Annotated in this window: 51 protein-coding genes (1 of these 51 only partly in view); 21 read left to right on the forward strand and 30 right to left on the reverse strand. The window is 58.8% G+C overall.

What is annotated here, in order from left to right:
* Both ACR0I8_RS19115 and ACR0I8_RS19120 read right to left on the reverse strand, forming a co-directional pair.
* Window positions 1-919 carry the 5' portion of an AraC family transcriptional regulator gene (locus tag ACR0I8_RS19115; RefSeq protein ID WP_170692447.1) on the reverse strand. It extends 32 nt beyond the left edge of the window, so the window shows 919 of its 951 coding nt (coding positions 1-919); its start codon is at window positions 917-919; its stop codon lies off the left edge, out of view.
* 110 nt (window positions 920-1,029) lie between these two features.
* Window positions 1,030-1,896, reverse strand: coding sequence for a branched-chain amino acid aminotransferase (locus ACR0I8_RS19120; RefSeq protein WP_170379731.1), 867 nt, complete (start codon window positions 1,894-1,896; stop codon window positions 1,030-1,032).
* Window positions 1,897-2,055: 159 nt separating this feature from the next.
* Here ACR0I8_RS19120 and ACR0I8_RS19125 point away from each other — a divergent pair, with 159 nt between their 5' ends.
* The 6 genes from ACR0I8_RS19125 (at window position 2,056) to dxs (ending at window position 7,313) form a co-directional block, all read left to right on the forward strand.
* Window positions 2,056-2,568, forward strand: coding sequence for a MarR family transcriptional regulator (locus ACR0I8_RS19125; protein WP_170459388.1), 513 nt, complete (start codon window positions 2,056-2,058; stop codon window positions 2,566-2,568).
* The gene (locus ACR0I8_RS19130) at window positions 2,565-3,266 is read left to right on the forward strand and encodes a response regulator (protein WP_170379735.1); all 702 of its coding nucleotides are present in this window, start codon (window positions 2,565-2,567) and stop codon (window positions 3,264-3,266) included. Before ACR0I8_RS19125 ends, ACR0I8_RS19130 begins: the two co-directional genes overlap by 4 nt.
* 69 nt (window positions 3,267-3,335) lie before the next feature.
* Window positions 3,336-4,262: a histone deacetylase family protein gene (locus ACR0I8_RS19135; RefSeq protein ID WP_170692351.1), complete on the forward strand. Its 927-nt coding sequence runs from the start codon at window positions 3,336-3,338 to the stop codon at window positions 4,260-4,262.
* Window positions 4,259-4,501 carry an exodeoxyribonuclease VII small subunit gene (locus ACR0I8_RS19140; RefSeq protein ID WP_170692354.1) on the forward strand — a complete coding sequence of 81 codons (243 nt, stop codon included), beginning with the start codon at window positions 4,259-4,261 and terminating at the stop codon, window positions 4,499-4,501. Before ACR0I8_RS19135 ends, ACR0I8_RS19140 begins: the two co-directional genes overlap by 4 nt.
* The gene (locus ACR0I8_RS19145; RefSeq protein WP_170692357.1) at window positions 4,502-5,368 is read left to right on the forward strand and encodes a polyprenyl synthetase family protein; all 867 of its coding nucleotides are present in this window, start codon (window positions 4,502-4,504) and stop codon (window positions 5,366-5,368) included. It abuts the gene before it with no gap.
* A gap of 16 nt (window positions 5,369-5,384) precedes the next feature.
* Complete coding sequence (gene dxs / locus ACR0I8_RS19150) at window positions 5,385-7,313, forward strand: 1-deoxy-D-xylulose-5-phosphate synthase (protein WP_170692360.1); 1,929 nt, start codon at window positions 5,385-5,387, stop codon at window positions 7,311-7,313.
* Between the two features lie 9 nt (window positions 7,314-7,322).
* On the opposite strand, the gene ACR0I8_RS19155 is transcribed toward dxs, so the two are convergent.
* A complete protein-coding gene (locus ACR0I8_RS19155) occupies window positions 7,323-9,533 on the reverse strand; it encodes a hypothetical protein (protein WP_170692362.1) in 2,211 nt (736 codons plus the stop codon).
* 193 nt (window positions 9,534-9,726) lie between these two features.
* On the opposite strand from ACR0I8_RS19155, the gene ACR0I8_RS19160 reads away from it, so the two are divergent.
* Window positions 9,727-10,695, forward strand: a complete 969-nt coding sequence (locus ACR0I8_RS19160; RefSeq protein WP_170379746.1) for a glycosyltransferase family 2 protein — start codon at window positions 9,727-9,729, stop codon at window positions 10,693-10,695.
* Between the two features lie 103 nt (window positions 10,696-10,798).
* On the opposite strand, the gene ACR0I8_RS19165 is transcribed toward ACR0I8_RS19160, so the two are convergent.
* The 8 genes from ACR0I8_RS19165 to ACR0I8_RS19200 form a co-directional block, all read right to left on the reverse strand.
* Entirely contained in the window at window positions 10,799-13,042 is a 2,244-nt protein-coding gene (locus tag ACR0I8_RS19165; protein ID WP_170692365.1) for a glycosyltransferase family 2 protein, read from the reverse strand.
* On the reverse strand, window positions 13,042-14,082 hold the full coding sequence (locus ACR0I8_RS19170) for a glycosyltransferase family 2 protein (RefSeq protein ID WP_170692368.1): 1,041 nt from the start codon (window positions 14,080-14,082) through the stop codon (window positions 13,042-13,044). Before ACR0I8_RS19170 ends, ACR0I8_RS19165 begins: the two co-directional genes overlap by 1 nt.
* 189 nt (window positions 14,083-14,271) lie before the next feature.
* Window positions 14,272-14,739 carry an Hsp20 family protein gene (locus tag ACR0I8_RS19175; RefSeq protein ID WP_170472764.1) on the reverse strand — a complete coding sequence of 156 codons (468 nt, stop codon included), beginning with the start codon at window positions 14,737-14,739 and terminating at the stop codon, window positions 14,272-14,274.
* Window positions 14,740-14,865: 126 nt separating this feature from the next.
* On the reverse strand, window positions 14,866-15,681 hold the full coding sequence (locus tag ACR0I8_RS19180) for a trypsin-like serine protease (RefSeq protein WP_170692371.1): 816 nt from the start codon (window positions 15,679-15,681) through the stop codon (window positions 14,866-14,868).
* Window positions 15,678-16,469: a trypsin-like serine peptidase gene (locus tag ACR0I8_RS19185; protein ID WP_480526893.1), complete on the reverse strand. Its 792-nt coding sequence runs from the start codon at window positions 16,467-16,469 to the stop codon at window positions 15,678-15,680. Before ACR0I8_RS19185 ends, ACR0I8_RS19180 begins: the two co-directional genes overlap by 4 nt.
* Before the next feature lie 119 nt (window positions 16,470-16,588).
* Window positions 16,589-17,908, reverse strand: a complete 1,320-nt coding sequence (glcF, locus tag ACR0I8_RS19190; protein WP_170692374.1) for a glycolate oxidase subunit GlcF — start codon at window positions 17,906-17,908, stop codon at window positions 16,589-16,591.
* 4 nt (window positions 17,909-17,912) lie between these two features.
* Window positions 17,913-19,013, reverse strand: coding sequence for an FAD-binding protein (locus ACR0I8_RS19195; RefSeq protein ID WP_170692376.1), 1,101 nt, complete (start codon window positions 19,011-19,013; stop codon window positions 17,913-17,915).
* Window positions 19,014-19,062: 49 nt separating this feature from the next.
* A complete protein-coding gene (locus ACR0I8_RS19200; protein WP_170692379.1) occupies window positions 19,063-20,502 on the reverse strand; it encodes an FAD-linked oxidase C-terminal domain-containing protein in 1,440 nt (479 codons plus the stop codon).
* A gap of 81 nt (window positions 20,503-20,583) precedes the next feature.
* Between ACR0I8_RS19200 and ACR0I8_RS19205 the strand changes: the two genes are divergently transcribed.
* Entirely contained in the window at window positions 20,584-21,294 is a 711-nt protein-coding gene (locus ACR0I8_RS19205) for a DUF599 domain-containing protein (RefSeq protein ID WP_170640695.1), read from the forward strand.
* Between the two features lie 35 nt (window positions 21,295-21,329).
* Complete coding sequence (locus tag ACR0I8_RS19210) at window positions 21,330-21,677, forward strand: hypothetical protein (RefSeq protein ID WP_170692381.1); 348 nt, start codon at window positions 21,330-21,332, stop codon at window positions 21,675-21,677.
* A 3-nt stretch (window positions 21,678-21,680) separates the two neighbouring features.
* Here ACR0I8_RS19210 and ACR0I8_RS19215 read toward each other — a convergent pair whose 3' ends face one another.
* The 3 genes from ACR0I8_RS19215 to rsfS are packed head-to-tail and all read right to left on the reverse strand — an operon-like array spanning window position 21,681 to window position 23,053.
* On the reverse strand, window positions 21,681-22,166 hold the full coding sequence (locus ACR0I8_RS19215) for an NAD(P)H-dependent oxidoreductase (RefSeq protein WP_170692384.1): 486 nt from the start codon (window positions 22,164-22,166) through the stop codon (window positions 21,681-21,683).
* Window positions 22,167-22,178: 12 nt separating this feature from the next.
* Window positions 22,179-22,649 carry a 23S rRNA (pseudouridine(1915)-N(3))-methyltransferase RlmH gene (rlmH, locus tag ACR0I8_RS19220; protein ID WP_170379769.1) on the reverse strand — a complete coding sequence of 157 codons (471 nt, stop codon included), beginning with the start codon at window positions 22,647-22,649 and terminating at the stop codon, window positions 22,179-22,181.
* 44 nt (window positions 22,650-22,693) lie between these two features.
* Entirely contained in the window at window positions 22,694-23,053 is a 360-nt protein-coding gene (gene rsfS, locus ACR0I8_RS19225) for a ribosome silencing factor (protein WP_170379770.1), read from the reverse strand.
* A 230-nt stretch (window positions 23,054-23,283) separates the two neighbouring features.
* Here rsfS and ACR0I8_RS19230 point away from each other — a divergent pair, with 230 nt between their 5' ends.
* The 6 genes from ACR0I8_RS19230 to ACR0I8_RS19255 all read left to right on the forward strand — a co-directional run bounded on the left by ACR0I8_RS19230 (window position 23,284) and on the right by ACR0I8_RS19255 (window position 28,267).
* Window positions 23,284-23,391: an isopropylmalate isomerase gene (locus tag ACR0I8_RS19230; protein ID WP_170379772.1), complete on the forward strand. Its 108-nt coding sequence runs from the start codon at window positions 23,284-23,286 to the stop codon at window positions 23,389-23,391.
* A gap of 43 nt (window positions 23,392-23,434) precedes the next feature.
* Window positions 23,435-24,838: a 3-isopropylmalate dehydratase large subunit gene (leuC, locus tag ACR0I8_RS19235; RefSeq protein ID WP_170692387.1), complete on the forward strand. Its 1,404-nt coding sequence runs from the start codon at window positions 23,435-23,437 to the stop codon at window positions 24,836-24,838.
* A 37-nt stretch (window positions 24,839-24,875) separates the two neighbouring features.
* Window positions 24,876-25,430, forward strand: coding sequence for an HdeD family acid-resistance protein (locus tag ACR0I8_RS19240; RefSeq protein ID WP_170379776.1), 555 nt, complete (start codon window positions 24,876-24,878; stop codon window positions 25,428-25,430).
* A gap of 42 nt (window positions 25,431-25,472) precedes the next feature.
* Window positions 25,473-26,078 carry a 3-isopropylmalate dehydratase small subunit gene (gene leuD / locus ACR0I8_RS19245; protein ID WP_170472726.1) on the forward strand — a complete coding sequence of 202 codons (606 nt, stop codon included), beginning with the start codon at window positions 25,473-25,475 and terminating at the stop codon, window positions 26,076-26,078.
* Window positions 26,079-26,411: 333 nt separating this feature from the next.
* Window positions 26,412-27,242 (forward strand): hypothetical protein, encoded by an 831-nt coding sequence (locus ACR0I8_RS19250; protein ID WP_170555195.1) that lies wholly within the window; start codon window positions 26,412-26,414, stop codon window positions 27,240-27,242.
* The gene (locus tag ACR0I8_RS19255) at window positions 27,239-28,267 is read left to right on the forward strand and encodes an endonuclease/exonuclease/phosphatase family protein (protein ID WP_170692389.1); all 1,029 of its coding nucleotides are present in this window, start codon (window positions 27,239-27,241) and stop codon (window positions 28,265-28,267) included. Before ACR0I8_RS19250 ends, ACR0I8_RS19255 begins: the two co-directional genes overlap by 4 nt.
* Window positions 28,268-28,270: 3 nt before the next feature.
* Here the strand turns inward: ACR0I8_RS19255 and ACR0I8_RS19260 are convergent, their stop codons facing one another.
* The gene (locus tag ACR0I8_RS19260; RefSeq protein WP_170692392.1) at window positions 28,271-28,798 is read right to left on the reverse strand and encodes a redoxin domain-containing protein; all 528 of its coding nucleotides are present in this window, start codon (window positions 28,796-28,798) and stop codon (window positions 28,271-28,273) included.
* Window positions 28,799-28,889: 91 nt separating this feature from the next.
* On the opposite strand from ACR0I8_RS19260, the gene leuB reads away from it, so the two are divergent.
* Complete coding sequence (leuB, locus tag ACR0I8_RS19265) at window positions 28,890-29,993, forward strand: 3-isopropylmalate dehydrogenase (RefSeq protein WP_170692395.1); 1,104 nt, start codon at window positions 28,890-28,892, stop codon at window positions 29,991-29,993.
* 73 nt (window positions 29,994-30,066) lie between these two features.
* On the opposite strand, the gene ACR0I8_RS19270 is transcribed toward leuB, so the two are convergent.
* Window positions 30,067-32,253: a PBP1A family penicillin-binding protein gene (locus ACR0I8_RS19270; RefSeq protein WP_170692398.1), complete on the reverse strand. Its 2,187-nt coding sequence runs from the start codon at window positions 32,251-32,253 to the stop codon at window positions 30,067-30,069.
* Between the two features lie 260 nt (window positions 32,254-32,513).
* Here ACR0I8_RS19270 and ACR0I8_RS19275 point away from each other — a divergent pair, with 260 nt between their 5' ends.
* The 3 genes from ACR0I8_RS19275 (at window position 32,514) to ACR0I8_RS19285 (ending at window position 34,723) form a co-directional block, all read left to right on the forward strand.
* Complete coding sequence (locus ACR0I8_RS19275) at window positions 32,514-32,852, forward strand: P-II family nitrogen regulator (RefSeq protein WP_170379789.1); 339 nt, start codon at window positions 32,514-32,516, stop codon at window positions 32,850-32,852.
* Between the two features lie 34 nt (window positions 32,853-32,886).
* The gene (locus ACR0I8_RS19280; RefSeq protein ID WP_170692401.1) at window positions 32,887-34,200 is read left to right on the forward strand and encodes an ammonium transporter; all 1,314 of its coding nucleotides are present in this window, start codon (window positions 32,887-32,889) and stop codon (window positions 34,198-34,200) included.
* A 157-nt stretch (window positions 34,201-34,357) separates the two neighbouring features.
* Window positions 34,358-34,723: a SpoIIAA family protein gene (locus ACR0I8_RS19285; RefSeq protein WP_170692404.1), complete on the forward strand. Its 366-nt coding sequence runs from the start codon at window positions 34,358-34,360 to the stop codon at window positions 34,721-34,723.
* A gap of 56 nt (window positions 34,724-34,779) precedes the next feature.
* On the opposite strand, the gene ACR0I8_RS19290 is transcribed toward ACR0I8_RS19285, so the two are convergent.
* From ACR0I8_RS19290 to ACR0I8_RS19305, 4 genes are all read right to left on the reverse strand, one after another.
* Window positions 34,780-35,964, reverse strand: coding sequence for an amino acid aminotransferase (locus ACR0I8_RS19290; RefSeq protein WP_170661721.1), 1,185 nt, complete (start codon window positions 35,962-35,964; stop codon window positions 34,780-34,782).
* Entirely contained in the window at window positions 35,964-36,818 is an 855-nt protein-coding gene (sseA, locus tag ACR0I8_RS19295; protein WP_170692407.1) for a 3-mercaptopyruvate sulfurtransferase, read from the reverse strand. Before sseA ends, ACR0I8_RS19290 begins: the two co-directional genes overlap by 1 nt.
* A gap of 70 nt (window positions 36,819-36,888) precedes the next feature.
* Entirely contained in the window at window positions 36,889-37,161 is a 273-nt protein-coding gene (locus ACR0I8_RS19300) for a CBU_0592 family membrane protein (protein ID WP_170379799.1), read from the reverse strand.
* A 24-nt stretch (window positions 37,162-37,185) separates the two neighbouring features.
* The gene (locus tag ACR0I8_RS19305; protein WP_170379801.1) at window positions 37,186-37,740 is read right to left on the reverse strand and encodes a helix-turn-helix domain-containing protein; all 555 of its coding nucleotides are present in this window, start codon (window positions 37,738-37,740) and stop codon (window positions 37,186-37,188) included.
* A gap of 106 nt (window positions 37,741-37,846) precedes the next feature.
* Here ACR0I8_RS19305 and ilvD point away from each other — a divergent pair, with 106 nt between their 5' ends.
* Window positions 37,847-39,679 (forward strand): dihydroxy-acid dehydratase, encoded by a 1,833-nt coding sequence (gene ilvD, locus ACR0I8_RS19310; RefSeq protein ID WP_170661719.1) that lies wholly within the window; start codon window positions 37,847-37,849, stop codon window positions 39,677-39,679.
* A 411-nt stretch (window positions 39,680-40,090) separates the two neighbouring features.
* Here ilvD and ACR0I8_RS19315 read toward each other — a convergent pair whose 3' ends face one another.
* Window positions 40,091-40,909 carry a sulfotransferase family protein gene (locus ACR0I8_RS19315; protein WP_170692414.1) on the reverse strand — a complete coding sequence of 273 codons (819 nt, stop codon included), beginning with the start codon at window positions 40,907-40,909 and terminating at the stop codon, window positions 40,091-40,093.
* 141 nt (window positions 40,910-41,050) lie between these two features.
* On the opposite strand from ACR0I8_RS19315, the gene ACR0I8_RS19320 reads away from it, so the two are divergent.
* Window positions 41,051-42,628 carry a DUF5928 domain-containing protein gene (locus ACR0I8_RS19320; RefSeq protein ID WP_170692417.1) on the forward strand — a complete coding sequence of 526 codons (1,578 nt, stop codon included), beginning with the start codon at window positions 41,051-41,053 and terminating at the stop codon, window positions 42,626-42,628.
* Window positions 42,629-42,664: 36 nt separating this feature from the next.
* Here ACR0I8_RS19320 and amaB read toward each other — a convergent pair whose 3' ends face one another.
* The 9 genes from amaB to ACR0I8_RS19365 all read right to left on the reverse strand — a co-directional run bounded on the left by amaB (window position 42,665) and on the right by ACR0I8_RS19365 (window position 52,975).
* The gene (gene amaB, locus ACR0I8_RS19325) at window positions 42,665-44,161 is read right to left on the reverse strand and encodes an L-piperidine-6-carboxylate dehydrogenase (protein ID WP_170692420.1); all 1,497 of its coding nucleotides are present in this window, start codon (window positions 44,159-44,161) and stop codon (window positions 42,665-42,667) included.
* Window positions 44,162-44,179: 18 nt separating this feature from the next.
* The gene (locus ACR0I8_RS19330) at window positions 44,180-45,286 is read right to left on the reverse strand and encodes a saccharopine dehydrogenase NADP-binding domain-containing protein (RefSeq protein WP_170379810.1); all 1,107 of its coding nucleotides are present in this window, start codon (window positions 45,284-45,286) and stop codon (window positions 44,180-44,182) included.
* Window positions 45,287-45,488: 202 nt separating this feature from the next.
* The gene (locus ACR0I8_RS19335) at window positions 45,489-46,478 is read right to left on the reverse strand and encodes a HupE/UreJ family protein (RefSeq protein ID WP_170379811.1); all 990 of its coding nucleotides are present in this window, start codon (window positions 46,476-46,478) and stop codon (window positions 45,489-45,491) included.
* Window positions 46,475-47,305, reverse strand: a complete 831-nt coding sequence (locus ACR0I8_RS19340; RefSeq protein ID WP_170555165.1) for a peptidyl-prolyl cis-trans isomerase — start codon at window positions 47,303-47,305, stop codon at window positions 46,475-46,477. The genes ACR0I8_RS19335 and ACR0I8_RS19340 overlap by 4 nt, the downstream gene beginning before the upstream one ends.
* A 150-nt stretch (window positions 47,306-47,455) precedes the next feature.
* On the reverse strand, window positions 47,456-49,378 hold the full coding sequence (locus tag ACR0I8_RS19345) for a DUF3604 domain-containing protein (RefSeq protein ID WP_170379816.1): 1,923 nt from the start codon (window positions 49,376-49,378) through the stop codon (window positions 47,456-47,458).
* Between the two features lie 256 nt (window positions 49,379-49,634).
* Complete coding sequence (locus tag ACR0I8_RS19350; protein ID WP_480703518.1) at window positions 49,635-50,414, reverse strand: hypothetical protein; 780 nt, start codon at window positions 50,412-50,414, stop codon at window positions 49,635-49,637.
* A gap of 644 nt (window positions 50,415-51,058) precedes the next feature.
* The gene (locus ACR0I8_RS19355; RefSeq protein ID WP_170379822.1) at window positions 51,059-51,385 is read right to left on the reverse strand and encodes a potassium channel family protein; all 327 of its coding nucleotides are present in this window, start codon (window positions 51,383-51,385) and stop codon (window positions 51,059-51,061) included.
* Window positions 51,386-51,417: 32 nt separating this feature from the next.
* A complete protein-coding gene (locus ACR0I8_RS19360; RefSeq protein ID WP_170692426.1) occupies window positions 51,418-52,644 on the reverse strand; it encodes an HlyD family secretion protein in 1,227 nt (408 codons plus the stop codon).
* Complete coding sequence (locus tag ACR0I8_RS19365) at window positions 52,637-52,975, reverse strand: hypothetical protein (RefSeq protein WP_170692428.1); 339 nt, start codon at window positions 52,973-52,975, stop codon at window positions 52,637-52,639. Before ACR0I8_RS19365 ends, ACR0I8_RS19360 begins: the two co-directional genes overlap by 8 nt.
* Window positions 52,976-53,261: the final 286 nt, after the last annotated feature.

Raw genomic sequence — 53,261 nt, forward strand, 5'->3', positions numbered from 1 at the left:
CTCCGACCTGCTTCTTGAACACCCGCGAAAACGCCGCCTCAGATGCATATCCGGCCTCGGCTGCGGCGTCGGCCACGTTCCAACGCCCCTCGGTCAGACCGTGGCAGGCGATCTGCATCCTCCAGTCCGTCAGATATTGCATCGGGGTGGTTCCCATCTTCTCGGCAAAGAGCTGAGCGAAGGCCGTGCGCGACATCGCTGCCTCGTTGGCAAGGCTGGCCACGCTCCATTCCTGCGCGGGGGCTTGGTGGAACGCGGTCAAAGCGCGCGAGATTCGTGGGTCGGCAAACCCGGCCAAGGCGTCATCGTCAGGGCTTTGATGCTCCAAATAGGCCCGGATCGCCTGAGCAAACAGCACTTCGGACAGTTTCAGAGCAATCAGGTCACCGCCAATCCGCGCGCCGGACACTTCTGAGCCGATCATGCGCAGGGTGGCCTCGATCCACGATCCCGCTTCTTGTCCGTAGTTCTGGATCAGGATGTAAGGCGGCAGCCGGTCGATCAGCATATGACCGGTGCCATTCCGGCCAGCCGGTCCAGTGAAGGAAAAATGCCCGCAGATCAGTTGGGTATCGCGTTCTTCGTCCCCGCCGCCATAGACCAGAACGCCGTCACCGGTATAGCCCGCGATGTCGAGGACCTGTTCCAATGGTAAGGCGTCAAACGGCCTGACCTCATTGCACAGCAGCGCATGTTGCGCGCCATGCGGGATCACGATCAGATCGCCCTGTTTCAGACGCACAGTCTCGCCAGTTGCCGGGATGTGGACCTTCAGCTCTCCGCGCTGGACGAAATGAAACCGGGCCACGTTTTCAAAGCCGGGCACCTGAATCCCGAAAGGCGGTGTGAAGGAGGTTCGGAAATAGAACGTACCGCGCAGGGACAGGCGGGTGAGGATATCGCTGAGTAGGTCCAACATAGGCCAAAGATACAGCGCGGCACGCCAAGGTCCATGCTGTTGAACGATCTGCAAGACACTCTGCACGATCTGCAACAAAAACCCCCGCCGGAGCGGGGGTTCAGATCTTGTCAGGCGCGAACGAGTTTCTCGTAATCTTCCGCGATTTCGCGGGTCAGATCACCCACTTCAAAGGTGTAGTCGCCAATCTGCCCGACCGGAGTAACCTCGGCCGCTGTACCGGTCAGCCAGCATTGTTCGAAATCGGCCATTTCCTCGGGCTTGATGCGGCGCTCATGCACGGTAATGCCCTTGTCTTTCAGCATCTGGATGACGGTCTGGCGGGTGATGCCGTTCAGGAAGCAATCTGCCAGCGGTGTGTGGACCTCACCATCCTTGACGAAGAAGACGTTGGCCCCGGTGGCCTCGGCCACATAGCCGCGCCAATCCATAAACAGCGCGTCCGAGCAGCCCTTAGCCTCGGCCTTATGCTTGGAGATGGTGCAGATCATGTAGAGACCCGCCGCTTTGGCATGCACGGGGATGGTTTCCGGGCTGGGGCGTTTCCATTCGGCGATGTCCAGCTTGGCACCTTGCATCTTGGCGTCGCCGTAGTAGGCCCCCCACGGCCAGACGGCGACAGCCATCCGCACGGGGTTCTTGGCCGAGGCCACGCCCATATCCTCGCCCGAACCACGCCAGACCAGCGCGCGGACGTAAGCGTCCTGCAGACCGCTGGCTTTCAGGGCCTCTTCCTTGGCGGCCTCGATCTGATCCACATCGTAAGGCATCGGCATGTCCAGCGCCTCGGCCGAGGCGATCAGACGTTCGGAATGTTCCCGGCTTTTGAAGATCTTGCCGTTATAGGCGCGCTCGCCCTCGAACACGGACGAGGCGTAGTGCATCGCATGTGTCAGGATGTGGACATTGGCCTCGCGCCATGGGACCAGCTTGCCATCCAACCAGATGGTGCCATCACGATCATCATACCCCGCCATGCGAAACCTCCTGAACCGGGTTGAATTTGCGAATGTTGCGCTAGTTAGGACCGGAGCGGACACAATCTTGCGCAAAAACTGCGATTCGATACCTGTCTGCCCTTGGAATGTCAATAAGGCTGACTTAAACTGTAAGCCGAGTAACGCATGAGGCATGATATGTCCGAAATCCGCCCCGCCCCGATATATGGGGGCGAAAGCCTGTTATTCCTAACCGATGAGCAGTTGCGGCAGGGGATTGAGGCGATGTTTTTCGCCTATCGGGGGTTCACGGCGGATCCGGATCGTATCCTCTCGGACATGTCTTATGGGCGGGCGCATCACCGCGCGATCCACTTCATCAACCGCGCGCCCGGCACGACGGTCAACAACCTGCTAGCCATTCTGGGCGTGACGAAACAATCCCTGAACCGGGTGCTGCGGACCCTGATCGAAGACGGCATGGTCGAAAGTCGGGTTGGGACCGTGGACAAGCGCGAGCGGCATCTGTTTCTGACGGAAAAAGGCCGCGCGCTTGAGGCGACATTGTCCGACGCCCAGCGCGCGCGGATGCGGGCCGCTTACAAGGATGCGGGGCCCGAGGCCGTGGCCGGTTTCCGCAAAGTACTTGAAGCAATGATGGATGCTGATATGCGTCATGCTTACAAGAAGTTGCGGGATACGACCTCATGAGCGATATGGATGCCCACCTGCTGATCGTCGACGATGACGAGCGCATTCGCGACCTGCTGAAGAAGTTTCTGATGCGGAACGGGTTTCTGGTGACCGCCGCGCGCGACGCGGCGCATGCGCGTCGGGTGCTGTCCGGGCTAGACTTCGACATGATCGTTCTGGATGTTATGATGCCCGGCGAGGATGGTGTAAGCCTGACCAAAGCGCTGCGCGAGACCCACAGCACTCCGATCCTTCTCCTGACGGCGCGTGGCGAGACCGAGCATCGGATTGCTGGGCTTGAGGCCGGGGCCGATGACTATTTGGCCAAACCGTTTGAGCCGAAAGAGCTGTTGCTGCGCATCAATGCCATTCTGCGGCGGATGCCGGAAGCTCCTGCTCAGGATGCGGCAGCGAAAATCCTGACCCTTGGCCCGATCCGCTATGACATCGAGCGGGGAGAGATGTGGCAGGGCGAGGACCCGGTGCGTCTGACCGCGACGGAAAGCCAGTTGATGAAGATTTTCTCGGCCAAACCGGGGGAGCCGATCAGCCGGGCAAAGCTGGTTGAGGACCTGGGACGCGACAAGGGACAGGCGCAGGAACGGGCGGTTGACGTGCAAATCACGCGATTGCGTCGCAAGATCGAGCAGGACCCCAAGCAGCCGCGATACCTGCAAACCGTTCGCGGAGCAGGGTATATGCTGGCACCGGATTGACCGGGCCGCTGAGCGGCGATTTTATGCCTTCGGCGAAGATACTTTTAGCCAGATGAAGAGGGGATCCTGATGAAGACGGCCTTGTTGACCCATGCAGATTGTCTGGGCCATGTCACCCCCGATGGCCATCCTGAACGTGTGGCGCGGCTAGAGCATATACTACATGCGTTGGAGGCTTTGGATCTGGACCGCAGGACCGCTCCGATGGTGGCGGATGGTGATTTGCTGCGGGTTCACCCTGAGGACTATATCCGCGATATCCGGGCCGCGCGGCCTGAAGAGGGGTATACGCAGATTGATGGGGATACGTTTATGTCTCCGGGGTCGGTCGACGCTGCGTATCGGGGCGCTGGGGCCGTTGTTCGGGCGGTGGATCTGGTGCTGTCTGGTGAGGTGCCGAACGCATTCTGCGCCATTCGCCCGCCGGGGCACCACGCGGAAACCGACAAGGCGATGGGGTTTTGTCTGTTCGGCAATGCCGCCTTGGGTGCCAAACATGCTCTGGACCATCACCGGCTGGACCGTGTCGCGGTGGTGGATTTCGATGTACACCACGGCAATGGCACGCAGGACCTGTTGTGGGACGAAAAACGCGCGCTTGTGATCACCAGCCAGCAGATGCCCTTATGGCCAGGCTCCGGTCGACCCGATGAAACCGGGGCTTACGACACGGTTCTGAACATCCCCCTGCCACCTGCAAGCGGTGGGGCTGAGATGCGCGCAGCCTATGAGTCGCAGGCCTTCCCGCGCCTGAGAGCCTTTAAGCCCGAGCTGATCATTATCTCGGCTGGGTTTGATGCCCATCAGGATGATCCATTGGCCAATCTCAACTGGTCCACGGGCGATTTCGCCTGGATCACTGAGGAACTGTGCAAGATCGCCGATGAGGTTTGTGAGGGCCGTATCGTCTCGACTCTCGAAGGCGGGTATGATCTGAACGCATTGGCCGAGGCGACACACGCCCATGTGGAAGAACTGATGAAGGCAGCACGATGACCGTTACCCCCGTTGAGCAGATGACGTTTGAACAGGCGATGAAAGAGCTTGAGGCCGTAGTCGGCCAATTGGAACGCGGAGATGTGGCGCTGGATCAGTCGATTGCACTGTATGAGCGCGGCGCGGCTTTGAAGAAGCGCTGCGAAGATGAGTTGAAGCGCGCTGAAGAGAAGGTCGCCGCCATCACACTGGACGCCAGCGGGCAGCCAACCGGGACGACTCCAGTCGAAGGTCAGTAAATGTTTCGCGACAGGCTGGCGCAGGATGCAGCGCGGGTTCAGAGCCATTTTGACATGGTTCTGGGGGCGCTTGACGATCTGGATGTGACGCGGGCCATGGCCTACGCCACCGATGGCGGAAAGCGTCTGCGGGGGTTTCTGGTTCTGGAAAGCGCGCGTCTCCATGGTGTTGACGCCGCTCAAGCAATCTGGCCTGCGACAGCGATTGAGGCGTTGCACGCCTATTCCCTCGTCCATGATGACCTGCCCTGTATGGATGACGATGACCTGCGACGCGGGCGCCCAACGGTTCACGTGAAATGGGACGAAGGCACTGCCGTTCTGGCCGGGGATGCTTTGCAGACCCTGGCGTTTGAGCTTTGCACACGGCCCGAAGTCGGCAAGCCCGAGATTCGCGCCGAACTGGCGATGACTCTGGCCAAGGCAAGTGGGGCGCAGGGCATGGTTCTCGGTCAGGCACTGGATATTGCGGCTGAAACGGCCTCTGCCCCGCTTTCGCTGGACGAAATCACACGGCTGCAAGCAGGCAAGACGGGGGCGTTGATCGAATGGTCCGCCTGCGCGGGCGCTCGGTTGGCGCAGGCTAATCCGACCCCGTTGCGCCAATATGCCCAAGCCCTTGGGCTTGCTTTTCAAATCGCCGATGACATCTTGGATATCGAGGGCGATGCCGAAAAGGCAGGTAAACGGCTGCAAAAAGATGCAGATGCGGGCAAGGCAACCTTTGTTTCGCTTCTGGGACTGGATGCAGCCAAGGCCCGTGCAGCAGAGCTGGTGGGCGAAGCCTGCGCCGCGCTGGATGGGTATGGGGCAAAGGCTGAAACCTTGAAGGACGCTGCTCGCTTCGTTATTGCCCGGGACAGCTAAGCCAGGAACGCGCCAAATGTCTGACCGTCCGAATACGCCACTGCTGGACCTTGTGAACCGCCCTGCGGATCTGAAGCAGTTCTCGGACGCGCAATTGCATCAGGTGGCGCAGGAATTGCGGGCCGAGACGATCTCGGCCGTTTCGGTCACCGGCGGGCATCTGGGCGCAGGCCTGGGTGTCGTTGAGCTGACGACGGCGTTGCATGCGGTCTTCGACACACCGCGCGACAAGATCATCTGGGATGTGGGGCATCAGTGCTATCCGCACAAGATCCTGACCGAACGCCGCGACCGTATCCGCACCTTGCGCATGAAGGATGGCCTCAGCGGCTTCACCAAACGCAGTGAAAGCCCCTATGACCCGTTTGGCGCGGCGCATTCCAGCACCTCGATCAGTGCCGCGTTGGGCTTTGCCGTGGCGCGCGATCTGGGCGGTGTGACGCCCGAAGGGCTGGGCGATGCGATTGCGGTGATCGGCGATGGCTCGATGTCTGCGGGCATGGCGTTTGAGGCGATGAACAATGCAGGCCACCTGCGAAAGCGCCTAATCGTGATCCTGAATGACAATGAGATGAGCATCGCGCCGCCCGTGGGGGCTCTGTCGACTTACCTGTCGCGCATCTACGCCGAGGAACCGTTTCACGAGCTGAAGGCCGCCGCCAAAGGCGCGGTCTCTTTGCTGCCCGAGCCGTTCCGCGAAGGGGCCAAGCGCGCCAAAGAGATGCTCAAAGGGATGGCTGTTGGCGGGACCTTGTTCGAAGAGTTGGGGTTCTCTTACCTCGGCCCGATCGACGGGCATGACATGGACCAGTTGCTGCCGGTTCTGCGCACCGTCAAGGCACGGGCCACGGGGCCGATCCTGATCCACGTGCTGACCAAAAAGGGCAAGGGCTACGCCCCGGCCGAGCAGGCTCGCGACAAGGGCCACGCGACCGCCAAGTTCGATGTGGTCACGGGTGAACAGAAAAAAGCGCCCTCAAACGCGCCGTCTTATACCTCGGTCTTTGGCAAAACACTGGTGGAAGAGGCCGCGCGGGATGACAAGATCGTCGCCGTCACTGCCGCCATGCCCGATGGTACCGGGCTGAACCTGTTTGCAGAACGCTACCCATCGCGCTGTTTTGACGTGGCGATTGCGGAGCAGCATGGTGTGACCTTCTCGGCGGCGCTGGCGGCAGGGGGGATGAAGCCCTTCTGCGCGATGTATTCGACCTTTTTGCAGCGCGGCTATGATCAGGTTGTGCATGACGTGGCGATCCAGCGCTTACCAGTGCGCTTTGCCATCGACCGTGCCGGCCTTGTTGGCGCGGATGGGGCCACCCATGCCGGGTCCTTCGATATTGCCTATATGGCAAATCTGCCGGGCATGGTCGTCATGGCCGCCGCAGATGAGGCCGAGCTGATGCATATGGTTGCCACTGCCGCAGCCCATGATGATGGCCCGATTGCGTTCCGCTATCCCCGAGGTGAGGGCGTTGGCGTTGACCTCCCCGAACGGGGCGAAGTTCTTGAAATCGGCAAGGGCCGGTTGATGCAGAAAGGCGCGCGCGTGGCTTTGCTGTCCTTCGGCACCCGTCTCGCCGAGGTGCAGAAAGCGGCCGAGGCATTGTCTGCTCGCGGCATCACCCCGACCATTGCGGACGCGCGCTTTGCCAAGCCGCTGGACCGCGATCTGATCCTTGATCTGGTCGAAAACCACGAGGCGCTGATCACCATCGAAGAAGGCGCCGTGGGCGGGTTCGGCAGTCACGTCGCGCAGCTCTTGGCCGAGGAAGGCGTGTTTGATCGCGGGTTCAAATACCGCTCGATGGTCTTGCCCGACATCTTCATCGATCAGGCCAGCCCAGCGGATATGTACGCGGTGGCGGGCATGAATGCCGAACAGATCGAAGCCAAGGTTCTGGAGGTTCTGGGCGTTGCGACCATCGGCGAAAAACGCGCCTGATCGCCGCGTTTAACCCAGTTCTTTCAACCCCAGCCGCACGGCCCGGTTGGGGTTTTGCTTAAGGATATGTGCGCCAAGGCGACGGGCGAGGTCCTTGTGCCCTTTCTTGACCGCGCGATTGAACAGCTCTCGCTGATAGCGCGGGAATTGTCTGCGGGCGCGCAGAAGAGTGTAGAACTCAGCCTCGGTCAAGGTTCCGTTCAACGCCCCCAGAATGATCGGGTGCAGGATACCCATCTGCAGAAGAGAGGACCCCAACCGATGCCCCAGCAGCGGCGCGCGCAGATGCGAGACGTTGGTATTCGTGAACCGCGCTGCGTGGCCCGCATCCAGCGGCTCATAAGGGTCATAGAGGATCGACACCCGTCGTGCGGCCTGACTGACCTGCGCGGCATCGCCATAGGGGCCGGTAAAGTCCCGATCCCACACGGTTTTATAGCGCGTCTCCCACGGCACCACGGACTTGTCGACCGTGCTTTGCGGTGAGATCGCAACCACATCGCAGCTCGGTGCTGCCGGAGAAAAGGCGCAGGCCGCATAGCCGCCCATCGAGGCCCCATAAAAGACAACACGCTGAAACTGCTGGAAGAAACCGCTTTGCTTCAGGTTATCGAATTGGTCATAGACCCACGGTTCGCGATACCAAGTCCAGCCGCCCGCGATGGCCGACAGCATCGACCAGTTCTGCTCTTTGATGAAGGAATATCCCCATGGGCGGCGATCTTTGCGATTGTTCATCGCCACGTCCAGATTGTCGAAGGTCACGACCAGAGTGTCCTTGGACCGCGGCATATAAAGCAGCGAGTGCCCGTTCTCACCGGGTCGATACCAGCCGTCCTTGCCTGCAAGATCCGTCGCGATCCGCGCCCAGCTGCTTGCGGCATCGGTGGGTTCTGGCGGTTTTGGCAGAACCTTCACGCGGGTGACCTCGTGCCCATCAACCTCATGCGTGGCGATCTTTTCATTGGTCCCGAAGGCCTTGAGGAAGGGAAACGCGCCCGAACCTTTGCGGATATCCATGAAGAGCCGCGTGTCGGAATGCAGCATCCGGGTCAGGAATTTCTCAAGGAACGGCACCTTGTAGCGATCGCCGAATCCTTCGAGATTGCACAGCACATCCACCGGTTTGAGCCGGTCCTGGGAGGTGATGATTTCGATCCGGTCCCGGTCAACCTCATGATCGGTCAGAAAGGCGACATAGTCGGCGATCCACGGCTCCTCTTCGGATTTGAACTTGCCGCGACGGTTGACGTCGACCAGCTTGACGTCGCAATCGAACTTGTGATGCAGCGCCAGAACAAAGCTGCGCGCCTTGCCGGTCAAATCCGCGACCGAGCGGACCTCGGTCAGGTCGACCTCATCAATCAGCGCGCCGTCAAACACCGTGTGCCCACGCCCTTTGATCGGCGCGAGGACGGGGTTGATGCGCGTCTCGGCCACAAGCTTGGCAAGATATGTGCCCTTGGGCGGCAGGCCGTTGTGATGGTTGCCCAGCTGACGTTTGTTGGAGGCCCACAGATGAAGTGCCGTGGTGTCTTCGGTAATCAGCTGCTTGGCCAACGCCACACGACGCATGAACTTATATCGCTCGGGGAAGGTGACCGGGTAAAAAGCGCTGACGGGCAGGGCGTGGTGCTCCAAACCCATGGCGTGAACAAAATGGGTCACCATCATCGGCCCCCAGACACCCCATGGCTGCTGCGAAATGTGAACCGGATTGCCACTTTCTGCCGCCTGCTGCATGGCGCGCTGTTTCGCCTTCGGCAGGAACGGCGCGACGGAATAGCGATCCTCGGTGAAATCCAGCATCTGACGCAGCAACTCACTGTCCGAGGGCATCCCCAGCACCGCGTTGTTGATCCGAGGCGAGTCCGGCAGCTCATACCCAAAGACGTAGTCGCTGTCATAGGTCATGGGGCGGTGGCAGAAGACGTCCGTGTCGATCCAGATCATGCCAGCGCATTTCTGGATCATGTGCAGCCGGAACCAATCAGCAAACAGCGCGAATGAGTTCTTCTGTTCGTATTTGATGAAATCGTCGGTATCTATGATCTCGCGCCCGTCGCGGCGGATCACACCATCAGGGACGTTGGGGATATCCTCGTAGGAAAACAGGGTGATCTTCTGCCCCTTATCCACAAAGGATTTCAGGCACAGCTGTTCAAGCCAACTGAGCGGGCCACCGATCCATAACGTGCCAACCTCGCGCGTGCGTGCCATCCGCGTATCCTTGTGCCTGCGTGTATTTTGGCACACGCGTCGTTTTCTTGATCCTAAGGTCTTGCGCCGCGCTTGGGTACCGCCAGATTACGCAGCAGGCGCGAATAGTTGGCCGGGCGTGACCTTGGTGCATCCCGTTTTGCGCCGCATAGACAAGACCCAAGCGCCAAAGCAGGCAAGCGAGCAGACAGTCATGAGCAATGAGACTTATACAGTCGTCTCCACGATGAAAAACGAAGGCCCCTACATCATTGATTGGGTGGCGCATTACAAAACGCTGGGCTTTGACCACATTCTGGTCTGCACGAATGACTGCACCGACCCCACCGTCGAAATCCTTCTGCGCCTGCAAGAGATGGGGCTGGTCACCCAGCACAACACGATCATTCGCAGCGGCGGCATTCACCGTTCGGCCCTGCGGCAGGCCTCGCGTCGCTACGACATCGTGATGGATGCCAAATGGGTCTTTGTCTGCGATGTGGATGAGTACCTGAATATCCATATGGGCGATGGCTCGGCCCGCGCGCTGGTCGAAGGGTCTGGTGCGGATGCGGATGTAATCTCGGTTCCTTGGCGGGTCTTCGGCCCGGACCATATCGAGCGGTTCGACGACGCGCCAGTCACCCAGCAATTCACCATGGGCGAGCTTGAATGGGACGCAGAGGAACGGCCCAAAACCGGTAAATTCGTCAAGTCTCTCTACACCAACCAGCATAAATTCAAGCGGATGGGCCTGCATGCGCCGGTGTCTCTGGATGAGCATGTCTCGGACACCAAGCGCGTTCTGCCCGGCGGCGCGGACTACGTCGTAAATGGCGCCCGCACCGAGAACCCGCCCCTGTTTACCCACGCGCAGGTCAACCACTATGCGCTGCGCTCGATGGAGAGTTTTCTGATCAAACGCGCGCGCGGGCGGGCGAACCACAGCCACCATGTGCTGGGCATGGAGTACTGGGACAGGTTCAACCTCAACGACGAGAAAGACACCTCGATCGAGCGCTACGCCCCGCAAAGCAACAAGCTGGCGGATGAGTTGAAATCTGACCCGGTTTTGGGCGATCTGCATGCACGGGCGGTGGAATGGCACCGGCGCAAGGCAGCCTCAATGAAGCTGGATCCGGAAATGGACGAGCTGGTCAACGGGCTAAAAGCCGCGCTTTAGGGTCTCAAGCGTTTTGCGTTTTACCTGAGAAAAAATCATCGAAATGCGCGTTCGACCGCAGGGAGAGGCAGCGTATTTCGAATCAAATTAAACACAAAGCGATCTAGTGTTGGGTTTCCCCGTCATGATCGACGGTAAAGAACCAATCCTTGTCGGGGTCACGTTCCAGCACGTCATCCGGAATGGATGAAGGACCTTTGAGGAACACGTTCGCCCCGAAATGCCGGTGCAGGCGCGCAAGCTTTTCCAGACGCGCGCCTGTCAGTTCGGCGTAGAAAGCGGCGTAGTTCGGTGTGGCCTTCAGTTCCGCGATCTTGGCACGGTGGCAATCTACCGAATAGGCATGCGCGGCGGCGATCTCGGGATCGCTGAGCAGCCGATCCAGTTCGGCTTGCATCGCTGGCACCATGCGCGCGATAGAGTGATCCTCGGCGTAGTTGTTGTTCATACGGAACCAGTAGGCGAGGCCCTGATCCCGCTCAACATGGTTCACCCGGCCCCTGTCGCGCTTGACCAGAAAACTCTCGGCCGAGCGGACGGCATAGTGGTTCAGCTGCACAAGATCATAGCCATAGGTGTTGATCGTGGAGCGCCAGCCATTGCGAAACATCGAACGCGGCATCGGCGCGCCGGACCCGTTGACCCAGTTGATCTCCTCCCACAATTGCGGATTGAGGCCCTTGGGGCGATGTACACCCAGCTTTCGGAACAGCCCGATATTGCGGAATAGCGTCTTGAACCCCCAGGCCTGATGCGGTTTGCGGGCGTATTCAGGGGCGCAGCGCTGGAACTGTTCGATGACGGGTCTATCCTCGAACCCGTGCAGATCGCCATTGCCGAACAACCGCCAGGTCATCGCGATCATGTTGGCGTCAGGTACAGCGGCAAACAACCCGTCCAGAGTGCCATCGCCGCATTTGATGTTCACGTATTCGTCCACATCTATGCAGGCGACCCACGTGGCGTCTTTGACGATCTGCTCATCATCCGCGGAATGCAGGGCCGCGTGTTGCGGGCGCATATCCATCTGCCGGAACGGGTTGTCGCGATGCTGAACCAGGCCCTTGCTTTGCAGCACCTCCAGCATCGTATCGGTGCCGTCTGTGCAGTCATTGGTGTAGATCAGAAAATCATCGAACCCGATTGCCAGATGATAGGCGAGCCATTCCAGAATGAACGGGCCTTCGTTCTTCATCGTCGTCACGATGGCACATCGCCCGCGCCCTCTTTCCTTTGAATTGACCTCCAATTTGGGCATCCGAACCGGCTTGTGCCCCCAGGTCGTCGCGGACAATTGCAACAGCGGCTCATGCTCGATCAGAGAGGTCTTGGGCACGATTTTCGAGATCGCGCGTGTTGGGTGCCGCAACAGCATATGGCGGTAGAACCCCATAGTTAGGGTCGAGTCCGGGCGCGCATTTCCGACCCGGACCAGCCGCCAGACCGTGTTCGGGGCAGATTTGGCCGGCGCGATGCACCAGCGCTGCCGACCGCCCGTGGCATCGAATTGCACACAGATATGATCCCCGAAACGTGCCTTTTGGCCCGCACGCACGCGCCACGGATAACAATGCCGCCCGAACAGCGTGATCAGCCCGCCCTCGGCTGCGACGGCTGCGTCGAAGACGGATGTATCTGTTTCGACTATCAGGTCATGCACGTCGATATTTGCCACGGCGCGCGCCTGCGCCAGAAACCGTGTGCGCAAAATCTCATAGACCGAAAACGCGCCAAGCGGGCTGTCCCATGGGCTGCGGGGCGGGACCTTCATCCGGTCCTTTCCCGGAGACTCGCTGACGCAAAACGGGTGCGCCTCGGGCGGAAGGTCGGGTTTGCCCAGCGGCACCGGGCTTTGGACCAAAACCACGTGACAGGTCAGAGCGTGGGTTTCCAGACCCTCGCGAAGCGCGACGGCAAACCCATCCTCGGCACCGGGAGGGGCGCGGTCGAGGATCACCGCAGCCTCAAGCCCCTGTGTTTCGATGTGGTAGGCCAGCCACTGCAACACGATCTCAGCGCTTTCGCCGTTGCGCTGGGCGATGAAGGCATTCTGCCCTTCAAACAGCGCGCATTCGGAGGGTGCGCAGGTCAGATCAATGGCTTCCCCGCAGATCGTGAACTGAGAGGGGGCATCCTGCGGCAGGCGATATCGCAGGATGCGCGCGTCACCCACAGCGCCCGTCTCTTCAAGCGCGCTACCATCAGGGGGGACGATATCCTCGGGCGCTATCAAACGATCAAAGAACAAGGTGACGACCTGCGCGCCACCATCCTGATGCACAACCGCATCGAGCAGGATCGCGACACCCAGATCCTGACCTGCAAGTTGCCGTTCGATCAGCCCCATCACTCAGCCGCCTTTGACAAAAGCGAGACCTGTCGGGCAGCAAACGCAGCCCCCTCTTGCGCAGAGGGCGGGATGCTGTTGACCAGCCCTAGGCGGAACTCCAGCCGCACAGCCTCGATATCTTGCTGCAGGGTTGCGTAAGCGGCGCGGTGCCAGTTCAGGCAGGCCTCATGCGCGGCGGCTACGCCGGGTAGGCCCATCAGGTCGGCGTAAACAGCGCGGGTCGCATTCATCATTGCGGAAATGCTTGTCTCTTCGACCGTGTTCCAATTGCGCTCGGCCCAATAGATCATCCCGATCTCGCGGTCCATGTGGTTCGGCAAACCACGCGCGCGTTTGACCATGAACTCTTCGCGCGAGCGCAGGGCATAGTGGTTCAGCCAGACCTGACGCGCGCCCATTTTCAGACCATAGAGCGAAATCGCACCGTCATTCCCCGCGAAGCCCGCAGGCAGGTCCACCCCATCCGGGCCGATCCAGCGCGCGGGTTTCGACGGTTTGCTGCGGGGTCGATGCACCCCCAGCTTCTGAAACGTCGCCGGGCGGTGGAGCGTTTTGAACAGGTGGCCGAGCGGAAAATGCAAATCCTCGGGCGCGGCTTGTGTAAACCTCTCGGGCGTCAAACCGCTGCCACGCTGTACTTGACCACCCGTGCCAAAGAACCGCCATGGCAGGGCAAGAGCGTCGAAAGACCCCGACGCCGCCTCGAACCGGGTCAACAAATCCGGCAGAGTGGCATCCTGTAGAAACAAGAATTCATCACAATCGAAAAACAGCGCCCAATCAGCCGAAGCGTAAGCCGGGTAATCCGAGGCCAGTTTCAACGCCTGCCATTGCACCGCCTTGTTGCCTTGGGGGGTGAAGGGCAGATGCTCAATCCGCGCATCCTGGGCCAGCGCCTGCAACAACGCATCCGACCCATCCGAGCAATTATGGCTCAGCACCAGAAACCGATCAACGCCTGCCGCAAGGTGATGGGCCAGCCATTCCACCAGAAACGGCCCATCATCCTTCTGACATGTGATGCCCAATAGGGTCATGCATGACCTCTGACTGCTCTTGGTCTTTTCATCCACTTATAGGCGGATCGGAACAGGAAAGCCACGCGGTTGATCAGGGAACGGTTCCCTTGGGTAGCGCCAAAAAACAACGCCCCGCGTCTGGAGGAACGCGGGGCGGGTGTTGCGGCAGTCAGGGAGGAAGAGACCGCCGCAGGAACTTAAGGCGTGTTAGTTCACGGCCTTGGCATCAACCACATCTTTTTCGATGGCCTTACCCGAGGAAATCTGAATCCGGCGCGGTTTCAGCGCTTCGGGCACTTCGCGCTTGAGGTCGATGTTCAGCATGCCATTTTCATGGCTGGCACCTGTCACTCGGACATGGTCGGCCAGGGCAAAGCGGCGCTCAAACGCACGGGTGGCGATACCGCGGTGCAGATAGCTGCGGTCTTTGTCGTCGGCGGCTTTCTTGCCAGCCACGATAAGTGCGTTTTCTTTCACTTCGACGGACAGGTCTTCTTCGGAAAAACCGGCGACAGCGACGGAAATCCGATAAGTGTCGGCGTCGGTTTTTTCGATGTTGTATGGGGGATAGCTGGGCTGTGCCACGTCGTTGGTCAGAACGCGGTCCATCATGTCGGCGATCTGGTCGAAACCAATGGTGGCGCGGTGCAGCGGTGCAAAATCAAAACTACGCATGTGTCGTTATCCTCATCCTAGAGCGATTTACGATGTTCAGCCCTCCAATCTGGACGGGCCTTGGGTTATACCGGACCCCGTTGTGGCGATCCGGTACAAATCACATGGGTAGCGATTTACGTAAGTTCAACCCCCGCCCGAGCTGATGAATTTCGCACCCGATCCGGACTTGCCCGAACCCACTTGCAATCTGCGGATCTTAGCTTCGGGCCGGGGTGCATCCCGCCGCATGATCGCCTTGAGTTCGGCGACGACCGGAGACAGCTCCATTCCAAAGCCGATCTTGCGCCCTCCACTCTCGCCAATGGCGGAGACAACCGACAAAATCTGCCAGCGCGACCCGTTTTTAGTCAGAACAGCCGACCCCGATGAGCCAAAGGTGATATCGCAATCAAAGGTGATCAGCCCGTCTCGCCGATCCAGGATTCGACAGGATTTTTCGCGCGTTATGGCCTCGGACCGGCCTCGCCCGTAAGAGGCGATACTGAGTTCCGAGCCGATGACGGGCCCCTTATAAAGGACAAAAGGATCGGCAATCGAATAGGGGATCGGCTGATCCAGCCGCATCAGTGCCACGTCTTCGCGTACACCTTGATTCGATAGAGGGTCATTGGCCCCATAGCTTGGAAGCGTGGCAATCTGAACCACCTTGCGCTCGGCCAGAGCAACGCCATTGCTCAGCCCGGCACGGAATGTCACCTCGCCCGGCTCATAGGCCTGTCCGGTACGTTTATCCAAGGCACAATGGGCGGCTGTCAGCACCATGTCCTGCGCAATCAGCGTTCCCGTACAGAAAGACCGTTTGCCCACATCCAGGCGGCCGATCGCCTCCCACCCGTAGAGATCGTCGCGATCGGTTAGCGTGCGTTTGTTGCTTTGGGCCTGCGCCGCCGTGGCCACCAAAGAGGCGCACAGGACGAAAAGGGCAAAGGCATTCCTCATGGCCGGATAAACCTTGCCCCGACATTCTTGCCAGACCCGGTGCTGCCCGAAGACAGGCCAAACCCATTTCCATTGGACAGTTCCGCCTGTAGCAGCTGTAGCGATCCATCCAGCGCGGTGCCCAGAGATACGTTTTCCCCGTTAAGCTCGGCTTTGGCCGACACCACAGATACGATTCGCGGACGCTCACCACTCAGAGAGAAAATCGGCGCGCCAGAGGCCCCGAAATCAACGTCGCAGGACATTACCAAAACACCACGGTGCCCAGCCATGACCGAGCAAACCTGCTGCAGTGACGGGGCCTCGGCCCGGTCATGCGCGTAGGACACGACACCCACCTGCTCGCCTTGGTCTGGGCGCGCGCCGGTTTCAAAAGGAATAACGGTGGTGTTGCGAACCGGCTGCCAGAGTTCGATCAGCGCCAGATCGTAACGGACACGGTCGCTTGTGGCCCTGCCGTTATAGACATATTTCGGATGAATCACGGCCTGTCGCGCCGGACGATAGGCCGAAGCGCTCCCACGTCGCCAACCCGCCAGAAACTCGATCCGCGACGGGTCGATTCGCTTCTTGGTATGTTTTTCGAACAGGCAATGCGCGGCTGTCAGTACCAGCGTGGGCGAGATCAGCGCGCCGGTACAAAATCCGGTGCCATCAATATCCAGCCGCCCCACGGCCATCCATTGCCGCCCGGAATCCGACGTCTCAAGGCTTTTCAGCCCGGTATCCTGCGCCGAGGCAGCCATTGGCAGCACACTCAGCACGATGGCCTTGATCCAGTTGCGCACGCGGTTCTCCGGCTATCCGTTCCGATCAACTGTTCTACGGGTCGCGTGGGGCGAAAATAGGGCAGGTCGGCTTGGCGGAAATTTCCTGTTCAACTGATGCCAAGGCGCATCATCGCTGCCTAGCGCAAAATAGGCACCTCGGAAGTCGCCCTGCCCGTCTGCAAACCACGAGGTTTCGGACCTCCGGTGGCCCAATCCAGCAACTCGACCGTATGGACGATCGGCAGCTCGGTCCCCGATCCGATCTGCATCATGCAGCCGATATTCCCCGCAGCGATCAGGTCGGGCTTTTTAGCCTCAAGCGTGCGCACCTTGCGCTGTTTCAGCTGGCCCGAGATCTCGGGCTGCATCAGATTATACGTGCCCGCACTGCCGCAACACAGATGGCTGTCAGCGGGTTCAACAACCTTGAAGCCAGCGCTTTTCAGCAGCTCCTTCGGGTAGGTCTTGATCTGCTGCCCGTGTTGCAGCGAACACGCCGCGTGATAGGCCACGGTCAGCCCTTGATCCGACTGCTCGGGCAGATCCAATTGCATCAGGACCTCACTGACATCCATCGCAAGGGCCGACACCCGTGCCGCGTCCTGTGCCAGAGGGTCATTTCGGAACATGTGCCCATAGTCCTTGACCGTCGTCCCACAGCCCGAGGTGTTAATGACGATGGCGTCCAGCCCATCCCCATCCATTTCACGCACCCAAGCACGGATATTGCTTGCAGCCGCCGCGTGGCTCTGCTTGCTTTTGCCCATGTGATGGGTCAGCGCACCACAACATCCGGCCCCTTCGGCGACAACCACCTCGCATCCCAACCTGGTCAGAAGACGGATCGTTGCGTCGTTGATATCGGTGTTCAGCGCCTTTTGCGCACAGCCCGTCATCAAAGCCACACGCTTTTTGCGCGGCGTTTTGGGCGCAAAGCTCTGCGGGTCGTCATTGCGACTGACCGGAGGGATATGTTTCGGCGCCATGTCCAGCATCGCCCGCAGCCGGGCATCTGGCATCAGAAACCGGAACGGACGCCCCAGCTTGGCCCCGATCAAGGCCCAGCGAAATCGCATCGGATAGGGCAAAATCTGCGCCAGAACCCAGCGCAGCACACGATCGGACAATGGGCGCTTGTAGTTGTTTTCAATATATTCGCGCGCGTGATCAACCAGATGCATGTAGTGCACGCCCGACGGGCAGGTCGTCATGCAGGCCAGACAGGACAGGCACCGGTCGATATGTTTGACCGTCTTCTCGTCCGGCACACGCTCATTCTCAAGCATATCCTTGATTAGGTAGATACGGCCGCGTGGGCTGTCCAGCTCATCCCCCAGCACCTGATAGGTGGGGCATGTGGCGGTGCAAAACCCGCAGTGGACGCAACTGCGCAGGATCTCGTTCGAGCGCTTGATCGCCGGATCCTGCAGCTGTTCTTCGGTGAAAGTCGTCTGCATCGGCCTACCCCATCAATCCCGGATTAAACAGAGCTTTTGGGTCGAACCGCTGCCGCAACCCTTGACTCAGGGCTGCAACCGGTGCGGGCTCCGGTTGGAACCGGCCCAGCGCCTGAACCGTCTCGGGTTTAGCCCGCACGATAGAGGCATGGCCTTGAAAACCGCCAAGCCGCGCGCGGACATCGGTGCCCTCATCCACCAACGCCCAGATCAAACCGCCACCCCAATCGAGTAAGAGTTTATTGGCCTCAAGCCGCGCAGTGATTTCCGGCGCATCGCTGGGCTTGACCGAGATACGCCAGACATCGCCCTCTTTCCCCACGAACGGGGCCACGTCCCGGATCGCGCGCCAAGTGGCATCTGAATCCTCAACAACGGCTACCTCGCCGAACCCGGACAACACGTCCTGCAAGCGTCCGACACGATACGCAACCGAGTCCGCAAACCCCTCAATCCGCAGCAATGCCTGACCTGTTTCGGGGGCAAAGGCAGCTCCGCTCACCTCATAAGGCGACCTCAACGCGGCAGACAGAACCTCAACCGCGCCCGTGGCATGGGCAACCGGCACACCCAAGGTCACGACCGCTTCGGGGCTCGGCAACACTTTCAACGACACTTCGGTCAGCACCCCGAGCGTCCCCCAGGAGCCCGCCATCAGCTTGACCAGATCATAGCCGGTGACATTCTTCATCACCCGCCCGCCATTCTTGACGACCTGCCCTTGCCCGTCGACATAGCGCACGCCCAGCAGAAAATCCCGACACGCCCCGGCCTGCACCCGCCGTGGCCCCGAGCTATTGGCGGCAACAACCCCGCCAATCGTCGGCTCACCCGAGGTGCCCAACAGCACGCGGTAGTCCACAGGCTCGAACGCCAGTTGCTGACCTTCGGCCTCCAGCGCGGCGTCAATCTCAGCCACCGGGGTTCCTGCCTGCGCAACCAGAGTCAGCGCGCCGGGTTCATAGAGCGATATCCCACGCAATCCATCTACATTCAAAACCGCCCCCGGGCCATCCACCCCGCGCGTCCCGCCACCTGCAATACGCACCGGCCCCTGCAACCCGGCCACGATCTCGGCCAGTTCCGTTTCTGTCTCAGGTCTCATGACACTTCTTCTGTTCTAAAATACCTCGGAGGGATGGGGGCAGAGCCCCCTATTCCGCAGCCATCCGGCGCGCCTGTGACACGTCCAACGGAAACACCTTGGCCGGGTTCAGCAACCACTGGGGGTCGAACACATCTTTCACCGCCATCTGCGCCTCAAGATCGGCCGCGCTATATTGATGCGACATCAGATCTCGCTTTTCGATGCCCACCCCGTGCTCTCCGGTCAGGCAGCCGCCTACATCGACGCAAAGCTTTAGGATATCGGCACCAAACGCCTCGCATTTCTCCAGATCACCGGGCTTGTTGGCATCGAACAGGATCAGAGGGTGCATATTGCCGTCGCCCGCGTGGAAAACGTTGCCGACGGGCAGGCCATAATCCTCGCTCAACTCACCGATGCGGCGCAGAACCTGTGGCAGCGCCGAGACGGGGATCGTGCCATCCAGACACATGTAATCGTTCATCTGGCCCATCGCACCAAAGGCCGATTTCCGACCTAGCCAGATCTTGGCGCTTTCTTCAGCCGACTGGCTTTCGCGCAGTTCCACTGGGTTGTGGCGCTTGGCGATCTCGACGATCTTCGAAAGCTGGTAGTCGATCTCGGCATCCGAGCCTTCGACCTCGACAATCAGCAGCGCGTGGCAATCCGGGTACCCAGCATGGGCGAAATTCTCACACGCCTTGATGCAGAGCGTATCCATGAACTCGATCGCGACCGGCAAAATACCCGACTTGATGATGTCCGAGACACATTGACCGGCCACCTCATTGTCATCGAACCCCATCAGAACAGGCCGCGCGCCTTCGGGTTTGCGCAGAATGCGCAGCGTCGCCTCGGTCACGACGCCAAGCTGCCCTTCCGAGCCGCAGATCACGCCCAACAGGTCTAGACCGCCGGAGTCCAGATGTGCGCCGCCGATCTCGACCACGCTTCCATCCATCATCACCATGGTCACACCCAATAGGTTGTTGGTGGTTACTCCGTATTTCAGACAATGCGCACCGCCTGAGTTCATCGCGATGTTCCCCGCAATTGCGCAAGCCAACTGGGAGGATGGGTCGGGCGCGTAGAAGAAACCCTCCTCTTCTACCGCGCCGGTCACGCTGAGATTGGTGCGGCCGGTCTGAACGCGGATGAAGCGGTTGTCATAGTCGGTCTCCAGCACGTCATTCATGCGCGCCACGCCAAGGATCACACAATCCGCCGTCGGCAGCGCCCCGCCTGCAAGCGACGTGCCCGAACCACGCGGGACCACCGGCACGCCCTCGTCATGGCAAATGCGCAGCACATCCGAGACCTCCTGCGTGGTCGATGGCAGCACCGCCAGCATGGGCGGGCAACGATACGCGGTCAGCGCATCACACTCATAGGCCCGAGTCTCTGACGGGTCGTGAATCACTGCGTCCTCAGGCAAAACCTGCAGCAATCGCGCCAGAACGGCCTGCTTTCGCGCAAGCACTTCAGGATTTGGCTGGGGCATTTCCATGGCTGATCCTCCAATTTGGTAAAATAATATTACCAATTTCTCCGTCTGGCAAGTTTTATGATCTGACCCTACTGTCGCGCCATGACCTGGATTGATCGCGCGCTTATGTTTTCGACGCTGGACTATGCCGCCGTTCTGCTTTTGCTGGCGGCCTGGCAAGGGATCGGCTGGAAGATCGAACACCCATCGCCGGGCAAACTGTCCGTTGCGATGATGATGGATGATTTCCGCCGCGGTTGGATGCACGAGATGGTCACCCGCCAGCCCCGCATGTTCGACGCGCAAGTTGTTGCGGCCATGCGGCAGGGCAGCACCTTCTTCGCCTCAACCACAATGATCGCAATTGGCGGTGGGCTGGCCTTGTTGGGCAATACCGAGCAACTGGCAGGCGTTGCCAGCGATCTGGCCATTGGCAGCGCCCCTGCATTGGTGTGGGAGATCAAGATCCTCGTCGTGATCCTGTTTCTGGCAAACGCGTTTCTAAAATATGTTTGGGCGCATCGCTTGTTTGGCTACTGCGCCGTTCTGATGGCCGCCGTACCGAATGATCCCGAAGACCCGGAAGCCTACCCGCGCGCCGCGCAAGCCGCCGAGATTTGTGTGACCGCCGCCCGCAGCTTCAACCGCGCGCTCAGAGCCACCTACTTCGCGCTTGCCTCGCTCGCGTGGTTCCTTGGCCCCATCGCGCTGATCATAGGCACCGTGATCACCTTTGGTGTCCTTTACCGGCGCGAGTTCGCATCACATTCGCGAACGGTTCTTCTGACCTTGCCACCTGACACCAAGACGTGATCCCTATTTCGCAATCAATTCCTTAGGATCTGCCCATGCGCTACCTGATTCTGACCGCTTTCCTTGCCACACCCGTTCTTGCCGATCCGCCGACCATCGAGAGCGTCTCGGCCAGCCGCAGCGGAGATTCGTGGCGTTTTGATGTGACGATCCGGCATCCGGATACCGGATGGGATGACTACGCCGATGGTTGGCGCGTGCTGGACATGGACGGGGCCGAGCTTGGTATGCGCGTATTGCATCACCCGCATGTGGACGAACAGCCCTTCACCCGCTCGCTGAGCGGCGTTTCGATTCCCGAAGGTATCACGCAGGTGCAGGTTCAAGCCCGCGACAATGTCGGCGGTTGGAGCGAGGACACCACGATCATCGACCTGAACTAAGGATCAGAACACCCCGAGGCTTAGCCCCGCCGCCATAGCAGCGCCGATCTCGCGGCATTGATCCAGCTGGTCTTCGGGGATTGTCTTCTCAGCCAGTATCGCCTCAGGCGATTGAGCATGGGTGCAAATGATCAAAGGCGGCTGTACTTCTTTCAACCGCCAGCCGGTGGCGATGCGGGCGGTTTGGCGGGCGGCGTTCTCTCCATCTGATCCGGCACAGATCATCTGGGCGTAGGGGCGGCCTTCGATCCGGCCCAGAACGGGATAGTAGCAGCGATCGAAGAACTCTTTCATCAGGCCCGAAATCGCGGCGAGGTTTTCGGGGGCGCAGAAAATGTAGCCGTCGGCGGCCAGCAAATCTTCGGGTCCGGCCTGATCTGCGGTTTTCAGGACGATATCTGCCTCATCCCTACCGGCCTCGGCCGCTGCTTCGGCCATTTGCCGAGCACCGCCAGTGCGCGAATGATAGACAATCAGAAGCTGCGCCATGTCAGACCCGTTTCAGACCCGGTGATAGGGGCCGCCCGACAAGATGGTTGCGGCCCGGTAGAGTTGCTCGGCCAACATCACACGGACCAGCATATGGGGCCAGACCATGGACCCGAATGAGATGGAAAAATCCGCCTCGGCGCGCAGTGAGGGGTCAATTCCGTCTGCTCCGCCGATGATCAGCGCCAGATCCTGCCGCCCGGCGTCACGCCAGTTTCCCAGCTTTTGGGCAAAATCCGGTGAGGACATCAGCCGTCCACGCTCATCCAGCGTACAGATCACCGCTCCTTTGGGCAGCGCCTTGCGCAGCAACCCGGCCTCGGCGCCCATGCCGGCGTTTTTCTTGTCTTCAACCTCGATCACCCGCGCAGGACCAAGGCCCAGGCCACGGCCGGTCCGGTCGAATCGGGTCAGGTAATCGTCAAGCAGGGTCTTCTCGGGTCCGGCGCGCAATCGCCCGACCGCAACTATGCTGATACGCATATCTCTCTCGCCTCCGGCCCTTCAATAAAGGCCGGGATGGCGCCTCAGTTAGCTGAGGCGCTGCCGCCCGCAGGCTGCCACATCTTTTCCAGCTGGTAGAATTCACGCACTTCGGGGCGGAAGATATGGACGATCACGTCGCCCGTATCGATCAACACCCAGTCGCCGGCATCCTTGCCTTCAACCTTCGAGGTGAAACCGAATTCCTGCTTGATGCGATCCGTCAGCTTTTCCGCCATGGCTGCGACCTGACGGGTCGACCGACCCGAGGCAATCACCATGTGATCAGCAACAGAAGACTTACCTTGCAGGTTGATCTGCACGACGTCTTCGGCCTTGTCGTCGGAAAGTGAGGAAAGGATACGCTCAAGCAGCTTGTCGCTGATTGACTGAGAGTGGGCCATTACACTGGCCCCGTCATCGGCGGGCAAACCCGCCTGGGTATGTAGAGACAGGACATAGTCCTCCTTTGCTGCGCGCCGTAAAACCCGGCGCAGGGTAAATTCAAGGTAGCAAGCGACCCATGACATTTCAATGAAGCACGCCTGATGCCTCGCATGAATGTGCCCTGATGGCATCTGGGGGCCTTACAAGACCTTGATAGACTCGGCCAGTGTCTATATCTGACCGGAATATGAGACTCAATGTAGCCCAACAGCAGAATCTGGAAGACCGCGCGCGGTTGCGCGAACGGTTCTATGGGGCTGCCCGCACGGTTCTGGCCCGCCTATCGGCGGCCTAAGCCACCTCGCCAGCTATTTCTCATTACATACGGGAGAGGACCGATGTCCCCCAAAACACTCTATGACAAGATCTGGGATGCCCATGTCGCGCATGAAGCCGATGATGGCACCTGCCTGCTTTATATCGACCGCCACCTGGTTCACGAAGTGACCAGCCCGCAGGCGTTCGAAGGCCTGCGCATGGCAGGCCGCAAGGTACGCGCACCGGAAAAGACGATTGCCGTGCCGGACCACAACGTTCCGACCACTCCGGATCGTGTGAACGGGATCGAAAACCCCGAATCGCGCATTCAGGTCGAGGCTCTGGACAAGAACGCCAAGGACTTTGGCATTCACTACTACCCGGTGCATGACGTCCGTCAGGGCATCGTCCACATCGTAGGCCCAGAACAAGGCTGGACCCTGCCCGGCATGACCGTTGTCTGCGGCGACAGCCACACCGCCACCCACGGCGCGTTTGGCGCTCTGGCTCACGGCATCGGGACGTCTGAGGTTGAGCACGTTCTGGCCACCCAGACCCTGATCCAGAAGAAGTCCAAGAACATGAAGGTCGAGATCACCGGCAAATTGCAGCCGGGCGTGACCGCCAAGGACATCACTCTGGCCGTGATCGGTGAGACCGGCACTGCTGGCGGCACCGGGTATGTCATCGAATATTGCGGCGAAGCGATCCGCGATCTGTCGATGGAAGGCCGTATGACCGTCTGCAACATGGCGATCGAAGGTGGCGCGCGCGCAGGCTTGATCGCGCCGGACGAAACCACCTTTGAATATGTCAAAGGCCGCCCGCATGCCCCGAAAGGCGCTCAGTGGGAAGCGGCGCTGAACTGGTGGAAAACGCTCTACACCGACGAAGGTGCGCATTTCGACAAGGTCATAACGCTGCGCGGTGAAGATATCGCGCCGGTCGTTACCTGGGGCACCAGCCCTGAGGATGTGCTGCCGATCACCGCAACCGTCCCGCACCCTGAGGACTTTGAAGGCGGCAAAGTCGACGCGGCCCGCCGTTCGATCGAGTACATGGGTCTGGAAGCCGGTCAGAAGCTGAGCGATGTCGAGGTCGACACCGTCTTTATCGGCTCCTGCACCAATGGTCGTATCGAAGATCTGCGCGCCGCAGCGGAAATCCTGAAGGGCAAGAAAATCAAGGACGGTATGCGCGCCATGGTCGTGCCGGGTTCAGGCCTTGTCCGCGCTCAGGCCGAAGAAGAAGGCCTTGCCGAAATCTTCAAAGAGGCCGGTTTCGAATGGCGTCTGGCAGGATGCTCAATGTGTCTGGCGATGAACCCCGACCAGCTGCAACCTGGCGAGCGTTGTGCCGCGACTTCGAACCGCAATTTCGAAGGCCGTCAGGGGCGTGGTGGGCGGACTCACTTGCTGAGCCCGGCAATGGCTGCCGCTGCGGCAATCACAGGACGGCTGACAGACGTCCGTGAATTGATGTAAGGTCCCCTCATATCTAGATATTTGAGGGATTGAACAAATGAGTGACTGGATCAAATGGCTCCTGCTGGGGCTCCTATCCATAGCGTTCGGTATCTTTGTGCTGGGCGCACCTGTCGTGGCATCTGTCGCCGTGACGGTGGTAACCGGCGTGTTGCTACTGATCTCGGGCGTGCTGCAGGTTGTTGGCGGCTTCACAGTTGAAGGCGTTGGCAACAAAATCCTGTCACTCATCATGGGTGCGGTCATGCTGTTTCTGGGCTGGTCCTTTCTGGATCACCCGCTGCAGGGCACGCTGACGCTGGCGACCGTTATGCTGATCCTGTTCATGGCAGGCGGCATCGCGCGGATCATTCTGTCGTTCCAGATGAAAGGAACGCAGTTTTTCTGGCCCACGATGATCTCAGGCATCTTGTCGATCGTCCTCGCAGGCATCATCTGGAGCTATGTCGGGCAGCAACCGCAGGCCCTGCTGAGCATTTTGGGGATCTTCCTGGGCATCGAGATGCTGTTTAACGGGTTCGGATTGGTCTTCATGGCGTTCTTCGTCAAGAACGCACCCAAAGACGAAACAACTGAAGCGAAAGAAGCTTAAACGCGAGGCACGGGCGCGGCCCTACCCCGCAGGAGTGTAGACATGGAAAAGTTTGACAAAGTCCACGGGGTGGCCGCCCCAATGCCGCTGATCAATATCGACACCGATATGATCATCCCCAAAGTTCACCTGAAGACTATCAAACGGTCCGGCCTTGGCGTCGTTCTGTTTGACGAGATGCGCTATCACGATGATGGGCAGGAGAATGAAGAATTCGTTCTGAACAAACCCGCCTACCGTGAGGCGGAGATTTTGGTGGCCGGGGACAATTTCGGCTGCGGTTCGTCGCGGGAACATGCACCTTGGGCGATCAAGGATTTCGGCATCAAAGTCGTGATCTCGACCAGCTTCGCCGACATCTTCTTCAACAACTGCTTCAAGAATGGCATCCTGCCCATTGTGGTCGAAGAAGAGCATCACGCGGTTCTGATGGATGACGCACACAAGGGCGAGAACGCCCGCATGACCGTGCATTTGGAAGATCAGAAGATCACCACCTCAGACGGTGTTGAGATCACCTTCGACATCGACCCGCACCGCAAGCACTGCCTGCTGAACGGTCTGGACGATATCGGCCTGACGATGGAAAAAGACCATCACATCGACAAGTTCGAGGATCACGCCGGGCAGGCCCGCCCCTGGGTGTGATTCTGGGGACGAATCTGTTGATACTCAACCTAACGGAGTCGCCAAGGCGGCTCCGTTCGCATTCTTGGGGTTGAAAATCCGAGAACCACAACATGTAGATCTCAAATTGAGATACACGTCGGATTTGCGTCGAAATTGATGCAATCCCGCACCAGTTGCGCCATCATTTTGCCCGAAATCACGTGTTATCTGCACCCTGGCTTGAGCGAATTACCGCTTATCGTCCATGTTGGGCCGAAAGAGGTATCCGTCATAAAACGCAGGCGACGGGCGCAAGTTGGAATGAAGCCGACATAGAATTGGCTGGTTCCGGTTTGAAAAAGGGTTCGGATAGTGATTGCACGCACGACAGGGGCGGCGATACGTGGGATTTTGGTCGCCGTTATGGTGTTGACCCCCGCGTTGTACCTGCCAGTTTCATCGACGAACGGGACCGAGGTCATTGTCTTCCTCGCGATCCTCGCGTTCATCCTGACCTTTGCCGAATATAACTCGGCCTTCCCCAGCTTTATCGAATTCCGTGATGCGCCGCCGGTGAACCGTTTGCGGTTCGTTGGCCTGATGTCGATGGTCACGTTCCTGACGCTGATCTGCAAAAACGCCTATGCGCCGACTGAAATGACCCGCTTTTCCTACGCGATGGGCTTGTCCGTCGCGAATGTAGTCGATTTTCCCTATTCGCCAGTTCGGTTGATCGTTTTGATGCTGCCCGCAGACGCTGCCCAGCCGCTGGTTGAGCTTGTGCGTGTCGCTGCCAGCATCGCCTACATGGCCGCATTGGTGACCATCGCAAGCTTCGCCTATGCTGTGAAACTGCGCGGCTGGCCGACCGGAAACGGCGCGTTCAATGTGTGGACGAACCTGCCTCTGTTCGACCCGACCAAGGGCGGTGACGTGGTAACACGCCTGCAGCGCGATGGGCGCCTGAACATCTGCATTGGCATCCTTTTGCCCTTCCTGATCCCGGCAGTGATGAAACTGCTGACAAATATCTTGCTCCCGATCTCGCTGAGCAACCCTCAGACCCTGATCTGGACCATGTGCGCTTGGGCCTTCCTGCCCGCAAGCATGATCATGCGCGGTATGGCGACCCTGCGAATTGCCGGGCTGATCGTCGAAAAACGCCGCGCCTATTCCACGACCGAGTCCACTCAGACCGCATGATCCGTGCCCTGATCCTGCTGATGCTGCCTCTGGCCGCACAGGCAGAGACCGTGCGCGTTGCCACCTATAACACCGAACTCAGCCGCAAAGGCCCCGGGTTGCTGCTGCGCGATATTCAGCGAGATGACGAACAGGTTCAGGCCGTTGTTGATGTCCTTGTAAGGGTCCAGCCAGACATTCTGGCGTTGCAGGGGATCGACTGGGATATGGATGTTGGGGCGTTGACCGCTTTGGCCGATGCGCTGCGCGCGGCGGGGCTGGATTATCCACATCATTTTGCCGCGCAGCCCAATACCGGGATAGACAGCGGTCTGGATCTGGACGGAGACGGACGCACTCAAGGGCCGGGCGACTCACAGGGCTGGGGTTTGTTCACGGGTCATGGCGGGCTGGCCGTTCTGTCCCGATACGAGATCGCACAGGACGAGGCACAGGATTTCGCGTCCCTGTTGTGGTCAGAACTGCCGGGGGCTGAACTGCCGGTCGTGAATGGCGCGCCCTACCCCTCAGCACAGGCGCAGGCGGCGCAGAGGCTGTCCTCCACCGGGCATTGGGTGGTTCCCGTCAACACGCCATTTGGGCCCTTGAATCTGATGACCTTTCACGCCACTCCGCCGGTCTTCGACGGGCCAGAGGACCGCAACGGCCTGCGCAATAGCGAAGAGATCCGGTTCTGGTCCCTTCTTCTGGACGGTCAACTTGGTCCCATCCCGGATGGCCCCTTTGTGATCGCGGGCGACGCCAATCTGGACCCCGGCAAGAGCGACGGACGCGCCGAGACAATCGCCGCGCTTCTCTCCGACCCACTTCTGCAGGACCCCCAGCCCAAGACCGCGGAGGGCGACGTGGCAACTGTGAACTGGAAAGCCGTAGGAGAGCTGAGGGTGGACTTTGTCCTGCCTTCAGCTGACCTGCAGGTTGTTAACTCGGGTGTGTTCTGGCCCAATCCTGAGGACCCGATGCGCGAGATCGCCCAGCGCGCCAGCCGTCACCGGCTGGTGTGGGTCGATGTCTCGCTGCCATAAGGCCTAGAGCGGGCCGGTATAGGTACCACGCGCTGGATAGTTGTTGCCGAGGGTGAACTTCAGACCGCCAACAATATCCGCCATCGCCGGACGTCCAAATGGCGTTGTCTGCTGCCACGCGTAGTACAGCGTCCGGTCCGTAGCGATGAAGAAATGCCCCGGCTCGGCAAAGAAGGCGGGCTCGGCGCTGCCTTCACGCGCGGTTGAGATGTTCAGACCCCAATCCTCACGCGCGGCGGCCAGCGGCAGGCTGTGACCGACACTCAGGCGCGATACACCGGCCTTTTCAGCGGCCTCGGCCGCGCGGTCGGCGGTATCTGTGGTGATCATGATGACCTCGACGCCCAGCGCGGCAAAATCATCCAGCGCCGCTTCGACCTCGGTCATCTGCTTGATGCAGATCGGGCAATGCAGGCCGCGATACTGGATCACCAGCGTTCCGTTTTCGCCTTTGTCGGCCTCAAGATCGAACACCCCGTGCCCGACTGTTTCAATTTTTAGGCCTGGGACGGGATTTCCCGGTATCAACATGTATTTTCCTCGTGATTCATCCGGATCGTCTCATTGACCCGGTGCGGCGCAGACGCTAGGCCCTTTGCGACAAAACGCAAGGAGACTGTCGATGTCCAACCCCTCGCTCCTCATCCTGCCCGGAGACGGAATTGGCCCGGAAGTTATGGCCGAAGTGCGCAGAATCATCTCTTGGTTCGACACCAATCGCGGCCTTCACTTTGACGTGAGCGAGGATCTGGTCGGCGGTGCGGCCTATGACGCCCATGGCAAACCCCTGTCGGATGAGACCATGGCCAAAGCCCAAGAGGTAGACGCGGTTCTGCTGGGCGCTGTTGGAGGCCCGAAATACGACGATCTGGACTTCAGCCTGAAGCCCGAACGCGGCTTGCTGCGTTTGCGCAAGGAGATGGATCTCTATTCCAACCTGCGCCCGGCGCAGTGCTTTGACGCGCTGGCGGATTTCTCATCGCTGAAAACCGATGTTGTGGCCGGTCTAGATATCATGATCGTGCGCGAGCTGACCTCGGGCATCTATTTCGGCGAGCCGCGCGGCATCTTCGAAGAAGGCAATGAGCGTGTGGGCGTCAACACCCAGCGCTATACCGAATCTGAGATCGAACGCGCTGCGCGCTCGGCCTTTGAACTGGCGATGCGCCGGAACAAGAAGCTGTGCTCGATGGAAAAAGCCAATGTTATGGAATCGGGCATTCTGTGGCGCGAAGTGGTGAACGAGGTCGCCAAGGATTACCCCGAGGTCGAAGTCACCCACATGTATGCCGACAATGGTGCGATGCAGCTGGTGCGCGCGCCCAAACAGTTCGACGTGATCGTGACTGACAACCTGTTCGGCGACATCCTGTCGGATTGCGCCGCAATGCTGACCGGATCGCTGGGCATGCTGCCGTCGGCCTCCTTGGGTGCCCCGATGGAGAATGGTCGTCCCAAGGCGATGTATGAGCCGGTCCACGGTTCGGCCCCGGATATCGCGGGTGAAGGCAAAGCCAACCCGATCGCATGTATCCTCAGCTTTGCCATGGCGCTGCGCTACAGCTTTGATCAGGGGGCCGAGGCCGACCGTCTGGAAGCCGCGATCGAGAAAGTGCTGGCCGACGGCGTTCGCACCGCAGACCTGCTGGCCGATGAAGGCGTGACCCCGGTTTCGACCTCGGAAATGGGCAATGCAATCCTGGCCGCGCTGGACGCCAGCGTCTGATCCTCAATCCGTTTGAATTGAAAAAGGCGGCACCCGGTGTGCCGCCTTTTTTTAATGCTTGGACCGAGACACGCTAGTTCCCTCCGAAGATATCCCGGATCAGGTTGTTGATGGCGCGTTCAAACCCTCCGCCCTGTTTGCGGCGGGGTTGAGGTTGCGCGACCTGCACAGGCGGCTCTGGCGCGATCATCGGCAGAGGCGTGGGCGTCATCCCTTCGGTCACGCGCAGCATGGTCTCTTTCCAGATCTCAGCCGGCAGCCCGCCTCCAGTGACGCCAGACAGCGGCGTGTTGTCGTCGTACCCCATCCAGACACCGGCCACGTAGTCGGCAGTGAACCCGATGAACCACGCATCCCGCGCCGCCTGTGTTGTTCCGGTCTTGCCTGCCACCTGCCACCCCGGCAGCTGGGCGCGGCCACCTGTGCCCTCGGACACGACGCGCTCCATCATCCAGATCAGTTCCTTGGCGGCTTTGTCATTGATCACCCGCTCACCAATCCCTGTAGTCGTCACCATCACCGGGGTTTCATCGCCCAGCAGCTTCAACTCGGTCAGGCCGTAGGGTTCAACCGACGAGCCGCCGTTCAGAATACCCGCATAAGCACCCGTCATCTCGATCAGCGTGCTCTCTGAGGCGCCCAGCGCCAGCGCGGGGCCTTGCGCCAGATCGCTGGCGATCCCGAAACCGGTGGCTACCGTACGCACATTGTCGAGGCCCGAAATCTCGGCCACTTTCACCGCCGGGATGTTCAGAGAGTTCTTGAGTGCATCCGCCAGCGTGACCTGCCCGTAGTATTTGTTGGTGTAGTTCTTGGGGCACCATTGACCCGATCCGGGGATGTTCACGCAGTAGGGCTCATCCATCACCGTGTCATAGGGCGAATACCCAAGCTCCAACGCGGTAGCATAGACAAAAGGCTTGAACGACGACCCGGTCTGCCGCAGCGCCTGTGTCGCACGGTTGAACGCGCCCGAAACGCGGGTCTTGCGGCCACCGACCATGGCGCGCACCGCCCCATCTGCCGACATCACGACAATCGCGGCCTGCGCTTTGGATCCTTCCCGGACCTTCTCCTGAAAGATGAACTGCAGCGCCTCTTCCGCCGAGGTCTGGATGCGCGGATCCAATGTTGTACGGATCACCACATCCTCGGTGGTGTTACGGGTGAAGAACTCTGGCCCGCTGGCCATGACCCAATCGGCGAAATAACCGCCTGCACGCGCGGCGGCGGCCTCGGAGAGTTGCGCAGGACGGGCACGCGCTTCACTGGCCTGTGCGCCGGACAGGTATCCCTGCGCCTCCATAAGCCCAACCACAAGTCGCGCGCGATCCTGCGAGCGTTGCAGGTTGTTCGTCGGCGCATAGCGCGATGGGGCCACCAGAAGACCGGCCAGCATCGCGGCTTCTGCCGGAGAGACCTCGGCCGCAGATTTTCCGAAATAGCGCTGGCTGGCCGCTTCGAACCCACGTGCGCCAGCCCCCAGGAATGCGCGGTTCAGGTAGATCGTCAGGATTTCGTCCTTGGAGTATTTCACCTCCATCGCCAGGGCATAAATCGCCTCTTTGCCCTTGCGCCAGAGCGAGCCCTGACGGCAATCCGCCTCATAAGCGGCCTCCGACTCCCACGCGGCAGGGTCGTAAGGTACGCCCAGACACAGCAGCTTGGCCGTCTGCTGCGTGATTGTCGAGCCGCCATGGCCCGAGAGCGGACCGCGCCCTTCGCTCAGGTTGATGCGAACCGCGCTGGCCACACCGCGCGGGCTGACGCCGAAATGGCGGTAGAACCGTTTATCCTCGGTCGCGATGACGGCGTTCTTGAGGTGGGGTGAAACGGTATCGGCGGTGATCACCCCGCCAAACTGGTCCCCGCGCCAGGCAAAGACCTTGCCATCGCGGTCCAACATCGTGACCGAGCCGCGTGCGCGACCATCCAGCAAGGCATCGACATCGGGCAGCGAGGTATAGACCACGCCCACCGCCAGCGCGATCAGCATGGCGACCACGGCCCCAACGCGCCATGTCACGCCCCAGACCAGCCTCCAGATCCAACGAAACAGACGACGGAAAAAACCACCACCATTGCCGCCCGACCGCTTTCGCGTTTTCTTCCGTGCCGTCTTGCGGGTCGCGGTTTTTCGGGCGGCCGACTTCTTGCCCGCAGGCTTGGCAGCCCGCTTGGTCGTCGAAGGTTTGCGCGCCTTCGAAGGGTATCTTTTATCCGCGACCAGTGTCGGTTTGCGGCGCTTGGACTCAGACATGCTCAAACTCTGCCCGTTTATGCTTTTGCCTCACCATACCCTGACGTCCCGCCCATGTTGAGGTCCGATTTTCCGGAACTGCCCTTCCCATTTTAGCCTATTTTTTAATCAACAAGCACTATTTGTGCAAAAATTGTGCAATATTGCGTCATTTTAAGTCGGTTTCACGTCGGGGAATCGTTCCTTAACGCCCCGACACGCGCTCTTTTTCTGCACGTGCAAACAAGCCGGCCCGATCCGGAGTAGTAGAGGGGACAGACGTGAAACTGATCATTGCGACAATCAAGCCGTTCAAGCTCGAGGAGGTGCGCGAGGCACTGACCGAAGCGGGCGTACGCGGCATGATGGTGACCGAAATCAAGGGCTTCGGCTCGCAATCCGGTCACACCGAAATCTACCGTGGCGCGGAATACGCCGTGAACTTCGTACCCAAGATCAAGCTTGAGATCGTGGTACCTGCAACGATGGCCGATCAGATCGTTGAGACCATCACCAACACAGCCAAGACCGGCAAGATCGGTGACGGCAAGATTTTCGTCCTCGATGTCGAGCAGGCCATGCGCGTGCGGACTGGGGAAACGAACGAAGAGGCGCTGTAAGGCGCCCACACTCACTATCATTCGAGGACTGACTATGAACCTGATGAAATCTCTCATCCCTGCTGCCGCGATTGTCGCGCTGCCGCAGATGGGTCTGGCGCAAGAGGCTGCCGCCGAAGGCGAAGCTGCGCTGCACACCCAGTATATCTTCACCACCCTGCTGTTCCTGATGGCGGGCTTCCTGGTCTTCTTCATGGCGGCAGGCTTTGCCATGCTGGAAGGCGGTCTGGTGCGTTCCAAGAACGTGGCCATGCAGATGATCAAGAACGTGGCGCTGTTCTCCATCGCCGCAATCATGTACTGGCTGGTTGGCTTCAACACGATGTACCCGGGCGATTTCAACGGCTTCTTTGCCATTGGTGGCCCAACCGTGCTTGACCCGGTTGGTGTTGACCCTGCCGAGGCTGCTTTGGACTATGCCTCGATCGGGTCGGACTTCTTCTTCCAGCTGGTCTTTGTGGCTGCAACCGCGTCCATCGTGTCGGGTGCCGTGGCCGAGCGGATCAAGCTGTTCCCCTTTCTGGTCTTCGTAGTCGTGCTGACCGGTATCCTGTACCCGATCTCGGGCTCCTGGCAGTGGGGCGGCGGCTGGTTGTCTGAAGCTGGCTTCTCGGATTTCGCTGGTTCGACCGTCGTACACTCGGTCGGTGGCTGGGCAGCCCTGGCAGGCGTGATCGTTCTGGGCCCACGTATCGGCAAGTACAAGGACGGCAAAGTGCATCCGATGCCCGGTTCGAACCTTGCGCTGGCAACTTTGGGTACGTTCATCCTGTGGCTGGGTTGGTTCGGCTTCAACGGCGGCTCGCAGCTGGCGATGGGCACCGTGGGCGATGTAACGGACGTGTCGCGTATCTTCGCCAACACCAACATGGCAGCTGCATCCGGTGCCGTAACCGCGCTGATCCTGACCCAACTGCTGTACAAAAAGCCTGACCTGACCATGGTGCTGAACGGCGCGCTGGCCGGTCTGGTATCGATCACCGCTGAACCTCTGGCCCCGACCCTGTTCGGCGCACTGTGGATCGGTGCAGTTGGCGGTATCATCGTGGTCTTCACTGTCCCTATGCTGGACAAATTCAAGCTGGACGATGTTGTTGGCGCAATTCCGGTTCACCTGTTCGCAGGTATCTGGGGCACCATCGCCGTCATCTTCTACGGCGAGGCGTCCCTGGGCACCCAGTTGCTGGGTATCGCGGCCTACGGTGTGTTCACCTTTGTTGGCGCACTGATCCTGTGGACCATCCTGAAAGCCATCGTTGGCATCCGCGTCAGCGAAGAGGACGAGATCAACGGCCTCGACATGGCAGAGCTGGGTATGGAAGCTTACCCCGAGTTCTCGAAAGGGTAAGTGCCGCCTACAACACCTTTGAAATGGCTCGGCGCAATGCCGGGCCATTTTGCTTTTGGTTGATCCCTTGCACCCTCAACTCTGGTATATGGCTGAACACTGGACACAGCCGACCAATCAACGGTCGCAAAGACGTACATCAGATCGGGAGAGAGTTATGTACAAGGTGCTGGACCAAAGCGAGGGCAATATCCTCGGCCTAGAAATTGCCGGCAAAATCGACATCACGCAGGAACGTGAGTTGATCGAAAAAGCCGAAAACATACTAAAAGATCACGCCAAGATCAGCGTGCTCGTGGTCGTTGACAAAGGGGTCTCTGCCACATTTGAGGCCGCAATGACTGATCTGAAATGGATCATCAAGAATATGAAAAAACTTGGTAAGCTGGCGATTGTCGCTGACAGCGTGTTCTTGGGTCACCTGGTCGAGATCGACGCGAAATTTGCCGCCATGCTCGATATCGGTGAAAAGCACTTTACCACCGACGAACTTGATAAAGCCTGGGCTTGGATCAAGTCCTGACCGCCAAAGCAAGAAAGCCGCGAATTTCGCGGCTTTCTTGTTTTCCAAAGGGTGGCTTAGCAGCCCACATCCACGATCGCTTTTGCCAAAATAGGCACTGTGTTTGCGTTCAGACCGGCGATGTTCAGGCGGCTGTCGCCGACCATGTAGATCCCGTGGTCCGCACGCAGTTTCTCGACCAGCTCAGGTGCTGCACCCAGACGTGAGAACATACCGCGGTGTTGGGCGACAAAGCTGAACCGATCCGACCCGGTCAGGCGCTGAAGCTCATCCGCCAGTTGCTGACGCAGGCCCAGCATGGACAGGCGGACTTCTTCCAACTCGGCCTGCCAATCGGCACGCAAGGCGTCATCGGTCAGGATCGTGGTTACAACGCGCGCGCCGTGATCCGGCGGGAACGAGTAGTTCTGGCGATTCAGGAAGGCCAACGTCGATTGGTTCAGCGAGGTCTGCGCCGCGTCATCGCTGATCGCCATCAGAAGGCCGGTACGTTCACGGTACACGCCGAAGTTCTTCGAGCAGGACGCCGCGATCAGGCAGCGCTTGACCGACGATGCCACCAGACGGGTGGCCTGCGCGTCTTCCTCAAGACCGTCACCGAAACCCTGATAGGCGATGTCGATCATCGCCACGAGGCCCAGTTCGTTGATCAGGTTCACAACCTCTTGCCACTGCATCAGGTTCAGGTTCGCGCCGGTGGGGTTGTGGCAGCAACCATGCAGCAGAACCACGTCGCCCGCCTTGGCAGTTTTCAGGTCCTCGATCATGCCATCGAAATCGACGCCACGGGTTTCGCCGTCGAAGTAGCGATACTGGACAGTCTCCATGCCCAGATAATTCAGGATCGACAGGTGGTTCGGCCATGTCGGGTTCGACACGAATACGCGGGCCTCGGGGTTGGCCATGCGGATCATCTCGAACGCCTGACGGCAGGCACCGGTGCCACCCGGGGTCGCAACGGCGGCAATATTAGCGCGCGGTACTGCGTCGCCGAGGATCAGGCCGATCATCGCATCGGCATAGGCCGGATCACCTGCCAGACCGGTATAGGCTTTGGTCTCCTGCTCTTCGAGAATGCGCTTTTCGGCGGCCTTGACGGCGCGCATCACCGGGGTCACGCCCTCGGCATTCTTGTAGACGCCGACGCCCAGATCAATCTTCTGGTCGCGCGGGTCTTCACGGTACATCTGCATCAGCGCCAGGATCTTGTCGGCTGGCTGCGGCTTGAGGTTCTCGAACATCAGTTCTCTCCGGTTGCGACAGGCAGGGTTGGGAAGGCGCCCCATTCGGCCCATGACCCGTCATAAAGCGAGTGGTCTTTTTTGCCCATGCGCTCCAGCGCAAGGCTGAGGATCGCTGCTGTCACGCCCGACCCACAGGAGGTGATCGCGGGTTTAGACAGATCCACGCCTGCGGCCTCGAATACGGCGCGGCAATCCTCGGGCGATTTCATCGTGCCGTTCTTGTTCAGCAATTGGCCGAAGGGCACGTTGCGCGATCCCGGGATGTGGCCCGAGCGCAGACCTTCGCGCGGCTCGGCCTCGGTGCCCGCGAAACGGGGGGCAGAGCGGGCGTCGATAATCTCATGATCGGCCAGCTTGGCGGCCGCCGAGACCTGGGTCACATCCCGCACCAGATGGTTCTGCACCCGCACCGTCATATGGCGATCCCGGATAACGGGTGGCAGGTCTTCGACTTCGCACCCCTCGGCCTGCCATTTCGGTAGACCACCATCAAGAACGGCGACATTCTCTTGCCCCATCAGCCGGAACAGCCACCAGACACGCGCGGCCGACATCAGCCCGGCCCCGTCATAGACTACCACCTGATGACCATCGCCCACTCCCATAGCGCGCAGGCGCGACATGAATTTCTCGACCGGTGGGGCCATATGCGGCAGGTCCGAACGGTGGTCTGAAATGTCATCGATATCGAAGAACCGGGCGCCGGGGATATGTGCCGCGTCATATTCCGCCTTGGCATCACGGTTCTGCGCAGGCAGGTACCACGATCCATCCAGGATTCGCAGATCCGGGTCCTTCAGATGGGCGGCAAGCCAGTCGGTAGAAACGAGGGTTTTGGGATCGTCTTGCATCAAAGCCTCCCCTTTGCGCGGTTGGGTTTTCCCTATACGCGCAAAGGGCCGTATTCAAGCCGGGTTAGCGCTATTCCGCGCGCCGTTTCAGCCGGAAATACTGAATTATCCCGATCACGCTGATGACAATCCAAAACCCCTCGATCAGCATCGAGGCCAGATTGAAGTTATGCAGCAGAGAGTAGGCGATCAGCACCGACCCCAGCAGATTGATCACCGGAAAGGCCAGATCGTCGGAATTCATCATCCGCATCTGCGTTGCAAAATAGGCCGCGACCACGACAAGTGCGCCAGCTGATCCCACGGCATCCACGATAGTCAGGCTGTTCAGCACGTCCGTCATTGCAAATTATCCTGAAAGGCCGGGCTACCCGACCGAGGCCAACTCGGCCGGTTGAAAATAGTGATGCATGTTCAGAAAGGCTGCCCCATCTGGCCCAGCGCGATAGCCATGCGGCAGATCGGCGGCAAAGCGCAGTCCCTCACCGGCTTTGAGGGCGACCCATTTGCCATCCTGCAAAACTTCAAGCGCGCCATTCAGCACAAAGACCTCCTCGGTCACCCCGGCGGCGTGGGCCGGGGATTCGTGGCTTTGATTGGCGGCCAGTTCGACATGGAAGGTCTCGGCCCCAAGGGCGGGATCAAAGGGAAAGACGATCTTGACCTGAATGCTGCCCGGAAAGGTCACGGTCCGGAACACGCCCTGCGCACGCGCGTCCGAAGTCCCGATCAGGGCGCTCAGTGGAACCTGAAATCCCTTGGCGATTTTCCACAGGGTCGCGATTGTGGGGCTTGATTCGCCACGCTCGATCTGGCCCAGCATGGCTTTGCTGACACCCGTCAACTCGGCCACTTTGGACAGGCTGAGGCCCGACGCCGCCCGCACTTCTTTTAGTTTCAGCGTAATTTCGTCCGATTCCATATCCGCGCCCAACGATTTGTCTTGTGCGTTATAACGCACATGTGGTACGTGCGCTATAACGTACGCACCCCGCATATCGCAACCGGGGCAAAAGGGAAACAGCATCATGCCAATGTACCGATCCAGAACTTCTACCCATGGCCGCAACATGGCCGGTGCGCGCGGCTTGTGGCGCGCCACCGGTATGCAGGATGACGATTTCGGCAAACCGATCATCGCCATCGTCAACTCGTTCACCCAATTCGTGCCCGGCCACGTTCACCTGAAAGACCTGGGCCAGATGGTTGCGCGCGAGGTTGAGGCCGCTGGCGGCGTCGCCAAAGAGTTCAACACCATCGCGGTAGATGACGGCATCGCCATGGGCCATGACGGCATGCTTTATTCGCTGCCCTCGCGCGAGGTGATCGCGGATTCGGTCGAATACATGGTCAACGCGCACTGTGCCGACGCGATGGTCTGCATCTCGAACTGCGACAAGATCACCCCCGGCATGCTGATGGCCGCGATGCGCCTGAACATCCCTGCGATCTTCGTCTCGGGCGGTCCGATGGAGGCCGGCAAGATCGACATCGCCGATCTGGACGTGAAGAAGATCGACTTGGTCGACGCGATGGTTGCCGCAGCGGATGACAAGTACACCGACGAACAGGTCAAACATATCGAGGAAAACGCCTGCCCCACCTGTGGCTCCTGCTCGGGCATGTTCACCGCGAACTCGATGAACTGTCTGGCTGAGGCGCTGGGTCTGGCCCTGCCGGGCAATGGCTCGACTCTGGCAACCCATTCAGACCGCAAAGAGCTGTTCCTTGAAGCCGGTCGCCGCATCGTCGAGATCACCAAACGGCACTACGATCTGGACGAGAAGGGCTTCCTGCCCCGCGAAATCGCCACCTTTGATGCGTTCGAGAACGCGATGTCGCTGGATATCGCCATGGGTGGATCGACCAACACCGTTCTGCACCTGCTGGCCATTGCCTATGAGGGCGGCGTCGATTTCAACATGTCCGACATGGACCGCCTCAGCCGCAATGTGCCGTGTCTGTGCAAGGTCGCGCCCAACACCGAGAACGTGCATATGGAGGACGTCCACCGCGCAGGCGGCATCTTCTCGATCCTCGGAGAGTTGAGCCGCGCCGGGCTTCTGCACGAAGACTGCAGCACCGTGCATTCAGCTACCATGGGCGAGGCGATTGCCAATTGGGACATCAAGGTTGCCAACAACCCGAAGGCGCAAGAGCTGTTCAAAGCGGCCCCCGGCGGGGTCCGCACCACGCAAGCCTTCAGCCAGTCAAACCGTTACAAAGCGCTGGACACCGACCGCGAAGGTGGCGTCATCCGCTCCAAGGAGCACGCCTTCAGTCAGGACGGTGGTCTTGCGGTTCTGTTCGGAAATATCGCCCGTGACGGTTGTATAGTGAAAACCGCGGGTGTGGATGAGAACATCCTCAAATTCACCGGTACGGCCTATGTCTGCGAAAGCCAGGATCAGGCGGTCAGCGACATCCTGACCGGCAAGGTGAAAGAGGGCGATGTGGTGGTTATCCGCTATGAAGGTCCGCGCGGCGGGCCGGGCATGCAGGAGATGCTGTACCCGACCTCGTACCTAAAATCCAAAGGTCTGGGCAAAGCATGCGCCCTGTTGACTGACGGTCGTTTCTCGGGCGGCACATCGGGCCTGTCGATTGGTCACGTCTCGCCTGAGGCGGCTGAAGGTGGCGTCATCGGCTTGGTGCAGACCGGCGACAAGATCGAAATCGACATCCCTGCCCGCTCGATCCATCTGTCGGTCTCGGATGAGGATCTGGCCGAACGGCGCAAGGTTCAGGACGAAAAAGGCTGGGCCCCAGCAGCGCCGCGCAAACGCAAAGTGTCCACTGCGCTGAAGGCTTATGCAAAGCTGACCACTAGCGCAGCAAAGGGAGCCGTGCGAGAGCTGTAACGCCTTCGGGAGCGAAACCCAAAGGCCCCACCCGCCCAGCGGATGGGGCCTTTTTTTGGGGCGGATGGAGCAATCCTACTGTCGGACTGTCCTCTTCGGTACACACTCATGCGACCGACACGTCTTGAGGCCCATCCATACTACAGAAACTGGCCGTCAGTTCATCGCCCACGAACGGAACGTCGAGGGACCCCCGACTCCCATTTAGCTGGGAATCGATACCTCACCGACCAATGGCACAATCCCAAACGCTCCCGCGCCCGATCCGTGCCATCGGCTACGCCGATACTCCGTTTTCGGACTTGGGCCCGGCGCCACGCAAAGCGTAGCGCCGGGCCCAACCAGAGGAGATGTCTCCTAAGAGACATTGACGATGGGCGGGAGCATTCCCTTGCCTCAAATCAGCCAGGGTTACGATCCGAGTTTCGCGTGGATTTCATCCAAGTCGATCTCACCCACCGGCATCTTGTTTGCCGGGTTCTCGAAATCGTATTTGAACAGCTCGAAATCCTGTTTGTAGATCTCATAGACCAGATGCATCGAAAGATCGTCGAAATAGTCCTCGACAGGGTGAGCGCGCTTGGGCCCGTGGCCTTCGGATTCATTGAACCTTGGGATCTCAGATAGGGTCACGGGATGCGCGGTCTCGATATGGTTCAAAACATCCTGCATTCCGTCGTTGAACTTCTCAGTCCAGAAAATGTTGTCATAGCGCCCGCCATTAACCACAAAGGTCGACACATGCCCCGACATGGCCGACCAGTGGATATCCGGGTCCATCGGCCTGCGCCACCGGATCGTATCCCGCGCAAACAGAAGGAAGCGGCGGAAACTGGCGATCTGGTCGAACTCACCCTTTCCATCGTCGCCGCCAACCTCGATACCGTAGTTATAAACCAGCGTCGGCACCAGCTTGCCTCGGTACCGCTTGCCGTTGCGCTGAATACCGCAGATCTTGTCGAAGAAAGAGCTGAGGATCCGCGTATAGGGATTGCGCACACAGGTGAACGCATAAGACCCGTGATTGCGCACATTAGCCGAGATCGTGCCCTGGCTGTGGTCAAAGGCCCATTTATGCATCCCGTCCTTGGCATCATGAATGTCGCCATCAAAAAACCGGCCATGATCGGAATAATACATGATCTGGCCAATGGTCGAGCAGGCACATTTCGGCACAACACGGTACACCATGCTTTCGCTTTCGGTCATCCAGGTGCCGGGGAACCCCATCTGCTATGCCTCCTCAAAATATCGGAACTTGTTACGCGCAAGTCGTTTTACAAGCAAAGAACCAAAACTATTCGGTTTATTCAATCGCTCATCCTCAGTATCACGAGTGCAAGCGGGCAGAAACGGAAATAGCGGACCAACATGGCGAAGATTGCCTACATATTGCTGTGTCACAAAGACCCCGACGCGATCATCGCGCAGGCTGAGCAATTGACCGCCGTCGGCGATTTTATGGCAATTCATTTCGATGCACGGGTCAAGGCATCGGACTATGATCGCATCCGCACCGCCCTGAAGGACAATCCGAACGTCGCCTTCGCCGCCAAACGCATCAAATGCGGTTGGGGTGAGTGGTCTTTGGTGCAGGCCACCCTACACGCCTTGCAAGCAGCCGAAAGCGCCTTTCCCCGTGCCACGCATTTCTACATGTTGTCGGGCGATTGCATGGCCATCAAAACGGCAGAATACGCCCATAACTTTCTGGACGAACACGACACGGATTTCATCGAAAGCCACGACTTTTTCGCTAGCAACTGGATCAAGACCGGCATGAAAGAAGACCGGCTGATCTACCGCCATTACTTCAACGAACGCACGCAGCCCAAGCGGTTCTATACCTCATACGAGTTGCAGAAGCGCTTCAACGTCACGCGCGACATCCCAGATGATATCCAGGTGATGATCGGCAGCCAGTGGTGGTGCCTGCGCCGCCGCACGGTCGAGATGATTTTGGATTTCCTGAAACAGCGGCGCGATGTGGTCCGGTTCTTCTCCTCTACCTGGATCCCGGACGAGACCTTCTTTCAGACGCTGGTCCGTCACCTGATCCCGAAGGACGAAATCGAAAACCGCACGCTAACCTTCCTGATGTTCTCGGACTACGGCATGCCGGTGAGTTTCTACAACGATCACTACGACATGTTGTTGGGGCAGAATTACCTATTCGCCCGCAAGATCAGCCCCGAAGCGCATGAGCTGAAAGAGCGTCTCGGGACGCTCTACGCCAGCACCGGTGTCGAGTTCCCGATCTCGGATGAGGGGCGCAACCTCTATGCCTTTCTGGCCGGGCGTGGTCGTGTAGGCCGCCGCTTCGGTCAGCGGTTCTGGGAGGCCGGGAATACGCTGGGCCCGGAGCGAGAGCTGTTTCTGATCGTCTGCAAAAAGTGGCACGTGGCAAAGCGGCTCGTGGATCAGATCGCCTCGGTCACCGACATCCCCTGCGTCGAATATCTGTTCAACGAGCAGGACACTCCGCTGCCGGATCTGGGCGGGATCGAGACGACTCTGACCAAACGCTCGCGCCACAGGCGGGCTGTTGTGCGCATGCTGTTTGATCATTTCGGATCGAACCAACTGGCGCTTTGCCTCGATCCAGCCAATCTGGACGCCATTCAGGATTTCTGCGGAGACGCCGCCAAGACCCATGTGTTGGAAATCGAGTGTCAGTATTCCGATGACTACCTGATCGGCCATGCGCGCCGGGTTGGCTTAGCAGGTGAAAACAGCCCATCCGAGACTGTTGCGCGCCTGTTGCCCACCTTGCGCAATGATCTGGCACACGAGTCCGAGGAAATCCGCAAGGCTGGAATTGATGGCTATCTGCGCCTGCGCGAAACATCGGATCGGGCCAAGAATGAGGCCGCAATCACCAAGTTCCTTGGGGTAAAAACCGAGACAGCCCAATCCATCATGCAACTGGACTACCTGTTTTCAGATTGATGGCCCGGCGGCGTGACTCCGCCGCCGGACGGGCGTTCAGATGTCGAACTTCACACCCTGCGCCAGCGGCAGCTCTGCCGAATAGTTCACCGTGTTGGTCTGACGGCGCATATAGGCCTTCCACGCGTCCGAGCCGCTTTCGCGCCCGCCGCCGGTTTCTTTTTCACCACCGAAAGCGCCACCGATCTCGGCGCCGGACGGGCCAATATTGACGTTCGCGATACCGCAATCCGATCCGGCGGCTGTCAGGAACTGCTCGGCCTCGCGCATGTTCAGGGTGAAGACGCACGAGGACAGACCCTGCGGCACACCGTTCTGAATCTCGATGGCATCGTCAAAATCGTCATAGCCCATAACGTAGAGGATCGGCGCGAAGGTTTCCGTTTTCACCATTGCTGTCTGGCCGGGCATTTCAACGATGGCAGGCTCCATATAGACACCGCCCGGAACGCCGTCGGTGACGCGCTTTCCACCAAAGACCACGCCGCCTTCGGCTTCAGCCGCCTTCAGCGCCGCTGTCATCGCCGCGCCTGAGGCCTCATCGACAAGCGGGCCGATCAAAGTACCCTCAGCCATCGGATCTCCAATGGGCAATCCGGCATAGGCTTTCTTCAGACGCGCGACCAACTCATCCTTGATAGAGTTATGGACGATCAGGCGGCGCAGTGTCGTGCAGCGCTGACCCGCCGTCCCGACCGCCGAGAAGACAATCGCCCGCACCGCCATTTCCAGATCGGCCGACGGGCCGACAATCATCGCATTGTTCCCGCCAAGCTCCAAAATGCACTTGCCGAACCGCGCCGCCACAATCGGCGCAACCGCGCGGCCCATACGCGTCGAGCCGGTGGCCGAAATCACTGGCACGTCTTCGCTGGCTACCAGAGCTTCACCCAGAGCAGCGCCGCCAATCAGCGTTTGCAGCAGATTGTCGGGCGCATCCCCGAACCGGGCCAGCGCGCGTTCAAAGATCTTCTGGCAGGCCATCGCGGTCAGAGGCGTCTTCTCAGACGGTTTCCAGATCACCGGATCGCCGCAGACAAGCGCCAGCGCCGCATTCCACGACCAGACCGCAACCGGGAAATTGAAGGCCGAGATCACGCCAACCGGACCTGCCGGGTGCCAAGTCTCCATCATCCGGTGGCCGGGACGTTCCGAGGCGATGGTCAGACCGTAAAGCTGCCGCGACAGGCCGACGGCGAAATCGCAGATATCAATCATCTCCTGCACTTCGCCCAAGCCTTCCGAGGTGATCTTGCCCGCCTCCCAACTGACCAAGGCGCCCAGGTCGTCCTTGGCGGCGCGCAATTCCTCACCCAGCAGACGGATCAGTTCCCCTCGCCGCGGGGCGGGCACGGTGCGCCACGCTTTGAAGGCGGTTTTGGCATTGGTCAGGATCGCCTCCATTTCAGAGGCCGGTGTTTCGTGCACGTCGGCCAGAGTGCGCCCGTCGATCGGAGACCGTACCGCCAACGTACCGCCTGTCAGCTCTGCTGCGGTCAGATCGAGGTTTGCCAGAGTGGTTTCTGCAGTCATCACAACGTCTTTCATCTTTTACGCCGCCTTGTTCTGTGGGGTTACGTCGCCCGCCCGATAGAGCCGGCCAAATTCGGTGTTCAGGAAATCGGACAGCTTCACCTGCTCCTGTCGGACAAAGCCGGTCGAGGGCAGAACGCCCGTACGCATCAGATCAACCACGCCGAGTACGCCCGCTGCAGTGGTGACCTGAATGGCGCTCCAGACTTGTCCGTTGATCTCACGTGCGAAGCTTTTGTTGATCAGGGATTTTTCGCGCAGGGCGCCGTCGATCTTGCCCTTGGCAGTGCAATAGACAAGCACAACATCCTGATCAGTGCGCGGAAGGGCGGCCTCAAAAATCTCTTTCAGAAGATCGCGGCGTTGACCCAGTCCCAAATCGTTCAACAACAGTTTCAGGATGTCACAATGACCCGGATAGCGGATCGAGCGGTAGGACACCGCTCGTGCCTCGCCCTCGAGGGTTTCGGGAAGGGTTCCAAGTCCGCCTGAGGTGTTGAAGCACTCATACTCAACCCCGTCATGGCCCAGAACCTCATAGTCCTCTAACGGAGCGGTCTTCACCCGTTCGCCGTTCACGATGGCATCGCACGGGTTGCAGTATTCGTTGATCAGTCCATCGGTCGACCAAGTCAGGTTGTATTTCAACGCGTTGGTCGGAAAGAGAGGCAAGGCCCCGACCCGCATATGCAGGCTGTCGATTTCATCAAACTCGGCCGCCAGCGATGCCCCCGCGATCCCGACGAAACCAGGTGCCAACCCGCATTGGGGCATGAATGCAGTCTTGCTGTTCTCCGCCAAAGCGCGCACGGCATTGGTAGCAGCGACGTCTTCGGTCAGGTCAAAATAGTGCGCGCCGGCCTGCTGGGCAGCTTGCGCGATATTCGGTGTCAAAAAGAACGGAGCCGCCGAGATCACTGCGTCAAATGTCTTCAGCCCTTGCGCCAAACCTTCAATATCCGAGGCATCAATCTGCTTGGTCGCCACGCCCAATTTGGCAATATCTCCCAAGGCCTTAAGGTCATGATCCGCAACCGAGACGCTGTAGTTTGGAGACCCTTTCAACAGAGTGGCGATCATCTGCCCGATCTTGCCAGCCCCTACGATGCAAATATTCCAACCCATAACGCGCCTCCTCCTTCTGGTTTTCAGTCCAGAGTGGCGGAGAATATCGTCATTTCGCAGGTGTTAAATTGACGATATAACGGATGATTTCGTCATTTTTACGGGCTATTTTCCCTTTTTGACGAAACAGGTTTTGGACATAGGTCGCGAAGCTGTCATCAAAAGCAGAGACGCGTTCATTATCCTAAGGCAGAGCCTAGCGTCAAAATCCGGCCGTGCGCTCAATCAACCAATACATCGACACGGAACCAATGCCATAGGCAGCAACGATCGTGGCCTTTTGGCCCAGTGGCAACGCAACCTGCCGCCATACTGCAACCACAAGGGCCAAAGCCCCAATGAAACACAGCTGCCCAGCTTCAACGCCAAGGTTGAACGCCAGCAGAGCCGCGGGAATGTCGTTCGCAGGCAGACCGATATCTGCCAGAGCGCCAGCAAAGCCCAGCCCGTGCAAAAGCCCGAAGCCGAAGCAGACGATCCATGGTTTCTCCTTTGACAGCCGGAACCTGCCCTCGCCATCCTTTGCAATCTCCATCGCCAGAAAAACGATCGAGAGCGCTATGACAGCTTCGACTGGTGGTCCAGGAACGTTCAGAACGCCAAAGGTAGCAAGCGCCAAAGTGATCGAATGCGCCAGGGTAAACGCGGTGACGGCCCCGACCAGCCGCCAGCGATCACGGACCAGAATGAACAAGGCAAGGACGAACAGAAGATGGTCCCAGCCTTCCAGGATATGCTCGAACCCCAAGACGGAATACGCGGCCAGAACGGACCATGTTGACTGTGCCACCGGTATGGTCTGGACGGCAGCATCCGGCGTGAAACGAAGGGTCAACGGTTCTGACTGCAACGGATGCAGGCGCACCAGAACATCGTTGTTTTGCCTCTCCAAGCCCTCAATCGCGACGGGCTGACCGGCAATGTCCGCGCTGCATTCTGCAATCCACGACGAGACCCATGCCCTGTTCCCGGCCACCGGGTCTGGTCCACGGGCCGGGGCGCAGACGTCGGGCAAAACGGCGTCAATCGCCATTGGCCGGCCATTCACATCCGGTTTGCGCCAATGAACGCTCCAACTCTCTGATGCGATTTGGCGTATTTCCAGATATCCGGGATCAAGCGCATGCGCGGTTGCCCTGTCTGCCGTGAATGAAAACAGCAGCAAGACCAAAAAACAGAGTGCAGCCTTCATTCAGACAGCTCCGCAACATTCGGAACGATGATTTCATAGCCTTGGGCCAGTGTTTCATATTGCGCCTGGGCCAAATCCTCGCTTGTCGCGCGCAGCCAGTCGCGTAAAACAACCTCGTGAATCTCTTCCAATGGCGGGTTCTGACTGGGTTCAATCTCAAGGACCTTGACCAGATGAACACCGTAGCCCGACAGAACCGGACCGGCCCATTCCCCTTTTGCGAGGGGTGTCAAACCATCCGAGAACCCATTTCCGTAAACCGAGTCGACAACCCGTGTGGCTGACAACGGCATCGACGCGGGCAAAAGGGTCGATCTGCTGAGATCGGCCGGTTCTTGCTGCGCACGCAACGCGTCCAAGGCCCGTTCGACTTCGCCATCAGCGGGGTTTTCGCCCAGAAAGACCTGCGCGAAAGCAATCTTTTGAGGGGTCGCGTATTGATCCAGATTTTGCTGACGAAACGCCTCTAGCACTTCCTCTTCCGGAACAACTGATGCGGCAATAGCTTCAGTCAGAAAACCCATCTTTTGGCTGAGTCGAGACCGGATGACCGTGTCACCACGATCAAGACCAAGCTTCTTCGCCTCACGCACCAGAACCTCTTCCCGGATTGAGGCGTCGACCAGGGCTTGTAGCTCAGCAGTGTTGGGTGGGCGTTTCCAGCGGGCTTCGAACTGTTCGGACAGCAGCGTGACGTCCTGCTCGGTGATTTCTATCCTTTCACTGTCTACGGCGGCTTCGGATTCCGGAGATATGATGTGGAACCAGATGAATATGGCCGCTCCGATCAGGAAGAAATGGAACAGCGGTTCTTTTAGCAAACGCATGAAGGCTCCTGCGGGAAATGCACTCAGGTTCTGACCGTCGATTTTGGAAACGGTTTGCACACAAATCTAAGCCCTGCCTGCGGTGAGGCGCAAGGAAACCGCCGGAGTGATATTCCAGACTCCGGCGGTCGGCAGTGTTTTCAAGATAGTTCACTCGGACGGCGTGTACCAAATTGGCGAGGAATAGGCGCGCTCCTGATGTGTCAGGATCGCGTCTTCGGGCAATTCGGCCCCGAACCGAAGTTTGTCATACAGGATCCAGCGCGGGGTAGGGATTTCGATGGCCCGGACATAGTAGAAGGCACGCTCATTCGGGTCGAAATCTGGATCGGACCAAACGGTGACCAGTTCAGCCGTGCCGATTGTGTTGGTCCAGCTGGCGGTATCAACGTCAACCGTATTTCCAACCGCAGGGATCTTGCCATTGCCGTCCGCAACGCGGTCGTCCGACCACGCTACATCATAGACTTTTTCCTGCATGGCGCCTTCGGCATCCAGCCACCCTTTGACCACCTGCACGCGATCCAGATTGGCACCAACCGGGTCACGCAGCGCTGCGATCAGGAAGGACGGAGCCCCATCCCCTTCGCGTGGACGCAAGTCAGACCCCATTGGGACACCCTTGGTATAGCCAACATCAGCAAGGAAGCGGGTTTCCACATCTGCGTCACTGAAATCCCATCCGCCAAAGAACCTCAGACCAATCCGGGGGCCGGTTGTGGCATATGTCTCGCGCCGCTTGAACGCGTCAAAAATCGCGGCACGCGTGTTTTCGGTCGCCCAGACGGCCGTATATCCGGACGCCACAAGCAGATCGCCGGGGATTTCGCCAAGGTCATTGGCAATGAACGGATGTTTGATCCTTGAGGCCGAAGGTTCGACACTTACGGACTTGCCGAAGAAGTTGTCCTCCTCCGCGGTGGCCAAAGAGGTATGACTGTCTGTCGCCCCTCCCATTCCGAACTTGTAGGGGTTTACGCCGAACTTCTCTTCCAGCATCAAACCGCGTTTAAGCGCTTCGCGGGCATATTCTCCGGCCAGCATGTCATCGGTTTTCAACTCGGTGATATCAAGATTGCCTACGTCCCAGTTTTCGTAGTCTGCAAATTCGTCATCGGGGCTGAGGAAGGGGTGCGCTTCGCCGTCACCCTTGATTTGCGTGACCTCATAATGTGGCTCCCATTTCGCACGGGCTGCGACGTAGTCCTCGTCGACCTTGCCGCCGTGATAGGTATCTTCTGTCGGGAACATCCAACCATTCGACAGGTTGCCGTTGTGGGCAAAGGCCACAGCCCGGCCACCGGTTTTTTCCTGATACTCCTCCAACCATGCATAGAGCGACTTGGGATCCGTATCACCATAGGGCGGTTGCGTGACCGGAGGCACCATCTGAAGCGCTCGGATGGGGCCATCCCGCAGCATGACATTGCGGTGCAGGTTGAACCCCTTCGGGACCGAGGTCCACTCGAACCCTATGAAGGCCGTGAACTCGCCGGGGTCATTGTGTCGCTCGGCGGCGAGAACAATATGTTCCCACGTAAACGCAAACGCGTCCGCGCCCGGGCTGTAGGATTCCAGAAGCACCTCGGGCAATGTCATCTGCGAAAAATTGGTGATGATATCAAAGGCCGTTTTTCCAGCCTCTTCTCCTCCGGCCTTGTAGCCTTCGTACCATTCCAAGCCTTTGGGATCAGACAGAACGCCCGGCTTACCGGCCTGAAGGTCCGGGGCAAAGCCCATCAGGTCAGTATGGTCTGTCAGTACCATCCAATCCAACGGTCGTGACAACCTGACAGGTTGACCTGTGGATGAGATGACTTGCTCTCCCTTGGCAAAGCGCCAGGCTTCATCGGGCAGCAATGTGTTGCCAAACGCACCGGCATCCAGCGATAGCCCCGTGTGAAGATGCGTATCCCCCCAAAGTGGACGTTCAGGGAAACTTCGGTTGGCGTAAGGTGAATATGGTTGGTCCTGGAACAAGCCTTCTGCGGCCTCTTCGCTTGGAACCGCGTCAGACAGTACGCTTGTTGGTGCCAACACAAGCGAAACCAAACAGACGGATAGCCGAAACATATTCACCTCCCTATACAAAAAATGAAGTCAGGTACCTTCAGGCACCCATGCGAAAAACATATTAGAATTTACCTATATCATAGGTCTCTGCTTTCTTTGAAATTTTTTTGAAAGCGTGCTTCAGTCGTAATTTGAACGTCCATCGCCGCCAATTCGATCTGCTCTATGGCGCGCTTTGCTTCGGCCCTTCACCAAGCGGTTGAAGCGTTCCTTGTTGTTCGAAACCCAAGCAACACAAACACCGTTCGAACGCAGCTTAGTCAGTCGCCACACCAGTCCCCAAAGCCAGGCTGAGGGCAAACTGAGTGGCCGGATCTGTATCAGCCCGGGCAAGCAAAGCCTCAAACTGCTGGTTTAACTGAGTACTCCCCCATTGCCGCGTAGCAATTGCAATCTGCAGGGCCAGGTCCGAGTCCATTCCTAAAGCTTCCGAGAATATCTGGATGATCTGAGGCTTGAATCTTGCCTGCGATTCACCGGCCTCAGCCAAAGCGCGAATAAGTGGCTGTCTGTCGACCGAAGTCCTTTGCCTGTCTTGCAGCGCCAATCCGATCGCGTTGATAGCGGCTTCCTCGTCTGCTTCTATACCGGCAAGTGCCCACTCATAAGAATGCAAGTCGCCCGAGGCCAGCACATCAGCAAAACGCGCCTTCACTATCGAGCGCGCCTGTGGATCTGTTTGCAGACCCAACAGGCGAATTGCGACGGATCTGTAGGGGAAGCGGTTCAAATCGTTGAAGTCCCGCAGAATCTGCCTGGTCGTGGACGTGTCACCGATTGGGCGCACAAGCTTGTAGGGTGCCCGCCCGATTTCTATCAGGGCCGCGTTATGAAGCGCGGTGTCCGCGTGCCACAAATATTCGGCAAAAAACTGAACACGGTCCTGAGTGTCCGTTTCGCCGTAGGTCCACAATGCACCGGCCAAGCGTAGTTTCTCGAAAAATTCAGCTCTTTCCGGGTCGACTAGAAAAATACGCCGCCATGCCTTCGAGAAGCTTCGATCAGTGCTTTCTTGATAGTCCGGCCCGTAGGTCAACAAAACAGATCTTGTAGCATCCAAGCGGAGGGCGCGCCGCGTTACGCTATCAATGAGGAAGGGAATATCCGGCAGGTCGCCAAGGCTTTCCCACCGTCCTTTCAGAACCTCCTTCACACCGTATCTGAACGGGTTTTCGGCATCAGGAGCTGCCAACACAATGAAATCGGCGGACAGGATGTGATCTGCAAGCGACGCCTCGGGCCGTTCGATACAAACCCCGCACGCCTGTCCGGCTCGCGGTTCAGCAAGCCCAAAGATAGTCGCAAATATGATCAGAACTATTCTCAAGCCGCGGAAAACCCCTCAAACCAAGTGCAAAGCTCTGCGCCATAGAATCAGAGTAGCAGCTAAGAACTTTTTATCCAGCCGGAGGTTAGTCTCTGTTTTTCCAGCTGTTTGCCTTTTTCAAACGATAGCTTTGGGGATTTAGCCGCCTTCGAAAGTCTGCTTTGTTCCTCTGCGCCTCCAATCAGCGACAACATACAAAACCGCTCGAAGAACGGCTTGCCAAGGCGCGCGGAAAGTTTTGGTTGTCTTGAGTGGCTACCAAGCTGAAGTTTGCTACGGGTGCCGCACTCGTCGTCATTGACGGCCACAACGCGGATAAAACGGTCATTCGCGTCTCTTGAAACCTAGACAAATCAAAATTCGATATTCATTGAGGTCTCGACGGCATGTACACCTATACCGACGACAATGCCCGCAAAGATAAGCCCAACAAATGCGTTGATAACCGACAAAACCCGGCTCGTGGGTTTCTCGGGCCTAATGTCTCCGTAGCCAACGGTAGTTGCGTTTATGAACGCATGGTAAAGGCTCACCCCGGTCGACCAGCCTTCGATCCGACCAATTGATATCCCGAGCATGCAAACCAAAACCAACAGGAAAAGAAGTATCGGTGACAGGTAGATCAGGTCCCAAAGGAAAACCGATAGAAACGTGCAAATGTAGCTGGCGTCGCAACCCATAGCGAAACTCTACCTCACTGCCAGTTGTGGGCCTAGTTGAATACCAATGTCTTAACAGGAAGCAGAATGGCCTGCGCACGCAAGACAATTGCATTTGCTATACCCATGCCATCCACAATCCTTGCGATGAAGGCAGACAGGCCCGTGATCTCACCAGCGTCGATCTCCTTTGCTCGGCTCGTATACGCAACGCCCACGCACGCACTACCTGGCGGGATGCTATCAAGATGCTGAGGAAAAATAGGTGCTAGGAACGCTGTAACTGTACCGGGTCGCGCTCGATCCTGCTGATCCAACAGCGTATCACCCGGTCGGAACTGCCCCGCGGCAATCGCCCCTTGCACGTCATCGACAACCATCGGGACTATGGTCAACGGTTTAGACGCGCAGGTAATTTCCACCAGCATACCCGGCTTTAGTACACTGGCAGAAATCTGACCAAAAGCTGCGATAAAACGCCCCTGTCCCGTAACCTCAGGCACCAAAATCCCGGCAGGGCGTAGTATTGGATTAACGATATCACCCGGCTTGAGGAGAAATTGCGTTACCGTCCCATCCACCTCGGCAAAAACGGTGGATTTTGATATCTCGTTCTCAGCCTCTCTCAAAACCGCACGCGCAGTTTCAAGCTGTGCAGGGAGAAGGGTGGTTTGGCGCAATTTGGCACCGTCTAACGAGGCAATAGCGGCTGCGCGCTGACTTTCTGCGCCGGTCACTGCGGTTTGCAACCGTTCCAGTTCCTGCTCACTAACAACGGTGTTGTTTCGCTCCGCAAGCTCCAGGCGTCGCTCCAAATCACTCGTCGCCTGAGCAAGGTCAGCTTCTGTCGCTTCAACCCTGGCGGTGGCATTCGCAACTTCCGTTGCGGTCAGGCCTAAAGCCGCCTCAATCTCTTCGATACGTCGCTGAGCCGTTTCTGCTGCCGCCACCTGCCGTGTGGTGTCCAGTCGGAAAATCGGCTCGCCAGCCATAACGTCCTCATTATTAGCAACGTAGACCTCCGCGACCCGCCCCACGCGATCCGAGAGAATGGTAACTGTGCGAAATGCAGCTGAGACATTCCGCGTTGAAGGGTGGAAATAGAAGATCACCGTGATCAGCGTCACAGCCAATATTGCACAGGCAGTCAGACCCCACCGCAACTCGTACCAGACATTGAACAGGGTAATTTCTTGGCCCCACCGCTTGCCCTGCTTGTAGCGGCGATAGAGGTAGTCCGGAACGATTGTGATCAGTGCAGAGAAGACCAACTCAAGCATCGTCGCTCTCCGAGATGTCTACGTCGGTCTTGAGCGGAAAGATTTCATGCAAGGGCACGGCGGCGATCAGAATTGCTGCGATCCAGAAAGCGTTGTTGAGGGTGAAGAGGGAGATCAATCCAAGCACACCGACTAACTGCATTTGCACTTTGTGAGCACCTGCTGCCATGCGGTCTGGAATGGCCTGTACAGTGAAGTAGAGCGCGCCAAAACCCAACAGCACTATGACTAGTACCACCCCAACAACGATCAAAAAACCGTCTGTCTCCCCCGGAGGTTTTACCCAAAATGGGAGCCTTGCCATCGCTTCATCAGAAATAGAAATGTTCATATGTGTCACCCCGCCTTCAAGTGATCACATTCAAATATAACTGATGGAAATTAAGAAAACCAATTTGCCTTGAGGTTTGGAGTTTGTTCCAGCGCACTATGGCGAACTTGGCGAGACCACCGGGCTTTGAGACTGAAGTGTGTATCAACTACTGGGAATATCTTCAGAATACTGTTGGGTCCGCTCTGGGATTGTAGTTGCCGAATGCACTTGCAGCATCTGGTTCTCGTGGCAACGTTTGATCAGGGCTAAGCGCGACTTTTAGGGGATTTGTGCGAATAGCCTC

Source organism: Ruegeria sp. BG9 (assembly GCF_056538305.1).

Bases quoted from the DNA above. Each gene is read 5' to 3' on its own strand.
- ACR0I8_RS19260 (WP_170692392.1), bottom strand. From the start codon at position 28,798: ATGTTGATACCGGGAAATCCCGTCCCAGGCCTAAAAATTGAAACAGTC.
- ACR0I8_RS19330 (WP_170379810.1), bottom strand. From the start codon at position 45,286: ATGGGTTGGAATATTTGCATCGTAGGGGCTGGCAAGATCGGGCAGATG.
- ACR0I8_RS19345 (WP_170379816.1), bottom strand. From the start codon at position 49,378: ATGTTTCGGCTATCCGTCTGTTTGGTTTCGCTTGTGTTGGCACCAACA.
- ACR0I8_RS19145 (WP_170692357.1), top strand. From the start codon at position 4,502: ATGTTTCGCGACAGGCTGGCGCAGGATGCAGCGCGGGTTCAGAGCCAT.
- ACR0I8_RS19340 (WP_170555165.1), bottom strand. From the start codon at position 47,305: ATGCGTTTGCTAAAAGAACCGCTGTTCCATTTCTTCCTGATCGGAGCG.
- ACR0I8_RS19205 (WP_170640695.1), top strand. From the start codon at position 20,584: ATGACCTGGATTGATCGCGCGCTTATGTTTTCGACGCTGGACTATGCC.
- leuC (WP_170692387.1), top strand. From the start codon at position 23,435: ATGTCCCCCAAAACACTCTATGACAAGATCTGGGATGCCCATGTCGCG.
- ACR0I8_RS19355 (WP_170379822.1), bottom strand. From the start codon at position 51,385: ATGGGTTGCGACGCCAGCTACATTTGCACGTTTCTATCGGTTTTCCTT.
- ACR0I8_RS19180 (WP_170692371.1), bottom strand. From the start codon at position 15,681: ATGAGGAATGCCTTTGCCCTTTTCGTCCTGTGCGCCTCTTTGGTGGCC.
- sseA (WP_170692407.1), bottom strand. From the start codon at position 36,818: ATGCAAGACGATCCCAAAACCCTCGTTTCTACCGACTGGCTTGCCGCC.
- ACR0I8_RS19160 (WP_170379746.1), top strand. From the start codon at position 9,727: ATGAGCAATGAGACTTATACAGTCGTCTCCACGATGAAAAACGAAGGC.
- ACR0I8_RS19255 (WP_170692389.1), top strand. From the start codon at position 27,239: ATGATCCGTGCCCTGATCCTGCTGATGCTGCCTCTGGCCGCACAGGCA.
- ilvD (WP_170661719.1), top strand. From the start codon at position 37,847: ATGCCAATGTACCGATCCAGAACTTCTACCCATGGCCGCAACATGGCC.
- ACR0I8_RS19305 (WP_170379801.1), bottom strand. From the start codon at position 37,740: ATGGAATCGGACGAAATTACGCTGAAACTAAAAGAAGTGCGGGCGGCG.
- ACR0I8_RS19125 (WP_170459388.1), top strand. From the start codon at position 2,056: ATGTCCGAAATCCGCCCCGCCCCGATATATGGGGGCGAAAGCCTGTTA.
- leuD (WP_170472726.1), top strand. From the start codon at position 25,473: ATGGAAAAGTTTGACAAAGTCCACGGGGTGGCCGCCCCAATGCCGCTG.
- ACR0I8_RS19210 (WP_170692381.1), top strand. From the start codon at position 21,330: ATGCGCTACCTGATTCTGACCGCTTTCCTTGCCACACCCGTTCTTGCC.
- ACR0I8_RS19140 (WP_170692354.1), top strand. From the start codon at position 4,259: ATGACCGTTACCCCCGTTGAGCAGATGACGTTTGAACAGGCGATGAAA.
- ACR0I8_RS19360 (WP_170692426.1), bottom strand. From the start codon at position 52,644: ATGCTTGAGTTGGTCTTCTCTGCACTGATCACAATCGTTCCGGACTAC.
- ACR0I8_RS19300 (WP_170379799.1), bottom strand. From the start codon at position 37,161: ATGACGGACGTGCTGAACAGCCTGACTATCGTGGATGCCGTGGGATCA.
- ACR0I8_RS19200 (WP_170692379.1), bottom strand. From the start codon at position 20,502: ATGGAAATGCCCCAGCCAAATCCTGAAGTGCTTGCGCGAAAGCAGGCC.
- ACR0I8_RS19130 (WP_170379735.1), top strand. From the start codon at position 2,565: ATGAGCGATATGGATGCCCACCTGCTGATCGTCGACGATGACGAGCGC.
- ACR0I8_RS19365 (WP_170692428.1), bottom strand. From the start codon at position 52,975: ATGAACATTTCTATTTCTGATGAAGCGATGGCAAGGCTCCCATTTTGG.
- ACR0I8_RS19320 (WP_170692417.1), top strand. From the start codon at position 41,051: ATGGCGAAGATTGCCTACATATTGCTGTGTCACAAAGACCCCGACGCG.
- ACR0I8_RS19135 (WP_170692351.1), top strand. From the start codon at position 3,336: ATGAAGACGGCCTTGTTGACCCATGCAGATTGTCTGGGCCATGTCACC.
- rsfS (WP_170379770.1), bottom strand. From the start codon at position 23,053: ATGGCCCACTCTCAGTCAATCAGCGACAAGCTGCTTGAGCGTATCCTT.
- ACR0I8_RS19165 (WP_170692365.1), bottom strand. From the start codon at position 13,042: ATGGGGCTGATCGAACGGCAACTTGCAGGTCAGGATCTGGGTGTCGCG.
- glcF (WP_170692374.1), bottom strand. From the start codon at position 17,908: ATGCAGACGACTTTCACCGAAGAACAGCTGCAGGATCCGGCGATCAAG.
- ACR0I8_RS19315 (WP_170692414.1), bottom strand. From the start codon at position 40,909: ATGGGGTTCCCCGGCACCTGGATGACCGAAAGCGAAAGCATGGTGTAC.
- dxs (WP_170692360.1), top strand. From the start codon at position 5,385: ATGTCTGACCGTCCGAATACGCCACTGCTGGACCTTGTGAACCGCCCT.
- ACR0I8_RS19215 (WP_170692384.1), bottom strand. From the start codon at position 22,166: ATGGCGCAGCTTCTGATTGTCTATCATTCGCGCACTGGCGGTGCTCGG.
- ACR0I8_RS19170 (WP_170692368.1), bottom strand. From the start codon at position 14,082: ATGACCCTATTGGGCATCACATGTCAGAAGGATGATGGGCCGTTTCTG.
- ACR0I8_RS19195 (WP_170692376.1), bottom strand. From the start codon at position 19,013: ATGAGACCTGAGACAGAAACGGAACTGGCCGAGATCGTGGCCGGGTTG.
- ACR0I8_RS19155 (WP_170692362.1), bottom strand. From the start codon at position 9,533: ATGGCACGCACGCGCGAGGTTGGCACGTTATGGATCGGTGGCCCGCTC.
- rlmH (WP_170379769.1), bottom strand. From the start codon at position 22,649: ATGCGTATCAGCATAGTTGCGGTCGGGCGATTGCGCGCCGGACCCGAG.
- ACR0I8_RS19285 (WP_170692404.1), top strand. From the start codon at position 34,358: ATGTACAAGGTGCTGGACCAAAGCGAGGGCAATATCCTCGGCCTAGAA.
- ACR0I8_RS19230 (WP_170379772.1), top strand. From the start codon at position 23,284: ATGAGACTCAATGTAGCCCAACAGCAGAATCTGGAAGACCGCGCGCGG.
- ACR0I8_RS19335 (WP_170379811.1), bottom strand. From the start codon at position 46,478: ATGAAGGCTGCACTCTGTTTTTTGGTCTTGCTGCTGTTTTCATTCACG.
- ACR0I8_RS19270 (WP_170692398.1), bottom strand. From the start codon at position 32,253: ATGTCTGAGTCCAAGCGCCGCAAACCGACACTGGTCGCGGATAAAAGA.
- ACR0I8_RS19120 (WP_170379731.1), bottom strand. From the start codon at position 1,896: ATGGCGGGGTATGATGATCGTGATGGCACCATCTGGTTGGATGGCAAG.
- ACR0I8_RS19280 (WP_170692401.1), top strand. From the start codon at position 32,887: ATGAACCTGATGAAATCTCTCATCCCTGCTGCCGCGATTGTCGCGCTG.
- ACR0I8_RS19175 (WP_170472764.1), bottom strand. From the start codon at position 14,739: ATGCGTAGTTTTGATTTTGCACCGCTGCACCGCGCCACCATTGGTTTC.
- ACR0I8_RS19290 (WP_170661721.1), bottom strand. From the start codon at position 35,964: ATGTTCGAGAACCTCAAGCCGCAGCCAGCCGACAAGATCCTGGCGCTG.
- ACR0I8_RS19240 (WP_170379776.1), top strand. From the start codon at position 24,876: ATGAGTGACTGGATCAAATGGCTCCTGCTGGGGCTCCTATCCATAGCG.
- leuB (WP_170692395.1), top strand. From the start codon at position 28,890: ATGTCCAACCCCTCGCTCCTCATCCTGCCCGGAGACGGAATTGGCCCG.
- amaB (WP_170692420.1), bottom strand. From the start codon at position 44,161: ATGACTGCAGAAACCACTCTGGCAAACCTCGATCTGACCGCAGCAGAG.